The 55,032-nt window shown below is 73.7% G+C and carries 54 protein-coding genes (2 of these 54 only partly in view); 22 read left to right on the top strand and 32 right to left on the bottom strand.

Annotated elements, in window-relative coordinates; all coding sequences use genetic code 11:
• Window positions 1-430, bottom strand: partial view of a winged helix-turn-helix transcriptional regulator gene (locus ACZ6B1_RS13000; protein ID WP_468777625.1) — the 5' portion only. The gene continues 41 nt to the left of window position 1, outside the view; the window shows 430 of its 471 coding nt (coding positions 1-430); the start codon lies at window positions 428-430; the stop codon falls past the left edge of the window.
• A 118-nt stretch (window positions 431-548) separates the two neighbouring features.
• On the opposite strand from ACZ6B1_RS13000, the gene ACZ6B1_RS13005 reads away from it, so the two are divergent.
• The gene (locus tag ACZ6B1_RS13005; RefSeq protein WP_468777627.1) at window positions 549-1,718 is read left to right on the top strand and encodes a thiolase family protein; all 1,170 of its coding nucleotides are present in this window, start codon (window positions 549-551) and stop codon (window positions 1,716-1,718) included.
• Window positions 1,719-1,734: 16 nt separating this feature from the next.
• On the opposite strand, the gene ACZ6B1_RS13010 is transcribed toward ACZ6B1_RS13005, so the two are convergent.
• Window positions 1,735-2,520, bottom strand: coding sequence for a TVP38/TMEM64 family protein (locus tag ACZ6B1_RS13010; RefSeq protein WP_468777628.1), 786 nt, complete (start codon window positions 2,518-2,520; stop codon window positions 1,735-1,737).
• A 163-nt stretch (window positions 2,521-2,683) separates the two neighbouring features.
• Between ACZ6B1_RS13010 and ACZ6B1_RS13015 the strand changes: the two genes are divergently transcribed.
• The 3 genes from ACZ6B1_RS13015 to ACZ6B1_RS13025 all read left to right on the top strand — a co-directional run bounded on the left by ACZ6B1_RS13015 (window position 2,684) and on the right by ACZ6B1_RS13025 (window position 5,808).
• Window positions 2,684-3,406 carry a DNA alkylation repair protein gene (locus ACZ6B1_RS13015; protein ID WP_468777630.1) on the top strand — a complete coding sequence of 241 codons (723 nt, stop codon included), beginning with the start codon at window positions 2,684-2,686 and terminating at the stop codon, window positions 3,404-3,406.
• A 284-nt stretch (window positions 3,407-3,690) separates the two neighbouring features.
• Window positions 3,691-4,863 carry an elongation factor Tu gene (gene tuf, locus ACZ6B1_RS13020; protein ID WP_468777632.1) on the top strand — a complete coding sequence of 391 codons (1,173 nt, stop codon included), beginning with the start codon at window positions 3,691-3,693 and terminating at the stop codon, window positions 4,861-4,863.
• 99 nt (window positions 4,864-4,962) lie between these two features.
• On the top strand, window positions 4,963-5,808 hold the full coding sequence (locus ACZ6B1_RS13025) for a spermidine synthase (RefSeq protein ID WP_468777634.1): 846 nt from the start codon (window positions 4,963-4,965) through the stop codon (window positions 5,806-5,808).
• Here ACZ6B1_RS13025 and ACZ6B1_RS13030 read toward each other — a convergent pair.
• From ACZ6B1_RS13030 to ACZ6B1_RS13040, 3 genes are all read right to left on the bottom strand, one after another.
• Complete coding sequence (locus ACZ6B1_RS13030) at window positions 5,770-7,071, bottom strand: MFS transporter (protein WP_468777636.1); 1,302 nt, start codon at window positions 7,069-7,071, stop codon at window positions 5,770-5,772. The genes ACZ6B1_RS13025 and ACZ6B1_RS13030 overlap by 39 nt on opposite strands.
• 79 nt (window positions 7,072-7,150) lie before the next feature.
• Complete coding sequence (locus ACZ6B1_RS13035; protein ID WP_468777638.1) at window positions 7,151-8,167, bottom strand: DUF8017 domain-containing protein; 1,017 nt, start codon at window positions 8,165-8,167, stop codon at window positions 7,151-7,153.
• Window positions 8,168-8,245: 78 nt separating this feature from the next.
• Window positions 8,246-9,199 (bottom strand): DUF8017 domain-containing protein, encoded by a 954-nt coding sequence (locus tag ACZ6B1_RS13040; RefSeq protein ID WP_468777639.1) that lies wholly within the window; start codon window positions 9,197-9,199, stop codon window positions 8,246-8,248.
• Between the two features lie 70 nt (window positions 9,200-9,269).
• Between ACZ6B1_RS13040 and ACZ6B1_RS13045 the strand changes: the two genes are divergently transcribed.
• Entirely contained in the window at window positions 9,270-9,728 is a 459-nt protein-coding gene (locus ACZ6B1_RS13045; RefSeq protein ID WP_468777641.1) for a DUF4442 domain-containing protein, read from the top strand.
• A 75-nt stretch (window positions 9,729-9,803) separates the two neighbouring features.
• Here the strand turns inward: ACZ6B1_RS13045 and galU are convergent, their stop codons facing one another.
• Complete coding sequence (gene galU, locus ACZ6B1_RS13050; protein ID WP_468777643.1) at window positions 9,804-10,775, bottom strand: UTP--glucose-1-phosphate uridylyltransferase GalU; 972 nt, start codon at window positions 10,773-10,775, stop codon at window positions 9,804-9,806.
• 396 nt (window positions 10,776-11,171) lie between these two features.
• On the opposite strand from galU, the gene ACZ6B1_RS13055 reads away from it, so the two are divergent.
• Window positions 11,172-12,521, top strand: coding sequence for a hydrolase (locus tag ACZ6B1_RS13055; RefSeq protein ID WP_468777645.1), 1,350 nt, complete (start codon window positions 11,172-11,174; stop codon window positions 12,519-12,521).
• Here ACZ6B1_RS13055 and ACZ6B1_RS13060 read toward each other — a convergent pair.
• On the bottom strand, window positions 12,440-13,474 hold the full coding sequence (locus tag ACZ6B1_RS13060; RefSeq protein ID WP_468777647.1) for a lysylphosphatidylglycerol synthase transmembrane domain-containing protein: 1,035 nt from the start codon (window positions 13,472-13,474) through the stop codon (window positions 12,440-12,442). The two genes, ACZ6B1_RS13055 and ACZ6B1_RS13060, sit on opposite strands and share 82 nt — an antisense overlap.
• Before the next feature lie 243 nt (window positions 13,475-13,717).
• On the opposite strand from ACZ6B1_RS13060, the gene ACZ6B1_RS13065 reads away from it, so the two are divergent.
• On the top strand, window positions 13,718-14,362 hold the full coding sequence (locus ACZ6B1_RS13065) for a DedA family protein (RefSeq protein WP_468777649.1): 645 nt from the start codon (window positions 13,718-13,720) through the stop codon (window positions 14,360-14,362).
• Window positions 14,363-14,374: 12 nt separating this feature from the next.
• On the opposite strand, the gene ACZ6B1_RS13070 is transcribed toward ACZ6B1_RS13065, so the two are convergent.
• Window positions 14,375-14,902, bottom strand: a complete 528-nt coding sequence (locus ACZ6B1_RS13070; RefSeq protein WP_468777651.1) for a gamma carbonic anhydrase family protein — start codon at window positions 14,900-14,902, stop codon at window positions 14,375-14,377.
• A gap of 108 nt (window positions 14,903-15,010) precedes the next feature.
• On the opposite strand from ACZ6B1_RS13070, the gene ACZ6B1_RS13075 reads away from it, so the two are divergent.
• The 3 genes from ACZ6B1_RS13075 to ACZ6B1_RS13085 all read left to right on the top strand — a co-directional run bounded on the left by ACZ6B1_RS13075 (window position 15,011) and on the right by ACZ6B1_RS13085 (window position 17,013).
• Window positions 15,011-15,775 (top strand): acyltransferase, encoded by a 765-nt coding sequence (locus ACZ6B1_RS13075; RefSeq protein WP_468777652.1) that lies wholly within the window; start codon window positions 15,011-15,013, stop codon window positions 15,773-15,775.
• A 64-nt stretch (window positions 15,776-15,839) separates the two neighbouring features.
• On the top strand, window positions 15,840-16,412 hold the full coding sequence (locus ACZ6B1_RS13080; RefSeq protein ID WP_468777654.1) for an XRE family transcriptional regulator: 573 nt from the start codon (window positions 15,840-15,842) through the stop codon (window positions 16,410-16,412).
• Between the two features lie 43 nt (window positions 16,413-16,455).
• A complete protein-coding gene (locus ACZ6B1_RS13085) occupies window positions 16,456-17,013 on the top strand; it encodes a YbaK/EbsC family protein (protein ID WP_468777656.1) in 558 nt (185 codons plus the stop codon).
• A gap of 58 nt (window positions 17,014-17,071) precedes the next feature.
• Here the strand turns inward: ACZ6B1_RS13085 and ACZ6B1_RS13090 are convergent, their stop codons facing one another.
• From ACZ6B1_RS13090 to ACZ6B1_RS13100, 3 genes are all read right to left on the bottom strand, one after another.
• Window positions 17,072-18,307: a 4-hydroxybenzoate 3-monooxygenase gene (locus tag ACZ6B1_RS13090; protein ID WP_468777658.1), complete on the bottom strand. Its 1,236-nt coding sequence runs from the start codon at window positions 18,305-18,307 to the stop codon at window positions 17,072-17,074.
• Window positions 18,308-18,384: 77 nt separating this feature from the next.
• Window positions 18,385-20,022, bottom strand: a complete 1,638-nt coding sequence (locus ACZ6B1_RS13095) for an APC family permease (RefSeq protein WP_468777660.1) — start codon at window positions 20,020-20,022, stop codon at window positions 18,385-18,387.
• Between the two features lie 202 nt (window positions 20,023-20,224).
• Entirely contained in the window at window positions 20,225-20,632 is a 408-nt protein-coding gene (locus tag ACZ6B1_RS13100) for a CoA-binding protein (protein WP_468778547.1), read from the bottom strand.
• Window positions 20,633-20,774: 142 nt separating this feature from the next.
• Here ACZ6B1_RS13100 and ACZ6B1_RS13105 point away from each other — a divergent pair, with 142 nt between their 5' ends.
• The 5 genes from ACZ6B1_RS13105 (at window position 20,775) to ACZ6B1_RS13125 (ending at window position 27,087) form a co-directional block, all read left to right on the top strand.
• A complete protein-coding gene (locus tag ACZ6B1_RS13105; RefSeq protein ID WP_468777662.1) occupies window positions 20,775-21,566 on the top strand; it encodes a hypothetical protein in 792 nt (263 codons plus the stop codon).
• Window positions 21,563-22,120, top strand: coding sequence for a SixA phosphatase family protein (locus ACZ6B1_RS13110; RefSeq protein WP_468777664.1), 558 nt, complete (start codon window positions 21,563-21,565; stop codon window positions 22,118-22,120). Before ACZ6B1_RS13105 ends, ACZ6B1_RS13110 begins: the two co-directional genes overlap by 4 nt.
• A gap of 60 nt (window positions 22,121-22,180) precedes the next feature.
• Window positions 22,181-22,807 carry a YigZ family protein gene (locus ACZ6B1_RS13115; RefSeq protein ID WP_468777666.1) on the top strand — a complete coding sequence of 209 codons (627 nt, stop codon included), beginning with the start codon at window positions 22,181-22,183 and terminating at the stop codon, window positions 22,805-22,807.
• A 129-nt stretch (window positions 22,808-22,936) separates the two neighbouring features.
• On the top strand, window positions 22,937-24,100 hold the full coding sequence (locus ACZ6B1_RS13120) for an exonuclease SbcCD subunit D (protein WP_468777668.1): 1,164 nt from the start codon (window positions 22,937-22,939) through the stop codon (window positions 24,098-24,100).
• Window positions 24,097-27,087 carry an AAA family ATPase gene (locus ACZ6B1_RS13125; RefSeq protein ID WP_468777670.1) on the top strand — a complete coding sequence of 997 codons (2,991 nt, stop codon included), beginning with the start codon at window positions 24,097-24,099 and terminating at the stop codon, window positions 27,085-27,087. Before ACZ6B1_RS13120 ends, ACZ6B1_RS13125 begins: the two co-directional genes overlap by 4 nt.
• 5 nt (window positions 27,088-27,092) lie before the next feature.
• On the opposite strand, the gene ACZ6B1_RS13130 is transcribed toward ACZ6B1_RS13125, so the two are convergent.
• Window positions 27,093-27,539 carry an Lrp/AsnC family transcriptional regulator gene (locus ACZ6B1_RS13130; protein WP_468777672.1) on the bottom strand — a complete coding sequence of 149 codons (447 nt, stop codon included), beginning with the start codon at window positions 27,537-27,539 and terminating at the stop codon, window positions 27,093-27,095.
• 94 nt (window positions 27,540-27,633) lie between these two features.
• On the opposite strand from ACZ6B1_RS13130, the gene ACZ6B1_RS13135 reads away from it, so the two are divergent.
• Entirely contained in the window at window positions 27,634-28,107 is a 474-nt protein-coding gene (locus ACZ6B1_RS13135) for a rhodanese-like domain-containing protein (protein ID WP_468777674.1), read from the top strand.
• Between the two features lie 37 nt (window positions 28,108-28,144).
• Window positions 28,145-28,660, top strand: a complete 516-nt coding sequence (locus ACZ6B1_RS13140; RefSeq protein WP_468777676.1) for an immunity 21 family protein — start codon at window positions 28,145-28,147, stop codon at window positions 28,658-28,660.
• A gap of 16 nt (window positions 28,661-28,676) precedes the next feature.
• On the opposite strand, the gene ACZ6B1_RS13145 is transcribed toward ACZ6B1_RS13140, so the two are convergent.
• From ACZ6B1_RS13145 to ACZ6B1_RS13170, 6 genes are all read right to left on the bottom strand, one after another.
• The gene (locus ACZ6B1_RS13145) at window positions 28,677-29,909 is read right to left on the bottom strand and encodes a cytochrome P450 (protein ID WP_468777678.1); all 1,233 of its coding nucleotides are present in this window, start codon (window positions 29,907-29,909) and stop codon (window positions 28,677-28,679) included.
• A gap of 35 nt (window positions 29,910-29,944) precedes the next feature.
• On the bottom strand, window positions 29,945-31,333 hold the full coding sequence (locus tag ACZ6B1_RS13150) for an NAD(P)/FAD-dependent oxidoreductase (RefSeq protein ID WP_468777681.1): 1,389 nt from the start codon (window positions 31,331-31,333) through the stop codon (window positions 29,945-29,947).
• A complete protein-coding gene (locus ACZ6B1_RS13155) occupies window positions 31,323-31,568 on the bottom strand; it encodes a ferredoxin (protein ID WP_468778548.1) in 246 nt (81 codons plus the stop codon). The genes ACZ6B1_RS13150 and ACZ6B1_RS13155 overlap by 11 nt, the downstream gene beginning before the upstream one ends.
• 183 nt (window positions 31,569-31,751) lie before the next feature.
• Window positions 31,752-32,426: a hypothetical protein gene (locus ACZ6B1_RS13160; RefSeq protein WP_468777684.1), complete on the bottom strand. Its 675-nt coding sequence runs from the start codon at window positions 32,424-32,426 to the stop codon at window positions 31,752-31,754.
• A gap of 168 nt (window positions 32,427-32,594) precedes the next feature.
• Entirely contained in the window at window positions 32,595-34,286 is a 1,692-nt protein-coding gene (locus tag ACZ6B1_RS13165) for a DUF885 domain-containing protein (protein ID WP_468777687.1), read from the bottom strand.
• A 33-nt stretch (window positions 34,287-34,319) separates the two neighbouring features.
• Window positions 34,320-34,811 carry an Lrp/AsnC family transcriptional regulator gene (locus tag ACZ6B1_RS13170; RefSeq protein ID WP_359549201.1) on the bottom strand — a complete coding sequence of 164 codons (492 nt, stop codon included), beginning with the start codon at window positions 34,809-34,811 and terminating at the stop codon, window positions 34,320-34,322.
• Window positions 34,812-34,871: 60 nt separating this feature from the next.
• Here ACZ6B1_RS13170 and ACZ6B1_RS13175 point away from each other — a divergent pair, with 60 nt between their 5' ends.
• Entirely contained in the window at window positions 34,872-36,125 is a 1,254-nt protein-coding gene (locus ACZ6B1_RS13175) for a trans-sulfuration enzyme family protein (RefSeq protein WP_468777689.1), read from the top strand.
• Between the two features lie 76 nt (window positions 36,126-36,201).
• Here ACZ6B1_RS13175 and ACZ6B1_RS13180 read toward each other — a convergent pair whose 3' ends face one another.
• The 3 genes from ACZ6B1_RS13180 to ACZ6B1_RS13190 all read right to left on the bottom strand — a co-directional run bounded on the left by ACZ6B1_RS13180 (window position 36,202) and on the right by ACZ6B1_RS13190 (window position 40,626).
• Window positions 36,202-37,638 (bottom strand): GNAT family N-acetyltransferase, encoded by a 1,437-nt coding sequence (locus ACZ6B1_RS13180; RefSeq protein ID WP_468777691.1) that lies wholly within the window; start codon window positions 37,636-37,638, stop codon window positions 36,202-36,204.
• Window positions 37,639-38,092: 454 nt separating this feature from the next.
• Window positions 38,093-39,679 carry an alkaline phosphatase D family protein gene (locus ACZ6B1_RS13185; RefSeq protein ID WP_468777693.1) on the bottom strand — a complete coding sequence of 529 codons (1,587 nt, stop codon included), beginning with the start codon at window positions 39,677-39,679 and terminating at the stop codon, window positions 38,093-38,095.
• Between the two features lie 116 nt (window positions 39,680-39,795).
• On the bottom strand, window positions 39,796-40,626 hold the full coding sequence (locus ACZ6B1_RS13190; protein ID WP_468777695.1) for an alpha/beta fold hydrolase: 831 nt from the start codon (window positions 40,624-40,626) through the stop codon (window positions 39,796-39,798).
• Window positions 40,627-40,956: 330 nt separating this feature from the next.
• Between ACZ6B1_RS13190 and ACZ6B1_RS13195 the strand changes: the two genes are divergently transcribed.
• The gene (locus tag ACZ6B1_RS13195) at window positions 40,957-41,718 is read left to right on the top strand and encodes a GntR family transcriptional regulator (RefSeq protein ID WP_468777697.1); all 762 of its coding nucleotides are present in this window, start codon (window positions 40,957-40,959) and stop codon (window positions 41,716-41,718) included.
• Between the two features lie 111 nt (window positions 41,719-41,829).
• Here the strand turns inward: ACZ6B1_RS13195 and ACZ6B1_RS13200 are convergent, their stop codons facing one another.
• The 3 genes from ACZ6B1_RS13200 to ACZ6B1_RS13210 form a co-directional block, all read right to left on the bottom strand.
• Complete coding sequence (locus ACZ6B1_RS13200) at window positions 41,830-42,987, bottom strand: ROK family transcriptional regulator (RefSeq protein ID WP_468777699.1); 1,158 nt, start codon at window positions 42,985-42,987, stop codon at window positions 41,830-41,832.
• A 100-nt stretch (window positions 42,988-43,087) separates the two neighbouring features.
• Window positions 43,088-43,741, bottom strand: a complete 654-nt coding sequence (locus ACZ6B1_RS13205; RefSeq protein ID WP_468777701.1) for a response regulator — start codon at window positions 43,739-43,741, stop codon at window positions 43,088-43,090.
• Between the two features lie 14 nt (window positions 43,742-43,755).
• Window positions 43,756-44,910, bottom strand: coding sequence for a sensor histidine kinase (locus ACZ6B1_RS13210; protein WP_468777703.1), 1,155 nt, complete (start codon window positions 44,908-44,910; stop codon window positions 43,756-43,758).
• A 106-nt stretch (window positions 44,911-45,016) separates the two neighbouring features.
• On the opposite strand from ACZ6B1_RS13210, the gene ACZ6B1_RS13215 reads away from it, so the two are divergent.
• Genes ACZ6B1_RS13215 through ACZ6B1_RS13225 form a run of 3 tightly spaced genes read left to right on the top strand, consistent with a single transcriptional unit; the run spans window position 45,017 to window position 47,132 of the window.
• Window positions 45,017-45,937, top strand: coding sequence for an ABC transporter ATP-binding protein (locus tag ACZ6B1_RS13215; RefSeq protein WP_468777705.1), 921 nt, complete (start codon window positions 45,017-45,019; stop codon window positions 45,935-45,937).
• A 2-nt stretch (window positions 45,938-45,939) separates the two neighbouring features.
• Window positions 45,940-46,650 carry an ABC transporter permease gene (locus ACZ6B1_RS13220; RefSeq protein ID WP_468777707.1) on the top strand — a complete coding sequence of 237 codons (711 nt, stop codon included), beginning with the start codon at window positions 45,940-45,942 and terminating at the stop codon, window positions 46,648-46,650.
• Window positions 46,651-46,691: 41 nt separating this feature from the next.
• On the top strand, window positions 46,692-47,132 hold the full coding sequence (locus ACZ6B1_RS13225) for a hypothetical protein (protein WP_468777709.1): 441 nt from the start codon (window positions 46,692-46,694) through the stop codon (window positions 47,130-47,132).
• A 5-nt stretch (window positions 47,133-47,137) separates the two neighbouring features.
• On the opposite strand, the gene mug is transcribed toward ACZ6B1_RS13225, so the two are convergent.
• The 8 genes from mug to ACZ6B1_RS13265 all read right to left on the bottom strand — a co-directional run.
• Window positions 47,138-47,683 (bottom strand): G/U mismatch-specific DNA glycosylase, encoded by a 546-nt coding sequence (gene mug / locus ACZ6B1_RS13230; RefSeq protein WP_468778549.1) that lies wholly within the window; start codon window positions 47,681-47,683, stop codon window positions 47,138-47,140.
• Window positions 47,680-49,122, bottom strand: a complete 1,443-nt coding sequence (gene purB, locus ACZ6B1_RS13235; protein WP_468777711.1) for an adenylosuccinate lyase — start codon at window positions 49,120-49,122, stop codon at window positions 47,680-47,682. The genes mug and purB overlap by 4 nt, the downstream gene beginning before the upstream one ends.
• A 131-nt stretch (window positions 49,123-49,253) precedes the next feature.
• Entirely contained in the window at window positions 49,254-50,042 is a 789-nt protein-coding gene (locus ACZ6B1_RS13240; protein ID WP_468777713.1) for an SGNH/GDSL hydrolase family protein, read from the bottom strand.
• 114 nt (window positions 50,043-50,156) lie between these two features.
• Window positions 50,157-51,170 (bottom strand): hemolysin family protein, encoded by a 1,014-nt coding sequence (locus ACZ6B1_RS13245; RefSeq protein ID WP_468777715.1) that lies wholly within the window; start codon window positions 51,168-51,170, stop codon window positions 50,157-50,159.
• Window positions 51,167-52,510: a hemolysin family protein gene (locus tag ACZ6B1_RS13250; protein WP_468777717.1), complete on the bottom strand. Its 1,344-nt coding sequence runs from the start codon at window positions 52,508-52,510 to the stop codon at window positions 51,167-51,169. Before ACZ6B1_RS13250 ends, ACZ6B1_RS13245 begins: the two co-directional genes overlap by 4 nt.
• Window positions 52,511-52,727: 217 nt before the next feature.
• Window positions 52,728-53,153 carry a GNAT family N-acetyltransferase gene (locus ACZ6B1_RS13255; RefSeq protein WP_468777719.1) on the bottom strand — a complete coding sequence of 142 codons (426 nt, stop codon included), beginning with the start codon at window positions 53,151-53,153 and terminating at the stop codon, window positions 52,728-52,730.
• A 44-nt stretch (window positions 53,154-53,197) separates the two neighbouring features.
• A complete protein-coding gene (locus tag ACZ6B1_RS13260) occupies window positions 53,198-54,085 on the bottom strand; it encodes an LLM class F420-dependent oxidoreductase (RefSeq protein WP_468777721.1) in 888 nt (295 codons plus the stop codon).
• A 426-nt stretch (window positions 54,086-54,511) separates the two neighbouring features.
• Window positions 54,512-55,032, bottom strand: partial view of an ABC transporter permease gene (locus ACZ6B1_RS13265; protein WP_468777723.1) — the 3' portion only. The gene runs 2,047 nt beyond the window's last position; 521 of the gene's 2,568 nt are visible here — the last part of the coding sequence; the start codon falls outside the window, past its right edge; the stop codon is at window positions 54,512-54,514.

Below are 55,032 nucleotides of genomic sequence, written 5' to 3' on the forward strand. Positions count from 1 at the left end.
GCGGGTGGGCCGTCAGGTCCTCGTGCCTGACCGGGGCGCCGCAGGCCCGGCACGTCACCTGGGGGACCAGTTCGCTGCCGCAGCTGTGCTCGACGACCATGGGCAGGTCGACGCCGTCGCGCAGATGGCGGTCGCCCCACTCCTTGAGGGTCATCAGGACCGGCTCCAGCTCCAGCCCCGCCTCGGTAGGCCGGTACTCGAAGCGCTGCGGGCGCTCGCTGTAGACGCGTTTGGTGAGGATCCCGGCGTCCACGAGCCGGCGCAGCCGGGTGGCGAGGATGTCGCGCGGCGCCCCGGTGTTGCGCACCAGCTGGTCGAAGCGGCCGTTGCCCAGGCACACCTCTCGCAGTACGAGCAGCGAGTACTTCTCGCCGACGAGTGCGAGAGCGTCGGCGATGGAGCAGGGGCGCGGGTCCTTCATGGCGGCCATGCGGCCCAGTCTAGGCAAGGGTTTGATTTTCCAACTCTCCGGGCTATGGTGAGTTGGAAATTCCTACTCACCAGTAGTCGAGCGTGCGAACGCTCAGCCATCGCGGGAGGCCCGCACCATGCGCGACGCAGTGATCGTCGAAGCCGTACGCACCCCCATCGGCAAGGGCAGGCCGAACGGCTCCCTCGCCCACGTCCACCCGGTCCAGCTCCTCGCCCACACCCTGCGCACCCTGGTCGAGCGTTCCGGCGTCGACCCGGCCCTGATCGACGACGTCATCGGCGGCACCGTCGACCAGGTCGGCGAGCAGGCCATGAACACCACGCGGTACGCCGTCCTCGCCGCCGGCCTGCCCGAGACCGTCCCCGCGACCACGGTGGACCGCCAGTGCGGCTCCTCCCAGCAGGCCGTGCACTTCGCCGCGCAGGGCGTCATCTCGGGCGCCTACGACCTCGCCGTCGCCTGCGGCGTGGAGTCGATGAGCCGGGTGCCGATGTGGTCCAACGTGCCGGCCGGCAAGGACCCGTTCGGCCCGGGCGTCGCCGAGCGTTACCCGGACGGCCTGGTCCCGCAGGGCATCAGCGCCGAGCTCATCGCCGCCAAGTGGTCCCTCACGCGCGCGCGGATGGACGAGTTCGCGGTCTCCTCGCACCGGAAGGCCGCCGCCGCGTGGCAGGCCGGCCTGTTCGACGCCGAGGTGGCGCCCCTGGACGGCGTCGCCCGCGACGAGTGCGTACGGCCCGGCAGCACCCCCGAGATCCTCGCCGGTCTCAAGCCCGCCTACTACGACGCCGGCTTCGCCGAGCGCTTCCCGCAGATCGAGTGGAATGTCACCGCGGGCAACGCGAGCCCCGTCAACGACGGCGCCTCGGCCGTGCTGATCACCTCCAGCGAGACAGCCGCCCGCCTCGGCCTGCGCCCGCTGGCCCGGCTCCACAGCTTCGCCGTCACCGGCTCCGACCCGCTGCTGATGCTCACCGGAGTCGTCCCGGCGACCGAGAAGGTGCTGCGCCGCGCGGGGCTCGGTCTGGACGACATCGACCTCTTCGAGGTCAACGAGGCCTTCTCCAGCGTGGTCCTGGCCTGGCAGCAGGAGACGGGCGCCGATCTCGCCAGGGTCAACGTGCACGGCGGCGCCATCGCCCTAGGCCACCCGCTCGGCGCGAGCGGCACCCGGCTCACCACGACACTGGTCCACGCCATGCGCGAGCGCGGCGCCCGCTACGCCCTGCAGACCATGTGCGAGGCGGGCGGACTCGCCAACGCCATGATCCTGGAAGGCGTCTGACGGTCCCCCGGGTGGGTCAGCCGGCGCGCAGCTGGTGGCGCTTGCGCCAGGCCACCACCACGCCCACCAGCGCGGGGGCGGCGATGCAGGCCATCGCGATCAGGAAGGCCGGGGAGGTCGGCGCCGAGGCACGGGCGCCGGCCACCGCGTAGGCGGCGGTGTTCGGGATCGAGCCGAGCGCCGTCGCCAGCAGGAACGGCAGCCAGCCCATACGGGAGACGGCGGCACAGTAGTTCGCCGCCCAGAACGGCACGCCCGGGAAGAGCCGCGCCACCATCATGGACCGGAAGCCGTGCCGGCTGAGCTGTCCGTCGGCGGCCCTCAGCCAGCGCCCCCGCAGCAGCGGGCGCAGCGCCTCCTGCCCGAGCACCCGGCCGAGCGCGAAGGCCAGCCCGGCCCCGAGCACCGTGCCCGCGAGTGCCGTCGTCACCCCCAGCCCGGAGCCGAACAGCGCACCCGCCGCCAGGTTCAGCAGCGGGCGCGGCACGAACGCCACCGTGCACAGCCCGTAGGCCGCCGCGAACACCACCGCCGCCGCGGCCCCGCCGAGCTGCGGCGGCCAGCCGTGCGTCAGCAGCCGCTGCGGCTCGAACGCCAGCACCCCCGCCGCGGCGCCCGCGAGCAGCACGAGCAGCAGGGACAGACGGGCGTACGGCGACAGCGCCGCGCGTGTGCAACGGACGGCGAATCCCGTGCGGGACAGGGACGGTCCGGCTGCGACCGCGGGGACGGCGGGCTCCGTGGCGGCGGCCCGGGGAGAGACCGTGGCGGTGCCCCCAGAGCGGTTGGTGGCATCGAGCATCCGGCGACACTAACCGACGGACACATGTGATCGCCGTATGGTCCGCCTCACCGGCGGCGGGACAGCCGCGTGGCGCGCCCCGTCCACGCGCGACGGGCCGCGCCCCCGCCCGCCGTCACCACCATCGCGCCCCGGGCGCGGCGACCGCCGTATCGTTCGGTCCATGACCGCCGTCCCGCCCGCCCCGCCGCGCGTGCCGCGCAGCGCCCTGGCCGATGCCGTGCTTGACCGGCTGACCGCCACCTACGCCGCCGCGGCCGACCCGGAGCGTGCGACGGCGATGCGGGCGTACATGAAGGACGTGGCGCCCTTCCTCGGTATCCCCACCCCGGACCGCCGCGCGCTGTCCCGCACCGTCCTGGCCGGTACCCCACGCCCCGACGAGTCCGACTGCGCCGCGATCGCCCTGCGCTGCTGGGGGCTGCCCGAGCGCGAGTACCACTACTTCGCGGTGGACTACCTGCGCCGGCACGCGGCCCGCTGCTCCTCCGCCTTCCTGCCGGTGGCCCGGCACCTGGTCACCACCGTCCCGTGGTGGGACACCGTCGACGCGCTCGCCGCGCACCTCGTCGGCGCCCTGGTCGCGGCCGACCCCGCGCTCACCGCCGACATGGACGCCTGGATCACCGACACCGACCTCTGGGTGGCGCGCACGGCCCTGCTGCACCAGCTCCGCTACAAGGAACGCACCGACGCCGGCCGGCTGTTCGCCCACTGCCTGCTGCAGTCCGGGCACCCCGACTTCTTCGTCCGCAAGGCCATCGGCTGGGCGCTGCGCGAGTACGCCAAGACCGACCCCGAGGCCGTACGGGACTTCCTGGCCCGGGAGCGGGGCCGGTTCGCCCCGCTGACGGTCCGTGAGGCACTGAAGAACATCGGGCCCTGAGGTCCTCGGTCCTCGACGGCGCCGCGGCTCGCCCGGCACGAAAAACCATTCGACGCCGGACAAACCGTCGGCAATGATCGCGTCATGTTCCGGTACGCCTTCCTCCTCGCAGCATCCGCAGTCGCGGATGCGCCGAAGGCTGCCGTCCCCTTCCTCGTGGCCGCTGCCGACGGCGCCCGAAGCTGACCCTCTCCGGATCGACCGGCGGACCCCGCAGGGGGAGGGTCGGTGAACTCCTCGGGGTCCCGAACTCCCTTACCGCTGAGAGGCTTCGAGGTACAGCCATGTCCAAGACGGCATACGTGCGCACCAAGCCGCACCTGAACATCGGCACGATGGGGCACGTCGACCACGGCAAGACCACCCTGACCGCCGCCATCACCAAGGTCCTGGCCGGGCGCGGCACCGGCACGTTCGTCCCCTTCGAGCGCATCGACCGCGCCCCGGAGGAGGCCGCCCGCGGCATCACCATCAACATCGCGCACGTCGAGTACGAGACCGACACCCGGCACTACGCCCACGTCGACATGCCGGGCCATGCCGACTACGTCAAGAACATGGTCACCGGCGCCGCGCAGCTCGACGGGGCGATCCTCGTCGTCTCCGCGCTCGACGGGATCATGCCGCAGACCGCCGAACACGTGCTGCTGGCCCGGCAGGTGGGCGTCGACCACATCGTCGTCGCCCTCAACAAGGCCGACGCAGGCGACGAGGAGCTCACCGACCTGGTCGAGCTGGAGGTCCGCGAGCTGCTCAGCGCGCAGGGGTACCCGGGCGACGCGGTACCCGTCGTACGGGTCTCGGGACTGCGGGCGCTGGAGGGCGACCCGCGCTGGACGGCGTCCGTCGAGGCGCTGCTCGACGCGGTGGACACCTATGTGCCCATGCCCGAGCGCTATCTCGACGCGCCGTTCCTGCTGCCGGTGGAGAACGTGCTCACCATCACCGGCCGGGGCACGGTCGTCACGGGAGCCGTGGAGCGTGGGACCGTCCGCCTGGGGGACCGGGTGGCGGTGCTGGGCGCGGACGTGGAGAGCGTGGTCACCGGGCTGGAGACCTTCGGCAAGCCGATGGACGAGGCGCAGGCCGGGGACAACGTGGCCCTGCTGCTGCGGGGTGTGCCCCGGGACGCGGTGCGGCGGGGACATGTGGTGGCGGAGCCGGGAAGCGTTGTGCCGGCGCGCGGCTTCGTGGCGCGGGTGTACGTGCTGTCGGCGCGGGAGGGCGGCCGTACGACCGCGCTGTCGACGGGGTACCGGCCGCAGTTCTACATCCGCACCGCGGACGTGGTCGGGGACGTCGACCTCGGGGAGGCGGCGGTCGCCCGGCCCGGCGAGACGGTCGAGATGACCGTGGAGCTGGGGCGGGAGGTGCCGCTCGAGCCCGGGCTCGGGTTCGCCATCCGTGAGGGTGGCCGGACGGTGGGCGCCGGGACGGTCCTATCCGTCGGCTCGTAGAAGCCGGGGCGCGGGGCCCGCGGGCCGGTCGTGGCCGGTCGCGCGGCGCCCCGCGGCCCCTCGCGCTCCGGGGTGCCCCGTACCGGTGACAATGGTGGCGTGAGTGAAGCCATACCCGTGACCCGGACCGTCGATCACGGCACCGCCAAGCTGATGCCCGACGTCGACCGGGAGCGGGCCTGGCTGTTGACCGTGGACGGAGCGCCGCAGTCGTACGTCGATCTCGACGAACCCGGCCACCTGGAGTTCGAGTACGCGCGGCGGCTCGGGTTCGCCCTCGACCTGGTGGACGGACCGGGGCGCCCGCTGGACGCGGTGCACCTCGGCGGGGGCGCGCTCACGCTGCCCCGCTACCTGGCGGCCACCCGGCCCGGCTCCCGGCAGCATGTCGTCGAGGCCGACCGGGCGCTGCTGGAGCTGGTCGTGGAGCGGTTGCCGCTGCCCGAGGGTTCGGGGGTGGCGCTGCACGCCGCCGACGCGCGGGCCTGGCTCGAGGCCGCGCCGGACGACTCGGCCGATGTGATCGTCGCCGACGTCTTCGGCGGCTCCCGGGTCCCGGCCCACCTCACCTCGCTCGCCTACGCGCGCGAGACCGAGCGGGTGCTGCGGGCCGGCGGGGTCTATCTGGCCAACCTGGCCGACGGGGCGCCGTTCGGTTTCCTGCGGTCCCAACTGGCCACGTTCGCGGCCGTGTTCGAGGAACTCGCGCTGATCGCCGAGCCGGGTGTGCTGCGCGGGCGGCGGTTCGGCAACGCGGTCCTCGTGGCCTCCCACCGGCCCGTCGACACGGCCGGCCTGGCCCGGCGGGCCGCCGCCGACGTGTTCCCGGCCCGCGTCGAACACGGCGCGGCGCTGCGGGACTTCACCGGTGGCGCGCGGCCGGTCCAGGACGCCGAGGCCGTCGCCTCACCCGAGCCCCCCGACGGGGCTTTCGGCATCGGCTGAGGGAAGCAGGGGCGTGGTCGTCCGCGCGGTGCGCCGGGTCAGCGTGCGCACGTCCGGGACCAGCAGGACCAGGGCGGTGACCACGACGACCAGACCCGCGCAGCCCCACAGCGAGGCCGTCCGGCCGAAGGCGGCCTCCGCCGGGCCGGCCAGCGCGGTGGCCAGCGGCACCAGCGACACCGAGCCGAACCAGTCGTACGCCGAGACCCGGGAGAGCTTGTCCTCGGGGATCTCCTGGTGCAGCGCGGTCATCCAGGAGACGCCGAACACCTCCACGGTCGCGCCCGCCACGAACATGACCGCGTCCAGGACGCCCACCGGCACCGGTACGGCCAGCGCGGCCGAGGGCAGGGCCAGCGGGAACACGCACAGTGTGCCGGCCAGCAGCAGACGGCGCGGTCTCCAGCGGGTCATCAGCAGGGCGCCGACCACCGTTCCGGCGCCGAACGCGGCCAGCGCGAGACCCCAGGGTCCCGCCCCGCCAAGGCTGTCGCGGGCGACCAGCGGGCCGTAGACGGCGTCGGCGGCGGCGACGACCGCGTTGGCGATCGAGAACTGCACGACGATGCCCCACAGCCAGGGCCGCCCGATGAACTCCCGCCAGCCCTCCCGGAGATCGGCCAGCATGCCCTCGCCCGGCGTGCGCGGCGGGATGTGACCGACGTCGAGGAAGGCGCGCAGCGCTCCGGCGACGGCGAAGGCCGCCGCGTCGACTGCGAGGACCCAGCCGGGACCGACGGCCGCGACCAGGGCGCCGCCGAGGGCCGCCCCGCCCAGCGCCGCACCCTGGGTGGCCATGCGGAACAGGGCGAAGGCACGGCCCGCCTGCTCCCGCTCCACGGAGGACATCAGCATGCCCTCGGCCGCCGGACCGAAGAACGCCTGCCCGGTGCCGCCGAGCGCGGTGAGCAGCATCATCTGCCACAGCCGGGGCTCACCGGTCAGCACCAGCACCGCGAAGGCCGCCTGGGAGAGGCAGTTGAGCGAGTTGGCGGCGACCATCACCCGGTGCCGGGGGAGCCGGTCGGCGACCGCGCCGCCGATGAGCAGGAACACCACCAGCGGCAGGGTCCGCGACGCGGCCACCAGACCGACGTCGCCCCCGTCCCCGCCCGAGTCCAGCACCGCGAACGCGGCCGCGATCAGCGACCCGTTCGCGCCGAGGCCGGTCACGACGGCCGCGGTGGTCAGCAGCGAGTAGTTGCGGCCCGCCCAGGCGGGTCTGCGGGGGCGGGTGGTGGAGTCGCCGGCGGTGGAGTTCACCGGGTGACTATCGCCGCTCACCACCCGGCCTGCCAAACGGATTCCCCGCCCCCCACCGCCGCCGCGGCGGGCCGTCCGCTCAGCTCTCCGTCGGGTCGCCGTGCAGCCGCACCGTGCTGAGGATCTTCATGATCGTCTTGGTGTCGACCTCGCCGTTCACGCCCTTGGCGCCGTAGAAGTCGAACGAGACGATGTCGTCGGCCGAGTTCTTGAAGGCGAACGACAGGGCCTTGCCGTCGCCGGCGCACTTGCCCTTCTGCGGGCTGTTGCTGGAGCGGGCCCACGCGTAGGCGCCCTCGACCCCCGAGGCGGTCTTGTACGGCGTGGCCTTCTTGTCGAAGGTGATGCTCTTCTTGTCCGGCTGGGTGTAGCCGCCGTAGACGTACCAGGGCACCCGGGTGACCGCGGCCTGGTCCGGGCTCTTCGCGCCGCTCTCGCCGCGGGTACCGGCCACGGCCAGCGCGGAGTCCTCGGTCCTGCCGTCCTTGTCGCTGTCGGTCGTGCACCACTTCGACTTGTACGAGGCCGGAGCGGACACGGAGGTGATCAGCTTGTCGTCGTCGGCGTGGTCCTCCATGAAGATGGAGACGTCCGTGGACTCGAGCTCCCAGTCCGCCGGGACGTCGAACGCCGTGCCGAACTTCGGATTGACGACGACCTTCCATCCCGCGACCGTGGGCTTCTCGGTCGCGTCGCCGCGCGGATCGTCCTCCGGCGCGGACGAGGACACAGACGGCTCCGGGGTCGGTGACTGGCTGGTCTTCTGCTTGCCCTTGCCGTTGCCGGCCTCGTCGTCCTTCGAGCCGCCGAGGACCAGGTACCCGGTCACGCCGGCCGCGACGACGACGGCCGTGGCCGCGACGATCGCGATCAGCTTCGTCCGGCCGCCACCGCCACCGCCCTGCGGGGGCTGCGGCTGCGGTGCTCCGGCGGGCCCGGGCTGTCCCCACTGCGGCTGCTGCCCGTAAGGGTTCGCCTGCGGGTACTGCTGGTAGCCGGGCTGCTGGTACGGATTCGGCTGCTGGTAACCCGGCTGCTGATACGGGTTGTTCTGCGGGTTCTGCGCGCCCCCGGGCGGCTGCTCTCCTGGCCACATGGCCAGCAACCCTAATGGGCCCACGGAAACGATTCGGTCACCGGCCCTTGTCAGGGACGTACCGAAACCGCGGCGCCCCTACTCCTTGTAGAGCCGGACCGTCGCCATGATCTTGCGGACGGTCGTGTCCGGGACCTCCTCCGAGACACCGGCGGCACCGACGAAGGACCACGCCAGGAACGCGCCGTCCGCGTCCTTGAAGGCGAACGTGGTCGCCTTGCCGTCGTAGTCGCACTTGTCGTGCTTGGGCACCCCGGACGAGCGTGAGGTGGCGACGCTGCCCGTGACGCCGGACGCGGTGGTGTACGAGGTGACCGGCCCGGTCCTCACCGTCTTGTGGTCCGGCTGGGTGTACCAGCCGTAGACCCAGTTCGCGGACTCCTGGCGGGCCATCTTCGCGGTGTCCGTGGCGTTCTTGTCGCCGCGCGTGCCGACGTTGGCCAGTTGGTCGTAGTCGGTCCGGCCGTCCTTGTCGTCGTCCGAAGCGCACCACTTCTCCTTGAGCACGGCGGGGGCCTTCATGCCGGCCAGCACCTTCTCGTCGGGGTCGGAGTCGTCGGTGACGTAGGTGACCCAGGTCTTGGCCCGCACCTGCCACTCGGGGGGAACGTCGAAGGCGATGCCGGTGTCCGGGTTCACCACGACCTTCCAGCCGGCGACGGTCGGCTTCTCGGCGCTGCCGGCCGAGCGCGTGTCGTCCTCCCCGGAGGGCGAGGCGGAGGCGGAGGGAGGGGCCGAGGACGCGGTCGGGCCGGGGCGGGCCTCGTCGTCCTTCCCGCCGCCGAGCAGCAGGTATCCGGTCACGCCGGCCGCGACGACGACCGCGGTGGCCGCGACGATCGCGATCAGTTTCGTCCGGCCGCCACCGCCACCGCCCTGCGGGGGCTGCGGCTGCGGTGTCCCGGCGGGTCCGGGCTGTCCCCACTGCGGCTGCTGCCCGTAGGGGTTCGCCTGCGGGTACTGCTGGTATCCCGGCTGGTGGTACGGGTTGTGCTGCTGGCCGCTTCCTGGCGGCTGTTCCCCTGGCCACATGGGCCGCAACGATACAGCGGTGATCACCACGGCACTGGCCAGCCCTGCTACTCGTGAGTAACATGCCCGCATGAGCGCAGACCAGATGTCGATCGGCGAGATGCTCGCCGCCACCGTGCCCATGGCCCGGACGCTGAACCTGGAGTTCCAGGAGACGTCTCCGGAACGAGCCGTGGTGTTCCTGCCGGACCAGGGCGACTACCACAACCACGTGGGCGGGCCGCACGCCGGCGCGATGTTCACGCTCGGGGAGTCGGCCAGCGGCGCCATCGTGCTGGCCGCGTTCGGCGACCAGCTCTCGCGCGCCGTGCCGCTGGCCGTCCGGGCCGAGATCGCCTACAAGAAGCTGGCGATGGGCGCCGTCACTGCGACCGCCACCCTGGGCCGCCCGGCCGCCGAGGTGGTGGCCGAACTGGACGCGGGCAAGCGGCCCGAGTTCCCGGTGACGATCGAGATCCGGCGCGCGGACGGGGCCGTGACCGGCGAGATGCAGGTCGTGTGGACCCTGCGCCCCAACCAGCAGGACTGACCCGGCGCTCGGGGGAGGGGCCCTGGGCGCCGGCCGTGGCCCGGTCCGTCCGAACCCCTCTCCTCCCGTGTCGTCTCAGGCCGCCCGGCGCCGCTCCCGGCCGCCCGCCCGGGCGGTCCCGTGCTCCGCGTCGTCCTCCATCGCCGCCACGAACTCCCTGAGCCAGGAACGGAATTCGGGACCGAGGTCCGCGCGGGCGCAGGCCAGGCGGACCACCGAACGCAGATAGTCGGCCCTGTCGCCGGTGTCGTAGCGCGCGCCGTCGAAGACGACTCCGCGCACCGTGCCGGCCGCGGCGAGCTCCCGCAGGGCGTCGGTGAGCTGGATCTCGCCGCCGCGGCCGGGCGGGGTGCGCTCCAGGACACCGAAGACGGCCGGGTCGAGGACGTAGCGGCCGATGACCGCGTAGCGGCTCGGCGCCTCCTCGCGCGACGGCTTCTCGATCAGACCGGTGACGCGCACGACACCGTCCTCGCCGGATTCCTCGACCGCCGCGCAGCCGTAGAGGTGCATCTGCGCCGGGTCGACCTCCATCAGCGCCACCACACTGCCCGCGTACCGGTCGCGGACGTCCAGCATCCGGCTGAGCAGGGTCTCGCGCGGGTCGATCAGATCGTCCCCGAGCAGGACGGCGAAGGGCTGGTCGCCGACGTGGTGGCGGGCGCACAGCACCGCGTGGTCGAGGCCGAGCGGGTCGCCCTGCCTGATGTGGTGGATGTCGGCGAGCCGCGCGGGGTCGCGGACGGCGTCCAGGCGCACGGTGTCGCCCTTTGCGGCCAGGGCCTGTTCCAGTTCGAAGGCGTGGTCGAAGTGGTCCTCGATGGCCCGCTTGTGCCGGCCGGTGACCATCAGGATGTCGTCGAGCCCGGCCGCGGCGGCCTCCTCGACGACGTACTGGATGGCCGGCTTGTCGACCACCGGCAGCATCTCCTTCGGCGTCGCCTTGGTCGCGGGCAGGAACCGGGTGCCGAGCCCGGCGGCCGGGACGACCGCCTTGCGCACCGGACGGGGGGAGGCGGAGGCGGCTGGGGGGTGGGGGGTGATCATGCGGGCCATGCTGCGGTACGAGGATGAGAGCGGGCCCGGAGAAACCTCGGAACCGGCTGTGGGTGGCCGTCCGCCGGCCGCAGGGAAGTTGGAGATTCCGTGTGCCATGAGGCCTTTCACGCACGGAAGTCGACCGTTGTGCGACCCGGACTTCACCCCTGTCTGTGGATACCGTCGGTAACTATTGTCCATTTCCCGGATGTTGCCGCCGGGTCCATTCGGACTGCTTGTTTCCTGTGACGCGATTGTGCCAGGGTGAGCCCTCCCCCGAGGGGTAAAGGCCGGAGCCGGACGCGCGGCCGGACCACCCTCCACGTACGCACCGATACGGTGCCGCTTTACGACAGGACGCCAATCCGTATGCCGCCGTCCCGCGGCTGGAGAGGAATGGGTTCCGTGCAGTCCCCCCACCCCCCGCACCCGCCGTTCACGTCCCGCCCCGGCTCCCCGTCCGGGGAGTCCGACCACACCCTCGCCGCCCGGCTGGGCGGCCCCCCGGCCGGCCGTCACGATGCCGTCGCCCTGCTGCTGGCGCGGCACTGGCAGGCCACCTTCGACTACGCCGCCGTCTGCCTGGCCGCCGCCGGCGCGTCGGCGCGGCTGGTGACCTCCGCCGCCTTCCAGCAGGTCCTCGGCCGGCCCGTGAGCGGAGCGGCCGGCGGCGCCCTGCGCCCGCGGCTGCTGGCGGCCGTCCGGGACACCGTCCGCGCCTGGGCCGCCGACGAGGCGGCGTGCGTGGTCCTGCCGGAACTGCGCAAGCCCGCCGGCGGCCGGGGTCTGCGCGCGACGGCACCCCGCACGCCCGAAAGGCTGCGGCTCGCCGAACGCGCTTTCCACGCTCTTCCCGCCGCTTCCCAATGCCTTCTGTGGCATACCGAGGTCGAGGCGGAATCCATAAACATACCCGCTGGTCTGCTGGGTGTGGACACGGCCACCGCCGTGATCGCACTGCGGCGCGCCCGGGCGGAATTCCGGGCGGGCTGCCTGCGCGCCCACCGGGAACTCGCGCCCTCCGCGGAATGCCGATTCCACAACCGCGTGCTGGACGGTTCCATTGGCGGGGGAGCAGCCCCGCTCCCGGACGTGCGACGGCATCTCACCGCCTGCTCCCACTGCCGGCACACCGCCGAGCAACTGAGCCGGTTCGATGCCGGACCCGGCGTCCTGATCGCCGAGAGCGTGCTCGGCTGGGGCGCCCGGCGCTACCTCGACTCCCGCCCCGGCCGAGCCGTCCGCGAGGAGCCCGAGGCCAAGGCGCGGCGCCCGGCGGCAACGGCCGGCCGGCCGGCCACCGCACCGGAAAGCGGACGCCGCACCACCCTCGCGGTCGGCGTCGGCCTCGCCTCCCTGGGTCTGCTCGCCGGCGTCCTCGTCGCCATGGGCCGGCCCGATGACAACGGTGTCCCGCACCCCGCGACCACCCTGGGCGCCCCCGCCGGCCGCCCGGAGGGCCCCGCCGCTCCCGGCACACGGTCACACGCCAGGCCCTCGAACGGGTCCCCGGCCGCCGCCCCGGCCGGCGAGCAGCCGGTCCGGATCGCCCACGTCAGGCTGCGCGACCGTCCCTACGGGTCCTGCCCGCAGGCGCTCGGGACCACGGAAGTCCAGGCAGGCGCAGGCGTAGGGGAACCGGACGCAACCGTCGTGCTCGCGAGTTGCCGCGCTCACAGCGCCTTCGCGCGGATCAGCGCCGACAGCGTCAGGGCGCCCGGCAGCAGCGGCAGCCAGTCGTTCAGCACCCGGTGACCGATCACGGTCGCGGCGGCCACCGCCGGCACGGCGCCGAACGACACCAGTGTCCAGACCAGGGCCGCGTCCACCGCCAGACCCCCCGGCGCCGGCACGGCCCCCACGGCGGTGCCCGCCGCGAGATGGGCGAGCACCACCTGCTCCCAGGGCAGCCCCAGCCCCAGCGAGGTCCCGACGCAGACCAGCGTGCCCGCCTGGATCAGCGGCATCGCCGCCGCCCCGCCCCACAGGGCGAGCACCCGGCAGGGCCGGCCGTGCACCGCCCGGACATCGGCGAGGGCGGCGCGCACCAGGCCCGTCACCGGCCGCCGCACCGGCCGTACGACCGCCAGCAGCACCCCGGCGACGGCGAGCGCGCCGCCCGCGGCCGCGGCGGCGGGCACCGGCACCGGCCCGTCCGGGACCAGCTCACCGAGCCGGCGGTGGCCCGGGCAGGCCGCCAGGAAGGCCAGCAGCACCAGCGTCCTCGCCACGGACCGCGCCAGCGAGTACAGGCCGATCGACGCGGTCGCCCGGTCCAGGGGCACGCCCCGGGTGCGCAGGAAGCGCAGGGTCACGGCGTGCGCGCCGAGGCCGCCGGGCAGCACATGGTTCGCCGCGCCGGCGGCGAACTGCGAGGCCAGCAGGAGCCCCGGTGGCAACCGGTCCGGCAGCGCGCCCTGCCGTACGCAGGAGGCCGCCACCCAGGTGAGACAGGTGAGACCGGCCCCGGCCAGCAGCCATCCCGGGTCGGCCGCGGCCAGCCGGGCCGCCCCCTCGGACGCCACCGGCCGGTTGGCCAGCGCCCAGCACCCGGCGAGCAGCACGGGGGACAGGCACAGGGCGAGCCGGACGGGCCGGGCGGCCAGCAGGGAGGCGCGGCGCGAGGGAGGGCGCGGCGGCGGACACGAGGGCGGGGAGAGCGGCGGGAGCGGGGACAGAGAGGACACGGGGACGACGTCCTTCCGCATCGGGCCCGGCGGGGGAGCGGCGGGGGCCAAGGGGGGAGGCGGACCGGCGGAACCTGGGGGAGCCTTTCCCTCCCGCGTGACACCGGGGTGGCCGGGAAGCGACGGGGCGAGGGCGCGGTGGTGCCGTGCGGCCCGTGCGCGCAGGCCGCCGTTCTGTGCCGACCAGGTAGCCTTCCCCTGGGGCGCGCTGCGCAAGCCACGCCCCGCGTGACGACAGGGACAGCGACTCGGGAGGAACCGCCGGTGCACGTCCAGGAATGGCTCGACACGGTGCCCGCGGCCGCCGTCTACGCCGTGGTGGCCCTGGTGATCGGCCTGGAGAGCCTGGGCATCCCGCTGCCGGGCGAGATCGTCCTGGTCTCGGCGGCGCTGATGTCCTCCCAGCACACGGGCATCAACCCCGTCGTGCTCGGCACCTGCGCGACCGCCGGTGCCGTCATCGGCGACTCCATCGGCTACGCGATCGGCCGCAAGGGCGGACGCCCGCTGCTGGCCTGGCTGGGGAGAAAGTTCCCGAGGCACTTCGGCGAGGGCCACGTCGCCACCGCCGAGCGGTCCTTCGAGAAGTGGGGCATGTGGGCCGTGTTCTTCGGCCGTTTCGTCGCCCTGCTGCGCATCTTCGCCGGACCGCTCGCGGGCGTGCTCCACATGCCGTACTGGAAGTTCCTGATCGCCAACGTCCTCGGCGGCATCTGCTGGGCCGGCGGCACCACCGCCGTCATCTACTACGTGGGCGTCGTCGCCGAGGACTGGCTGAAGCGCTTCTCCTACCTTGGCCTGGCCGCGGCGGTCCTGATCGGGCTGGCGTCGATGCTGGTCATCAAGCGCCGCGCCAAGAAGGCCCAGGCGCAGGCAAGGGAGCCGGAGCCGGTGCCCGCCGGGGAGTGAGCCGCCCGGGACCTACTCGTGCACCCCGCGATGGGTCTTCGCCAGCTCCGCGTACAGCGTGCCGTTGAGGGTGACCCCCTGCCGCTCCTCCTCGGACAGCTCCCGCCGCACCTTGGCGGGCACCCCCGCCACCAGTGATCCCGGCGGCACGACCATCCCCTGCGGGACCAGTGCCTGGGCCGCGACCAGCGAGCCCGCCCCGATCACCGCCCCGTTCAGCACGGTCGCCCCCATTCCGATCAGGCAGTCGTCCTCCACGGTCGCCCCGTGCACCACCGCGTTGTGCCCGATGGAGACCCGCTCCCCGACGGTCACCGGGAAGCCGGGGTCGGCGTGCAGCGTGACGTTGTCCTGCACGTTCGCGTCGGCGCCCACGGTGATCCGCTCGACGTCCCCGCGCACCACGGCGCCGTACCAGACACTGGCCCCCGCGCGCAGCGTGACGTCCCCGATCACCGAGGCCGTCGGCGCCACGAACGCCTCCGCGTCGACCCGCGGTTCCTTCCCTGCGATGCCCACGATCAGCGCCTTGTGCGTCATCACCGTCTCCTCGTCCGCCGTAGTACTGCGCACGGTACGTCAGGACTGGGGCAAAGATCACAGCGGCCCACGCCCTCGCCCGGGGCGCCCGCTGAGTAACGTGAGCCCGTGCCGAAGCGCAAGAACACGTTCTCATCCCGGCGGCGGGGCCTCGCCCAGCGCGCCGTCCACGCGGCCTGGGCGTGGGCGCAGCGCGCGGGTTCCGTCAGTGCGGAGCACCCCGGGAGGTTCCGCTTCGGCTCGCTGGGACCGGTCACCAGGCTGGCCTTCCCGCTGGGCACGGTCTTCGGCGAGCCCTGGATCCACATCGGCTCGCACTGCATCATCGCCGAGCAGGTCACGCTGACCGCCGGCCTGATGCCGGACCTCGACCTCGGTCCCGACCCGATCCTGCGCATCGGCGACGGGGTCGTCCTCGGCCGCGGCAGCCACGTCATCGCCGACACGACGGTCACCATCGGCAGCGACTGCTACTTCGGGCCGTACGTCTACGTCACCTCCACCAACCACTCCTACGACGACCCGCACGAGCCCATCGGCAGGCAGTGGCCGCGCATGGAGCCGGTGGAGATCGGCCCCGGCTGCTGGATCGGCACCGGCGCGGTGATCCTGCCCGGTGCGCGGATCGGCCGGAACGTGGTGGTGGCGGCCGGTGCGGTGGTGCGCGGCACGGTGCCCGACCACGCCGTGGTGGCGGGGGCGCCCGCCCGGGTCGTACGGCGCTGGACGCCCGACGGCGGCTGGCAGCCGCCGCTGCGGACCCCGGCCCCGGTGCCGCCGCCGGAGGGGATCACCCCGCAGCAGCTGCGCGCGCTCGCCGACCTGGACGAGGAGGGGGTCGAGGAGCTGGCGCGGCTGGAGGCCGAGGGCTGACGCGACCGGTCGCCGGGGGATACTGCTCAGTACAGTTTGCTGAACCCCGGACATTGGACGGATCGTGTCGGACCTCGAACTCCTGACCCAGTCCCTGGCCCGCAACGTGCGGCACTGGCGTGCCGTGCGCGGCTTCACACTGGACGTCCTCGCCGCCCGGGCCGGAGTCAGCCGCGGCATGCTCATCCAGATCGAGCAGGCCCGCACCAACCCGAGCATCGGCACCGTCGTCAAGATCGGCGACGCGCTCGGGGTGAGTGTCACCACCCTCCTCGACTACGAGCGGGGCCCGAAGGTCCGCATCGTCCCCGCCGAGCGCGCCGTGCGGCTGTGGCACACCGAGGCCGGCAGCTACAACCGGCTGCTCGCCGGGACCGAGGCGCCCGGGCCGCTGGAGATCTGGGACTGGCGGCTGATGCCGGGCGAGAGCAGCCCCTCCGAACCGCACCCCGCCGGAACCGTGGAACTGGTCCACGTCACCGCGGGCGAGCTGACGCTCACCGTGGACGGCGAGGAGTACCGCGTCCCGGCCGGCGCCAGCGCCTCCTTCGAGGCCAACGTGCCGCATCTGTACGGCAACCGGGGCGACGTGCCGATGGAGATGATGATGGCCGTCTCGGTGCCGCCCGTTCACTGAGACATCGGTACACCGGCCGGGGGCGTCTTGTTAGCGTGCGGCCATGCGCGCACCCATCGGAGACTTCGAGACCGCCGTTCCCGCCCCCGACTGCCTGGACGAGCTGACGGCGCCGGTCGCCGACGCCGTGCGCCACTGGCGGGGCAGCGTCCCCGCCGACCGGATCGTCTGGGTGGACACCGACCCGCGCTGGGCCGACACGGCCGTCTTCGTGGAGCACTACGGCCGCGACCTGCTGGAGCGGTCGGCGAACTGTGTGGTGGTCGCGGGCAAGCGGGGCGGGGAGACCACCCTTGCCGCCTGTCTGGTGCTCTCCACCACCCGGGTCGACGTCAACGGCGTGGTGCGCCGCCAACTCGGCGCCCGCAAGGCCTCCTTCGCCTCGATGGACACCGCGACCGGCGAGACCGGCATGGAGTACGGCGGCATCACCCCGATCGGACTGCCCGCCGGCTGGCCGGTCCTGGTCGACGCGGCCGTGGCCGACCTGCCGTACGTCCTGGTGGGCAGCGGGCGCCGGCGCGGCAAGCTGCTGGTGCCGGGCAAGGCGCTCGCGGAACTGCCCGGAGCGGTGGTGCTCGAAGGACTCGGCACCGCCTGACACCGGAACGAGGACGGACCGGCGCCGGACGCGGGCCCGGCACCGCCCGTCCCCGCGCTCAGAACGTGCCGGCCGAGCCCAGGTACTGCTCGGCGAACGCCGTGGCGGCGGCGGGCGAGCTGAACAGCCGGCGCAGCCGGGCCAGTGTGGTGCCGGCCCGGAACGGATCGCCGGACGCCACCCCGTGGTAGATGTCCGACAGCCACTGCGAGAACTCCTGGTAGTCCCAGACCCGGCGCAGCGCCGCCGCCGAGTAGCCCGCCAGACCGCTCCCGTCGCCCCGGGTGACGTACCCGGCGAGCGCGTCGCCCAGCAGGAACGCGTCGTGCAGGGCCAGGTTCATGCCCTTGGCCGCGATCGGCGCCGTGAGATGACCGGCGTCACCGGCCAGCAACAGCCGCCCGTGGGTCAGGGGTTCGACGACGTAGTGGTGCATGTCCAGCACCCGCTTCTCGATCAGCCGCCCCTCGGTGAGCGGTGGTGCCCCGGCCGCCCCGAGCCGGGTCCGCAGCTCGGCCCAGACCCGGTCGTGCGGCCAGTTCTCCGGATCGTCGCCGGGCGGGCACTGCAGGTAGTAGCGGGTGACCTCGGGGCTGCGGGGCATGTGCCCGGCGAAACCGCGCGGATGGACGCCGAACACGACGCAGTCGGAGGAGGGCGGGGTCTCGGCGAGCAGCGCCAGCCAGCCGATGCCGTCGTCCTGCCGGGCGATCCGGGTCCGCTCCGGCGGTACCGCGTCCCGCGTCACCCCCCGCGCACCGTCGCAGCCGGCGACGAAGTCGCAGCGCAGCACCAGCCGTTCACCGGTCCGCGGGCACCGGTACGACACCGCGGGACGGTCCGAGTCCAGATCGTGCAGTTGTACGTCGCGCACGCCGAAGCGGATGTCGCCGCCGCGGGCGTCGGCGTACTCCCGCACCAGGTCCGTCACCAGCAGCGGCTGCGGGTACACGTAGTGGTGATGGCCCGTCAGGTCTCCGTAGGGGAAGCGGTACCGCTCGCCGTCGAAGCGGAACTCGCAGGCGTCGTGCGACTCGGCGCGCTCGAGCAGGCGCTTCGCCAGGCCCCGCCGCTCGAGTTCGCGGACCGCCCATTCCTCGAGGATGCCCGCCCGGGGCCGGGTCTCGATGAACTCCCTGCTCTCGGTCTCCAGGACCACGCAGTCGACGGAGGCGGCCCGCAGCAGGGCGGCGATGGTGAGCCCGGCGGGCCCGGCGCCCACGACGACGACCGTACGGTCTTCCGTACGGCCGTCGCCGGGCGCGGAGTTGAAGTGGGGGGAAGGGTCTGTCACCTCCGCATTATGACGGTGTCCCGTCAGCCGCGGCGTGGGCAGCCGCGGCCGGCGGGACACCGGTGTCCGGGAGCGGGTCAGTGCGCCGGGGCGTCCGTGACCACGACCTCCTCGATGCTGCGCTCGATCGCCTCGGTCTTCGACGCGGTGGCCTTGGCCCAGTAGTAGACGCCGAGCGAGAAGGCCGCGACGACCACGATGTCCCACCACAGGCCGATGTAGCCACGGCCGCCGAAGCCGCCCAGCCAGGAGATCACGCCGAGGCCCAGCAGGTAGCCGGGCAGCCACTGCGCGGCCCTGAAGTCCAGCCGGGGCGCGTCGGGCAGGTTCCTGCGGATGGCGTACCAGGCGTAGGAGCCGAGCAGGACGTAGCCGAGCAGGATGGCGAAGCCCAGCCGCCACAGGGTGTCCCAGCCGGCCCAGTAGATGATGAGGTTGGCGACCACGAACGACAGCGGCGAGATCACCTTGCCGAAGGGCAGCCGGTAGGGGCGCTCGTGGTGCGGCAGCCGGTCGGCGAAGACGCCGTACGCCAGGGGCGCGCCCGCGTACATCAGCACACTCGCCGAGGTGATGAAGCCGACCAGTTCCTGCCAGCTCGGGAACGGCAGGAAGCAGACCACGCCGGTCACGAAGGACATGATGAGGCCGAACCACGGCACGCCGCGCGCGTCGGTCTTCGCGAACGCCTTGGGCGCGTAGCCGTTCTTGGCCAGGCCGTAGGAGACGCGCGAGGTGGCGGTCGTGTAGATCAGGCCGGTGCCGCCGGGGGAGATGATCGCGTCGACGTAGAGCACCCAGCCCAGCCAGCCCAGGCCCACCAGGGTCGCCAGACCCGCCCACGGGCCGCTGATGCCGGCGAAGTCCAGCTTGGCCCAGCCGTGCGCGAAGGAGGTGTGCGGCAGCGCGCCGATGAACACGACCTGCAGCAGGATGTAGATCACGGCGCCGATCGCCACCGACCCGAGGGTCGCCCGCGGCAGGTCGCGCTTGGGGTTGCGGCTCTCGCCCGCGAGCTGGATCGCCTGCTCGAAGCCGAGCAGCGCGAAGATGATGCCGCTGGAGCTGATCGCGCCGAGCACGCCCTTGGCGCCGAAGGGCGCGAAGCCCTCCGAGGTGAAGTTGCCGGGGTGGAAGTTGCCCACGGCGATGATGAAGATCGCCCCGAGCGGGACCGCGATCTTCCACCAGGTCGCGGCGCTGTTGGTGTGGGCCAGGGCCCGGACGCCGAAGAAGTTGACGCCGACGAAGACGGCCATGAGGACGACGGCGGTGACGAGACCGCCGGCCGTCAGCGTGCCGTCGGCGTGCTGCAGGCCCTGGGCCCAGCCCCAGTGACCGGCGTAACCGATCATGGCCTCGACCTCGATCGGGGCCACGGTGGCCGCCTGCAGCCAGGCGAACCAGCCGAACGACATGCCGGCCAGGCCGCCGAAGGCGTAGTGCGGATAGCGGGCGGTGCCGCCGGCGACCGGGAACATGCCGCCGAGTTCGGCGTGCACGAGCGCCAGCAGGACGATGGCGACCGCGCCGATCACCCACGAGATGATCGCCGCGGGGCCGGCCACGACCACCGCCTTCTCGGCTCCGTACAGCCAGCCGGAGCCGATGATGGAGCCCACCGAGGCCCACATCAGTCCGATCAGCCCGACGTCCCGGCGCAGACCGCCGGACTCCGTCGTGGCCTGTGGCACGGCATGGTCGACTTTCACCATGTCTGGTGGCCTCTCAGATCGTGAACGTGGAAAAAACGAGCATGGAGGCCACAGGCTAGGAACGCGTTCCGCCGCCGCAAAAGACTGTTTCCCAAAACTTGACCCGGGATCTTGACTGTCTTGGCAACAGTCTTCCCACAGGTCAAGGCCCAGGTGGAATGTCAATATTCAGCGGTGAATTGTGAGAAGAAGGTGAGACAGCTCATTGCAGGCGGGGAATTTCGATCGCCGGACAGCGGTCCATCACCATGTCCAGCCCCCCGGCCCGGACCCGCTCCCCGGCGTCCTCGTCCACGACCCCGAGCTGGAACCACACCGCCTTCGCGCCCTTCTTCACCGCCTCGTCGGCGACCGCGCCGGCCAGCTCGCTGTTGACGAACACGTCCACGACGTCGACCTCGAAGGGGATCTCCGCGAGGGAGGCGTAACCCCGCTCGCCGTGCACCGTCTCCGCCTTCGGGTGCACCGGCACGATCCGCTTGCCGAACCGCTGCAGCACCCGCGCCACCCCGTAGGCCGCCCGCCGCTGGTTCGCGGACAGGCCGACCACGGCCCAGGTGTCTCCCAGTTCGGTCAGGATCCTGCGGATCGTCGCCTCGTCGCCGTGCACGGCCGCCTCCTCGGGCTGCGGGGGAACTGTCGTCGGGGCAACAGCACCCACCGGGTGCTGATTCCCCCCGGTTCCCCGCCACGGTGTCCGGAATCGGCGCAAGGTGCCCGCGTAAGGCCGCCGCCGCGCCTACGCTCGGGCCGTGCTGCGCATCCTCGACGCCCGAACCGGTGAGTCCGTCTCCGCCGCGCCCGCCCGCCGCGGCCTGACCCGGATCGAGGCCTACGCCTCAGGCCTCGACCTGACGGCCCTGCGGGTCCTGCTCACCGCCGATGTCCTCGTCCGCGCCCTGGAACTCGGCGGCACCCCCGTCTGGACCATCCTCACCGCGCCCCACCGGCTCGCCGAACTCCGCGCGGCCGCCACCACCCTGTCCATCCGCCCCTTCGAGGACGGCCGCGACCTCGCGTCGGGCCTGGGGGAGGCCCAGGTCCTGCATGTCATGGCGGAGCGGGACGCGGCGACGGGCGGGGGGACGGTGCTGGCCGTCGCTCCGGTGACCTGGAGCGGGGAGCCGCCGGGGCCGGCCACGACAGCGCCGTGCGACGCCTCCGCCTCCGACGCGGCGCTGCGTGCCCTGCTCTGCGCCGACGCGGACACCGGCGCCCTGCGCCTTGCCCTCCTCTCCGTCCCGCGCGGCACACCCGCGACGCTGGACACCGAACGGCTGGGTGATGCGGCGCGGACGCTCGCCCGGTGGCGGCGTGCCGTGGCCGTCTGGGCGCGGCAGCCCTCGCGCCCGGTCCCGGAGGAGGTGCGGACGCGGTTGCGGGCCGCCTGGGAGGACGATCTCGATCTGCCCGGTGTGCTGGACGTGCTGCGCGATGTGGAGCGCGCCCCCGACATCCCGGACGGGGCCCGGTTCGAGACGTACGCGTACGCCGACCGCCTGCTCGCCCTGGACCTTCCGCGGGACCTCGGGAGCCTCGGGTGATCGAGCGGGCGGGCGCGGGCCCGCTGCGGCGGCTCGTCGTGCTGCGGCACGCCAAGTCCGCCTGGCCGGAGGGGGTCGCGGACCACCGGCGTCCACTGGCGCCGCGCGGACTGCGGGACGCCCCGGCCGCGGGCCGCGCGCTCGCCGAGGCCGACTGTCTGCCCGACCTCGCCCTGTGCTCCACCGCCGTACGCGCCCGCCGCACCTGGGAGCTGGCCTCCGCCCAGTGGGGCACCCCGCCCCCGGTCCGCTACGACCCTAGGCTGTACGCGTCCGCCGTGCCGGACCTGATGGCGGCCGTGCGCGAGACGCCGCGCGAGGTGGAGACCCTCCTGCTGGTCGGGCACAACCCGGGTCTCGAGGAACTGGTACTGGCACTGGCCGGGGACGGTCTCGACGACAGCCTCGAGCGGCTGCGCGCGAAGTTCCCGACCTCCGCGCTGGCCGTGCTGGCCTGGCGCGGCACCGGCTGGCCGGCCCTCGTCCCGGGCGCCGCCCTGCTGACGTTGTTCACCGTGCCGCGCGGGAAGAAGGAGGGGAAGAAGAAGGGGTAGCCGGAGCGCGCGGCCCGCACCGCGGAGAGGGTCGGAGCGGTGCTCGCATAGGCTGGCGGGATGCAGGACGAGTACCGCACAGTCGCCCGCGCGGGCGTGCACGAGACCGAGATCAACCGCTCCCGCTTCCTGTGCGCCCTCGCCCCGGCGGCCACCGAGCGGGAGGCCCAGGAGTTCCTCGCGGCCGTCCGCAAGGAGCACGCCGACGCCTCGCACAACTGCTGGGCGTACGTCATCGGCGCCGACGCGGCCGTCCAGAAGGCGAGTGACGACGGCGAGCCGGGCGGCACGGCCGGCGTCCCGATGCTGCAGATGCTGCTGCGCCGCGACATGCGGTACGTGGTCGCCGTCGTCACCCGCTACTACGGCGGCGTCAAGCTCGGCGCCGGCGGTCTCATCCGGGCCTACGGCGGCTCCGTCGGCGAGGCCCTGGACGCGCTCGGCACGATCACCCGGCGCCGGTTCCGGCTCGCCACGTTGACCGTCGACCACCAGCGCGCGGGCAAGGTCCAGAACGACCTGCGCGCCACCGGACGCGAGGTCCGGGACGTCCGCTACGGCGAGGCCGTCACCATCGAGATCGGTCTGCCGGACGCCGACGTCGACGCGTTCCGCGCCTGGCTGGCCGACGCGACGGCGGGCACGGCCGCCCTCGAACTGGGCGGGGAGGCCTACGGGGACGCGTGACGTTCACCGCTCCCATAACGGAAGTTCAGCCCGAATCGGGCATGACCCCCGCATGTGGGGCGGGTCATGACGGGCTGATACGGGAGTAACCGCCCGTGATGTCGGACCTGGCCGTTAGTCTCGGGGATCATGAGACTCCTGCACACGTCCGACTGGCACCTGGGCCGGGCCTTCCACCGGGTGAACATGCTCGGCGCCCAGGCCGGGTTCGTCGGGCACCTCGTCGCCACCGTGCGTGAGCACGCGGTCGACGCGGTGGTCGTGTCCGGTGACGTGTACGACCGCGCGGTGCCCCCGCTCGCCGCGGTCGAGCTCTTCGACGACGCCCTGCACCGCCTCGCGGAGCTCGGGGTGCCCACGGTGATGATCTCCGGCAACCACGACTCGGCCCGCCGTCTCGGTGTCGGCGCCGGTCTCATCGACCGCGCGGGCATCCATCTGCGCACCGAGCCCTCCGCCGTCGGCACACCGGTCGTGCTGCGCGACGCCCACGGGGACGTCGCCTTCTACGGTCTGCCGTACCTCGAACCCGCCCTGGTGAAGGAGGAGTTCGCGGTGGAGAGGGCGGGCCACGAGGCCGTGCTGGCCGCCGCCATGCAGCGGGTCCGCGCCGACCTCGCCGGCCGCGCGCGGGGCACGCGTTCCGTCGTCCTCGCCCACGCCTTCGTCACCGGCGGCCGGGCCAGCGACAGCGAACGGGACATCACGGTCGGCGGGGTGGCCGCCGTACCGGCCGGTGTCTTCGACGGCGTCGACTACGTGGCGCTCGGACATCTGCACGGCTGCCAGACCCTCACCGAGCGGGTGCGCTACTCGGGCTCCCCGCTCGCCTACTCCTTCTCCGAGGCCGAGCACCGCAAGAGCATGTGGCTCGTCGACCTGGCCGCCGACGGCTCCGTCACCGCCGAGCGCCTCGACTGCCCGGTGCCGCGCCCGCTGGCCCGCCTCCGGGGCACCCTGGAGGAGCTGCTCGCCGACCCCGGTCTCGCCCGCCACGAGGACGCCTGGATCGAGGCCACCCTCACCGACCCGGTCCGCCCGGCCGACCCCATGGCCCGCCTCGCCGAGCGCTTCCCGCACACCCTCAGCCTGGTCTTCGCCCCGGACCGGGAGCCCGACGACCCGCGGGTGTCGTACGCCCGGCGGCTCGCCGGCCGCGGCGACCAGGAGATCGCCGAGGACTTCGTCGCCCATGTGCGCGGCGCCGGCCCCGACGAGCGGGAGGCGGCCGTGCTCCGCGACGCCTTCGACGCGGTGCGCGCCCACGACGCGGTGCGGGAGGTGGCCCGGTGAGGCTGCACCGGCTCGACATCACCGCCTTCGGGCCCTTCGGCGGCTCCCAGCGCGTCGACTTCGACGCGCTCTCCAGCGCCGGTCTCTTCCTGCTGCACGGCCCCACCGGCGCGGGCAAGACCTCCGTCCTGGACGCCGTCTGCTACGCCCTCTACGGCACCGTGCCCGGCGGCCGGCAGACCGGCCAGGGCATGAACCTGCGCAGCGACCACGCCGAACCGGGCACGCGCACCGAGATCCGCCTCGAACTCACCGTCGCCGGACGGCGCCTGGAGATCACCCGGCAGCCGCCCTGGGAGCGGCGCAAGCTGCGCGGCACCGGCACGACCGTCGACAAGGCGCAGACCTGGCTGCGCGAGTACGACGCCCCGGCCGGCACCTGGAAGGACCTCAGCCGCTCCCACCAGGAGATCGGCGAGGAGATCACCCAGCTCCTCGGCATGAGCCGCGAGCAGTTCTGCCAGGTGGTCCTGCTGCCCCAGGGCGACTTCGCACGCTTCCTGCGCGCCGACGCCGAGGCCCGGGGCCGGCTGCTCGGCCGCCTCTTCGACACCCAGCGCTTCGCCGACGTGGAGAAGCGGCTCGCGGAGCGCCGGCGCGCGAGCGAGGCCCGGGTGCGCGAAGGCGACGCCGCGCTGCTCGCCGACGCCCACCGCATGCAGCAGGAGGCGGGCGACGCGATGGAGCTGCCCGAGCTGAGCCCCGGGGAGCCGGGTCTCGCCGAGGCCGTGCTCGAGGCCGCCGCCCTGGCCCGCAGCACCGCGCGCGAGCACCTCACCGTCGCCCGGTGCCGCCTCCTCGCCGCCGAGTCCGCCCATGACGCGGCCCGGCACGCCCTCGACGAGGCACGCGAACTCGCCCGGCTGCAGAGCCGGTTCGCCGAGGCACGACAGCGGGCCGAACGCCTCCGGGAGGGGGCCGACGCGCACCACGAGGCACAGGCGCGGATGGCGCGTGCGCGCAAGGCCGAGACGGTCTCGCCCGCGCTGGACCTGCGGAACGCGGCCGAGCACGAGCACCGCGAGGCCGCCAGGGCCGAGGCACGCGCCCGTGTCGACCTGCCCGGCCCCCACGCCGGAGACGGCCCCGCGGGCCTCGCGGCCGCCGCCCGCCGGGCCGCAGAGGAACTCGGCGGCCTCGAATCGGCCCGGCGCGCCGAACGGCGGCTCACCGAGGCCGCCGAGGAGCGAGCCGGTCTCGACCAGCAGGAGCGCGCCGACGAGGACGTGCTGCGCGAGGCCGACGCCTGGCTCGCCGACTGGGACACCACCCGCGCCGCACTGCGGTCCCGCGTCGAGTCCACCCAGGAGGCGGCCACCCGCGCCGAACAGCTCGCCGTCCGGCGCGAACCCGCGCAGCGGCGCCTCGCCGCGGCACGCACCCGGGACGAGCTCGCCTCCGACCTGGAGCGGGCCCGGGACCGGGCGCTGGCCTCGCGGCAGCAGGCCGTGGACGCCCGCGCCCACTGGCTCGACCTCAAGGAACAGCGACTCGACGGCATCGCCGCCGAGCTGGCCGCGCAGCTCGCCGACGGCGAGCCCTGCGCCGTCTGCGGAGCCACCGAGCACCCCGCGCCCGCCGGCAAGGCCGCCGGGCACGTCGACCGGGAGACCGAGGAGCGCGCCCTCACCGACTGCCGGCGGGCCGAGGAACGGCAGGCCGAGGACGAGCGGCGCCTCGGCGTCGTCCGCGAGGCGCTGGCCGCCGCCACCGCCGAGGCCGGCGACACACCGACGGAGCGGCTCGTCGCCGAGGCCGGTGAGCTGGAGCGGGAGTACACGAGCGCCCGCCGGGAGGCCTCCGCCCTGCACGCCGCCCACGAGGAGCTGCGCTGGGCCGAGCAGGAGCGCGAGCGGCGCCTCGACGAGCGCCAGCGCGCCGCCGTACGCACCGCCGCACGCCTGACCCGGCGCGAGACCCTGGATCGCGAACAGGCCTCACTGGAGCAGGAGTTGGTCCAGGCGCGCGGGTCCGCTCCCAGCGTGGCCGCCCGGGCCGCGGAACTGGAGCGGCGGACGGCCCGGCTCACCGAGGCAGCCGACGCCGCCCGCGCCGCCGAGGACGCCGCCCAGCGGCTCAAGGACGCCGACGCCCGCCTCGCCGACGCCGCCTACCGCGCCGGCTTCGACACCCCGCGGGCCGCGGCCGCCGCCCTCCTCGACGACGCGGCCCACCGCGAGCTCCAGCACCGCCTGGACGCCCGGCAGAACGAGGAAGCGGCGGTACGCGCCGTGCTCGCGGAGTCCGCCACCGCTGCCGCCGCCCAGCAACCCCCCGCCGACCCGGACGCCGCGGAACGGACGGCGGCCGAGGCGGCACGACGGCTGCGCGAGGCGGCCTCCGCACGGGACGCGGCGGACCGTCGCAGCACCGAACTGGACCGGCTCTCCGCCCGCGCCGCCGAGGCGGTGCGCCGGCTCGCGCCCCTGCGCGAGGAGTACGACCGGGTGGCCCGCCTGGCCGCGCTCACCGCGGGCACCTCCGCCGACAACGAACGCCGGATGCGCCTGGAGTCCTACGTGCTCGCGGCCCGCCTGGAGCAGGTCGCCGCCGCCGCGACCGTTCGCCTGCACCGCATGTCCTCCGGCCGCTACACCCTCGTCCACTCCGACGACCGCACCGGACGCGGCCGCAGCGGCCTCGGCCTGCACGTCGTCGACGCGTGGACCGGCCGTGAGCGGGACACCGCCACCCTGTCCGGCGGTGAGACCTTCTTCGCCTCCCTCGCCCTCGCCCTCGGCCTCGCCGACGTCGTCACCGAGGAGGCGGGCGGCGTCCGCCTCGACACCCTCTTCATCGACGAGGGCTTCGGCAGCCTGGACGACCAGACCCTCGACGAGGTCCTGGACGTCCTCGACACGCTGCGCGAACGCGACCGCAGCGTGGGCATCGTCAGTCACGTCGCCGACCTGCGCCGCCGCGTCCACGCCCAGCTCGAGGTGGTCAAGGGCAGGTCGGGATCCTCGCTGCGGCAGCGCGGCGGCTGACCCGGTCAGTGGCCGAGCGGACGCCGGGGGAGCGGCGAGGAGTACACCACGCTCGTGGTCACCGAGCCCAGCCCGCCGATCCGTCCGGAGAGCTCCTCCAGATGCGGCATCGACCGCGCGGCGACCTTGATGACGAAGCAGTCGTCACCGGTCACGTGATGGGCCTCCAGGATCTCCGGCGTCGCCGCCACCAGGTCGTGGAACGGCTTGTAGTTGCCGTGCGGGTAGCGGAGCCGGACGAAGGCGAGGATCGGCAGGCCGAGCCGCTCGGGGTCCACGACCGCCGCGTACCCCTGGATCACGCCGGCCTCCTCCAGCCGGCGCACCCGCTCGGTGACGGCGCTCGGTGACATCGAGACGGCCCGCGCCAGCTCCGCGTAGCTGGCCCGGCCCTCGCGCTGCAGGACGTCCAGGATGCGCCAGTCGGTGGCGTCCGGGGAATACACGGTCATGCCGGATGGATAGCAGGGAAAACACCGGCCGATCAAGCGGAACCCCGGGGATCGCCCCTTCGCCGGACGGGCCCGCGGCCATAGATTTCCCGTCATGATCACCGACAACGTGAACCCCGTCCTGCGCGTCGCCCCCGCCGCCCCGGCCGAGGCCGCCGCCCACTTCCGGGCCTCGCTTGCCTTCCACGCCGACGTCTCCGACGTCGCCGCCGCGCTCGCGGCCGGCGGCGATCCCGGCTTCGTGGTGGTCGACTCCCGCTCGACCGAGTCCTGGGACCAGGGGCACGTCCCCGGCGCCGTCCACCTGCCCACCGCGCTCATCCCCGAGCAGGCGGAGCGACTCCTGGACAAGGCCGTGCCCGTGGTGACGTACTGCTGGGGCCCAGGCTGCAACGGCGCCGCCCGCGCCGCCCTCGCACTCGCCGAACTCGGCTACCGGGTCAAGGAGATGCTCGGCGGTTTCGAGTACTGGGCGCGGGAGGGCTTCGCCTACGAGACCTGGCAGGGCGGAGACCGGCGCGAGACCGACCCGCTGACCGCGCCCGCCGAAGGCGCATGCGGCTGCTGACCCCGTCGGGTGATCGCCGTGCGTGTAGGTTCTGCCCATGTCTCGATACGCGGATCCAGGCACACTGCAATGGGTGGAGTCGGGCGGAGGGCCCCTGATCGCCGTGCCGGAGACGGTCCTGCCGTTCTGGGCGGGCGCCGACAGCGAGGAGTTCGCCACCGATTACGACCGCGCGTGCGAGGTGGACGGGTACGCCGGCCTGCTCCCGGTCGGCGACAGCGCGGCCCTCGTCCTCGGTGACGAACCCGCCGCCACCGCCTACCTGCCCGACCAGGGCGTCTTCGTACGCTGGTCCGCCGCGCACTCCGAGCGCGAACTGCTCGCCCACGTCCCCGCCGCGCTCGACGCGGCCGTGTGGGAACCCGAGGTCCGCTGGCGGGTGCCCGGCCCGGTGGTGCTGTTCGACGCCGCCCGGCCTGGCGGGGCGGCGGACCGGGCGGGACACCTGCGCGTCCCGCTGGCACCGGGCCCGTACGCGGTCACCGCCGCCTACGCCCAGCCGGGCCCGGAGATCTGGCTGGGCCTGGTCCGGCTCAGACGGCTCGCCTCCTGACCCCGGGAGCCGTGGGTCAGCGCAGGTCGTCGAAGGCGATCCGCAGGTGGCGCGGGCCGCGCAGCACCGCGTTCTGCCGGTAGGGCGGCGGGTCCTCGACCAGACGGGGGTTGTCCAGCCGCCGGGCCAGTTCGGACAGCGCGATCTGCGTCTCCAGACGGGCCAGCGGAGCACCGAAGCAGCTGTGGATGCCGCTGCCGAAGCCGAGGTGCTGGATGTCACCGCGGTCCGGGTCGAACCGCTCGGGGTCCTTGAACCGCTCCGGATCCCGGTTGCCCGCGGCGAGCATGAGCCAGATGCGCGAGCCCTTGGGGATGGTCACCCCGCGCACCTCGATGTCGGCGATGCAGGTGCGCTGCGGCACGATCTGCACCGGCGGCTCGTACCGCAGCAGTTCCTCGACGATGTTGGCCGCGAGGCCCGGGTCCTCCCGCAGCCGCCGCAGGACGTCCGGGTGGCGCAGCAGGGTGAGCATGCCGTTGGTGATGAGGTTGACCGTCGTCTCGTGACCGGCGATCAGCAGCAGCACCGCGGTGCTCATCACCTCCATCATCGTCATGGCGCCTTCCGGGCCGCGGCTGTCGGCGAGGTCGGACAGCATGTCGTCCTGCGGATCCTTGGTGCGCTGTTCGACCAGCCCGGCCAGGTACATGCCGAGCTGCATCCGCGCCTCCTGCGCCGCCTTGACGAACTCCTCGTCCGCGCTCTCACGCGTCTCGGGGTCCAGGCTGGCGACGAGCGGATCGACCCAGGAGCGGAAGCGCGGCTCGTCCTCGCGGGGCACCCCCAGCAGCCGGCAGATGACCGTGACCGGGAACGGGTACGCGAACTGGTCCACCAGGTCGATCTCGCGTGCCTCGCCGAAGCCGTCGATCAGCCCGCCGACGATCTCGTGCAGCTCGCCCCGCATGGACTCGATCCGGCGCGGCTTGTGGGGCGGCCCGAAGGCGCTGTTGGCGATCCGCCGCAGCCGGTCGTGCTCGGGCGGGTCCAGCCTGAGGAAGGACGGGGGGAGTCCGGTGCTCTGCGCCTCGGCCAGCTCGTCCCCGGCAGCGGCCAGGTTGGCGGCGTCGGAGCTGATCCGCGGATCGTGGAGCAGGCCCTCGATGTCCCAGTACGAGCTGATGACGTACGGGCCGTCGTCCTCCTCGTGCAGCACCGGAGTCCTGCGGAGCTCCTCGTACAGCGGATACGGGTCGGCGCGGTTGGCGAAGTCGGTGATCCGGCGGAACAGTGAGGCCTGCGTCATGACAAGTCCTTGGGGCGTCGGGGCCACGGCGGCGTTCAGTGGTGGGCCGGGGTGAACACCAGTTGCTGGTCGGCCGGTGAGTAGCCGCTCAGGGTCACGGTGGGGCCGTGGGTCGGCAGGGACGGGTCGGGGAAGTCTGCGTCGACCGGCTGCCGGCCCTCGGGGCGCCGGTCCACCGTCGGGTACTCCACCGGGAACGGTGCGCCCCGCTCGATCTGCCGCTGGTAGAACTCCAGCCAGCGGGTGTTGTCGAAGCTGACGGCGGCGACCACCCGGCCCTTGTACCCGTAGACACCGACGAACCGGCGCTCGGCCAGCGACCCTTGCGTGATCATGATCTGGTCGCCCATGGGCGGCACGCCGACGGACTTGATGTTCACCCTGAACTGCGAGGACCAGAAGGCCGGCATCCACAGGTGCGGGCGCCGGTCGGCGCCCCGGCAGATCATGTTGTGCGCGGCGGTCTCCGCCTGGGCGACGGCGTTGCCCCAGTGCTCGAGGGAGAGGAACTGGTAGCCGAACAGCGCGTGCGGCGACCGTGCGACGTCACCCGCGACGAACACGTCGTCGGTGACGATGCCCCGGAAGTCGAAGGCCCGGCAGCCGGCGTCGCAGGCGATGCCCCTCGGTCCCGCGCCGAGTCCCGACCCGGTCAGCCACTCGGTGTTGCGCAGCGAACCGAGCGAGACCACCACGACATCCGTGTCGACCTTGCCCCCGTCGGACAGATGGACGGCGCGCACCCGGCCGGCCGGGTCGCCCTCCAGCGCGGTGACCGTGACACCGGTGCGCAGGTCCACGCCGTTCTCGGTCTGCAGCTCGGTGGCGACAGCGCCGATCACCCCGCCGAGCGCGCCCACCAGCGGGGCTCCGGCCCGCTCCGCCAGGGTGACGTCGAGGCCCATCTCCCGGCACGCCGAGGCGACCTCGCAACCGGCGAACCCGGCGCCGATGATGAACACCCGGCGCGCCGACCTCAGCCGCTGCAGCAGCCGGGCCGCGTCGTCGCGGGTGCGCAGCAGGAAGACGCCGTCCAGGCGGCCCTCCTCCTCGTTGAACCAGGGCCGGGCCCGCACTCCGGTCGCGATCAGCAGCCGGTCGTACTCCACCTCGTCCCCGTCGGCCAGCCGCACCCGCTTGGCGGACAGGTCGAGGCCGGTGGCCGCCACGCCGAGCCGCCACTTGGCGTCGATCTCCCGGCGGTGGGGCAGCTCGGTGCGGTGCGGGGACGCCTTTCCCAGCAGCACGGCCTTGGACAGCGGCGGCCGGTCGTACGGCTCGTACGGCTCGTCACCGATCATCGTGAGCGAACCGGTGAACCCCTCGGCGCGCAGCGTCTCGGCGGCCCGCAGTCCGGCCAGCGAGGCGCCGACGATCACGATCCGGCCCTCGCGCCGGAGCCAGTCCACGTGGTCAGCGGCCATCGGACGCCTCCCCGACGGATCCGGCCGCACCGCCGGCCGGGCCGTCCAGACCGTCGGCGGTGATCGCCTGGACCGGGCAGGCGGCGACCGCCCGGGCCAGCCGCTCGCGCTGTTCCTCGTCCGCCCGGGGGTTGTAGACCAGCGACTCCTCGCCGTGCATGGCGAAGACGTCCGGTGCCAGGAACGCGCACTGCGCGTACCCCTGGCACTTGTTGAGATCGACGACGAGCCGCATCGACGCTCCGCCCTTCCGGTGGCCAGGTCCGGTGCTCACGACCCGCCCAGTGCGGGCACCCCGGACGGCGGTCATGTCCCGCTGGCCAGCATGAAAGCCGGGCGGGGGAGCCGCGCGCCGGGCGAGCCGTTCGGGTGAGCGGACTCCGCGCGGTACGGCGCACGGCGGTTCGGCGTCGTCGTGTCACGCGGACGCGGGAGTACCGGGCCTCGCGCGCCGGCTCACGAGGATGTGCAGGCTCAGCACCAGCGACCAGGCGGGGAAGACCAGTTCCGCCCAGGGGACGTTCGACGAGACGAACAGCAGCGTCAGGGAGGTGAGGACACCGAGGACCATGAGCCAGCGCGGCAGGACGCCGAGCCGGTGCCCGATCACCGACAGGGAGGACACGAAGACGGCCGCCATCCGCATCGCGTACCCGGTCAGCAGTGTGTACGCGAGATGGCGGCCGAAGTCCCACGTGGCCAGGTCGGGCGTGCCCCCGGAGGACCGGCCGACCGCCAGCACGCCGGTGGCCGCCGCCGCGCCGCCGAACATCGTGGCGGTGAAGACCAGCCCGCTGCCGAGCAGGACCGTGGCGAGGAACCTGTCCTCGACCTCACCCACATGAGCCCGTACGGCACCGAGGAACCACAGGAAGAAGATCCCGGCGAACGGGACCAGGTCGAGCGCCCACCGCACCGCGTCCCGCCGCCCGGAATCGGAGAACGCCTGCGCGGTGACCGTGTCGGCCCCTTCGGGAACGCCCAGCCTGACCAGCACGATCGCCGCCGCCAGCAGCACCGCGAACACCACTCCCGCCAGCCCGGCGGCCCGCGGTGTCTCCAGCGCCTTCTGCCCGGGTCCCATGTCCCGCATGCCGGCCGCCTCCCGTCGCACAGTCCGGGCACCAGCAAGCGGCCTCGCCCCGGCGCACGCCACCGGGGAGGTCCGGACGGCCGAGCGGCCGCACGGACGTGACCGGTGCCCGCGGGCCGGGGGGCCCAGGGGACCCGGAGCGGGTCCCGGACGGGAGGCGGGCGCGGGTCAGAGCCGGGAGAGCTCGTCCAGCAGGTCGTCCAGGCCCAGGGAACCCTGGGAGAGGGCGGCCATGTGCCAGGCCTTCAGGTCGAAGGCGTCCCCGTGCCGCGCACGGGCGTTCTCGCGGCCCAGCAGCCAGGCACGCTCGCCGAGCTTGTAGCCGATCGCCTGGCCCGGGATCGTCAGGTACCGGGTCAGCTCGCTCTCCACGAAGTCCGCCGGACGGCTGCTGTGGGAGCCGAAGAACTCCTGCGCCAGCTCCGGCGTCCAGCGCTCACCGGGGTGGAACGGCGAGTCCGCCGGGATCTCCAGCTCCAGGTGCATGCCGATGTCGACGATCACCCGGGCCGCGCGCATCATCTGCGCGTCCAGGTAACCGAGCCGCTCCTCCGGGTCCGTCAGATAGCCCAGTTCGTCCATCAGCCGCTCCGCGTACAGCGCCCAGCCCTCCGCGTTGGCGCTGACCCCGCCGACCGTGGCCTGGTAGCGGGAGAGGTCCTTCGCCACGTGCGCCCACTGCGCGAGCTGAAGATGGTGGCCGGGCACGCCCTCGTGGTACCAGGTGGACACCAGGTCGTACACCGGGAACCGGGTCAGGCCCATGGTCGGCAGCCAGGTCCGGCCCGGACGTGAGAAGTCCTCCGACGGAGCGGTGTAGTACGGGGCGGCGGCACCGCCGGGCGGGGCGATGTGCGACTCCACCTTCCGCACCCGCTCGGCCAGGTCGAAGTGCGTGCCGTCCAGGTCCGCGATGGCCCGGTCCATCAGGCCCTGCAGCCACTCGCGGACCTCGTCGACACCCTCGATGTGCCGGCCGTGCTCGTCCAGGTGCGCCAGCGCCACCCACGGCGTCCCGGCGCCGGGCAGGATCTTCTCCGCCTCCAGCTTCATCTCGCCGAGGATGCGGTGGAACTCCGACCAGCCGTACGCGTACGCCTCGTCCAGGTCCAGGTCGGTGCCGTTGAAGTAGCGGGCCCAGCGGGCGTACCGCTCGCGGCCCACCGTGTTCGGCGCGCCCTCGACGGCCGGCGCGTACACGTCCCGCATCCAGTCCCGCAGCCCGGCCAGCGCGGCCGTCGCCGTGCGGGCCGCCTCGTCCAGTTCCGCGCGCAGCGCGTCCGGACCGGCCGCGGCGAAGTCCTCGTACCAGCCTCGGCCCTTGCCGTCGGTGTCCGTCCACTCGGAGAGCTGCCCGATGTACGTCGCGGTCGGCCGGGGCGCCGCGTACAGCTTGCGCTCCAGGCCCAGCTCCAGGGACTCCCGGTATCCCGCGACCGCGGCCGGCACCGCGCGCAGCCGCTCCGCGATCGCCGCCCAGTCCTCCTCGGTCTGCGCCGGCATCACGGTGAACACCTCCCGCACCGAGTGCCCCGGCGTGCTCATGTTGCCGACCGCGCGCAGGTGCTCGTCGGCCTCGTGCACGGCCAGTTCGGCGGTGAGCCGCTCCCGCAGCAGCCGGCCGCAGCGACGTTCCACGTCACTGTCCGCACCGGGCTGCCGCTCTGCCTCGTCGAGCCTCGCGAGCGTCGTCCGCGTCAGCTCCGCCAGGGCCTCCTGGCCGGCCGGGGAGTAGTCGGGCAGCCTGGTCGAACTCTCCTTCACACCGAGGTAGGTGCCGGTGACCGGGTCGAGGGCGATGAGGTCGTCCACGTATGCGTCGGCGACCTGACGGGGCAGCGGGATCTGGATCTCAGACATGGCGCCCATCCTCATACGCGGACAGTGCCTGCGTCACCCATGCATCCCGGATTCAGCCGGGGGCAGAAGCGGCCCGCAGTCCCACTGCTGGAAGATCAGCCGGGTCTCCACCCGGGCCACCTCCCGCCGCGCGGTGAACCCGTCCAGCACAAGCCGCTGCAGATCGGCCATGTCCGCCACGGCCACATGCACCAGGTAGTCGTCGGGACCGGTCAGATGGAACACCGTCCGCGACTCCGGCAGTGCGCGGATCCGCTCCACGAACGGCCCCACCAGTTCGCGGCGGTGCGGCCGCACCTGCACCAGCAGCAGCGCTTCCAGGCCGCGCCCCAGCTTGGCCGGGTCGAGCCGCAGTTGGTGGCCGAGGATCACGCCCGCGCGGCGCAGCCGGGTCACCCGGTCCAGGCACGTCGACGGCGCCACCCCCACCTGGGCGGCGAGATCGCGGTAGGTGGTCCGGGCGTCGTTCTGCAGCAGCCGCAGCAGATGAAGATCCACCGGATCCAGTGCGACAGATTCGGCCATGCGCCGAACGTAGCACGGTGCTTGATCCCCGCAGCCCGTCCGGTGTTCACCCTTCCGCCCATGGACACAGCGAGCACGGGTGCCTACGACGCCGTACGCACCGCATCGAGAGCACTGGCCACCGAGGCCGTGCACGCCGGCCGCGACGACCTCGCCCGCCAGGGGCTGCACGCCCCGCCGATCGACCTGTCCACCACCTATCCCTCCTTCGACAGCCGCGGCGAGGCCGCCCGCATCGACGCCTTCGCCACCGACGGCGCCGACCCCGACGGGCCGCCGATCTACGGCCGCCTCGGCAACCCGACCGTGGCCCGCTTCGAGACAGCCCTCGCCCGGCTGGAGGGCACCGAGTCCGCCGTCGCCTTCGCCAGCGGCATGGCCGCGCTCAGCGCGGTCCTGCTGGCGCGGTCCGCGACGGGGCTGCGCCATGTGGTCGCGGTGCGCCCGCTGTACGGCTGCAGCGACCACCTGCTCACCGCCGGGCTCCTCGGCACCGAGGTCACCTGGACCGACCCGGCCGGGATCGCCGACGCGCTGCGTCCCGACACCGGTCTGGTGATGGTCGAGTCACCGGCCAACCCGACCCTCGCCGAGGTCGACCTGCGGGCCGTCGCCCACTCCTGCGGCTCGGTCCCGCTGCTCGCCGACAACACCTTCGCCACGCCGGTGCTGCAGCGTCCCGCCGAACACGGCGCACGGCTGGTGCTGCACAGCGCCACCAAGTACCTCGGCGGCCACGGCGACGTCCTCGCCGGTGTGGTGGCCTGCGACGAGGAGTTCGCCGGGCGGCTCCGGCAGATACGTTTCGCCACGGGCGGTGTGCTGCATCCGCTGGCCGGTTACCTGCTGCTCAGGGGCCTGTCCACGCTGCCGGTGCGAGTACGGGCCGCCTCCGCGAGCGCCGCCGAACTGGCCGGCCGGCTCGCCGCCGACCCGCGGGTGGCCCGCGTCCACTACCCGAAGCTGGGCGGCGCGATGGTCGCCTTCGAGACGCACGGCGACCCGCACGAGGTGATCGCCCGGGTCGGCCTGATCACCCCGGCGGTAAGCCTGGGCAGCGTCGACACCCTCATCCAGCATCCCGCGTCCATCAGCCACCGCATCGTCGACGCCGACGACCGGCGCGGCGCCGGGGTGAGCGACCGGCTGCTGCGGATGTCCGTGGGCCTGGAGGACGTCGACGACGTGTGGGCGGACCTCGACCAGGCGCTGGGGGAGCGGGCCCGGACGCCGGTCCCGCTGCGGGACGCCGCGCCCCTCCGGGACGCCGCGCCCCTCCGGGACGCCGCGCCCCTCCGGGAGACCGTGGGCTGAACGGCCTCGCACTGACGACGGCGGCCCGGTACGGGGGGCCGGGCCGCCGTGCCCGCCGCGGTCGCGGCGGGCGGTCTCAGTCGCGGCGGGCGGCCTCACCGAGTCGCTCCCCGCGGCCCTCGCGCGATGCCCGGGCGGCGACGGCAGCCGTGTCCAGACGTGCGGTGACGACCAGGGTGCCCTCCTCGATCTGGTAGTCCAGGGGCAGCCCGAGGCCGCGCATCGCAGCGACCATCCCGGTGTTGGAGGCCTGCGTCACGGCGTACACGCTCTCGCAGCCGGCCTCCACCGCCATCGTCACCAGGCGGCCGAGCAGTTCGGCGCCGATGCCGCGCCGCTGCCAGGCGTCCTCGATCAGCAGCGCGACCTCGGTCTCGTCGCCGTCCCACAGCAGATGGCCGAGGCCGACGATGCGCCCGGAGGCGGTCTGCGCGGCCAGCGTCCGGCCGAAGCGGGGGCTGAGCAGGTGGTTCAGATAGCGGTCGGCGTCCCCGGCCGGCCCGTGGTAGCGCAGGCCGAGGGTTCGCCGCGAGCACCGCTCGTGCATGGCCCTGGCCGCCGCGAGATCGCCGGTGTCCACCCGGCGCACGGTGATGTCGGCGCCCTCGGGCAGCGTCAGCACGTCGTGACCGCCCGGGATCCGCGGACCGAGCCGGCTGTCCAGCTCCACCAGCGCCCTGGCCCGCGCGAACTCGGCCGGGGTGAACGGCAGATACGCCCGCTCCACGGTGAGTACGCCGCCCTCCGGCGCCCGCAGCCGCATGACGGTGTCCTCGAGCACCCCCTCCGCGGGCACCGGCTCCGGTCCGCGGCCCCCGCCGAAGGGCGTGGCGGGCAACGAGCGGATCGTGCACCGGCCGAGCAACTGCCGCAGTGCCAGCGGCAGTTCCGCCGTGTCCAGCGCGGTGCGCGCCGCGAGGGCCAGGACCCGGGTCGGGGCGTCCACCAGGTCATGGGCGTCGGCCCGCTCGATCCACGTGGACGCGCCACCGGCCAGCGACACCGTCCGGGTGAGCTCGGTGGCCGTGAGCGCCTCGGGCGCCCGCAGCAGGAACTCGTCCACGGTGCCCTCGGCCAGCGGGTGCGTCTGCAGGCTCAGGATGTCGACCCGCTGTCCGGCCAGCGCCGTGCACAGCGAGGCCAGCGAGCCGGGCTCGTCCCGCACCGTGGTGCGCATCCGCCACAGCGCGCTCGCCCCGGCCGTGTCCGGTGCCGACGCGTCCGGGTCCTGCGCGGGCCCGGCCGGCCGCACCTCGGCGGTCGGCCGGGCACCGGTATGCTCGGCCGGCGGCGCGTGCCCGTGACGACGTGCCCACCAGGTGTGGAAGCCCGCCGTCGCGGCCAGCACGACCGCCGAGATCACCAGCAGCGCGGGGCCGTCGGGGCCGTGTCCGATCAGGTTGGCCACGCCGTCCGCCACCGCCACCGCGGTGAACAGGGCGGCGAGTTCGACGAGGTCCCGCCGCCAGTGGTGCACGGGCCGACCGTGCTTCGTCCGGGTCACTCGAGACATGTCTGAAGTCATGCAGCCACTGTGAAGGAACGGTGTTGCGTGATCACGAACGATGTGTGACCGATGGGTAAAGCATGCTTCCGTCCTTTTTGTTGGATTTTCCAGTACGGAGTCCGGCTCAGGCGGCCGCTTCCGGGGCCAGGGAGTCCCGCAGCCGCCGCGCCTGGGTGGACGAGGCGGGAGGAGCCGCCGCGCGGCAATCTCCGCCGGCTGCGGCACCTCCCCGCGTGCCCCGGACCACCGCCGGAGGCGAGCGGCGCCCCCGCCGAGCAGCACGAGCTGGGCCCGGACCAGCTTCTTCTCACCGCGGAAACAGCAGTCCCTCGGACGCCTCGGCGAGCTGCGCCCCCGCGGCGGGGAGTCGGCGTGGGCTCGTGACCGTGCCGCGCTCCGGGGGATGACGCCGGTGCGCGGCACGGCACCGAGGTTACGGGACCGGGCGGCCCCGGCGGGCCTACTGGCCGACCCGCCCCGGCTGCAACGCCCGCGTGAACAGCACGGTGCCGTCCTGCTCGCGCAGCCGTACCGTCAGTTCGCCGCTGCCGCCGTCGATGTCGACCTCGCCGAAGAACTGGTAACCGCCGGCGGGCGAGACGTTCGACGCGGTCGGTGCCTTCACGAACACCCGCTCCGGGCCGAAGGTGCCGTCCAGCGCGCTGGCCGGGAACGCACCGGCGTTCAGCGGGCCCGAGACGAACTCCCAGAACGGCTCGAAGTCCGTGAACGCCGCCCGCGACGGCTGGTAGTGCTGCGCCGAGGTGTGGTGCACGTCCGCCGTCAGCCACACCGTGCCGGTGATCCGGCGGTGCTTGACGAAGCGCAGCAGCTCGGCGATCTGCAGCTCCCGGCCCAGCGGGGCCCCCGGGTCGCCCTGCGCCACCGCCTCGAAGTTGGGCCGGTTCTCCGTGGTGTCGGGAACCACGAGACCGATCGGCATGTCCGCGGCGATCACCTTCCACACCGCACGAGACCGTGCCAGCTCCCGCTTCAACCACTCGAGCTGCTCACGGCCGAGGATGCCCTGCGGGTCCGTGGTCCGGTCGTCGGGCGAGTTGGCGTTGCGGTAGGTGCGCATGTCCAGCACGAACACGTCCAGCAGCGGACCCTGGCGCAGCACGCGGTGCACCCGGCCCTCCTTCGTGCCCGGCCGCAGCGTGGAGATCGGGAAGTACTCCCCGAACGCCCGCCGCGCGCGTGCCGCCAGCACGTCGATGCTCTTCTCGGTGTACCGGGTGTCCGAGGCGGCGATCACCTCGCCCGGGTACCAGTTGTTACGCACCTCGTGGTCGTCCCACTGCACGATGGACGGCACCCGGGCGTTGAACCGCCTGAGGTTGTCGTCCAGCAGGTTGTAGCGGAAGTTGCCCCGGTACTCGGCGAGCGTCTCGGCGACCTTCGCCTTCTCCTCGGTGGTGACGTTCCGCCAGGTGCCGCCGTCGGGCAGGGCCTGGGTGGCGGCGATGGGGCCGTCGGCGTAGATGTTGTCGCCGCTGCACAGGAAGAAGTCCGGGTCGAGCCGCGCCATCGCGTCGTAGATCCGGTAGCCGCCCAGGTCGGGGTTGATGCCCCAGCCCTGTCCGGCCAGGTCGCCCGACCACAGGAACCGCACGCCGTCCCGGCGGTGCCGGGAGACGGTGCGGAAGGTGCCGGTCACCGGCTCGCCGGCGCGGCGCGGGTCGTCGGGGTCGGTGAGCAGCACCCGGTAGTGGATCCGCTCGCCGGAGGGCAGGCCGTGCAGCCGGGTGGTACCGGTGAAGTCCGTGCCGGCGCCCAGCAGCGGGCCGTGCCATCGGCGCGGGTTCCGGAACGACTCGGTGGCCGAGGTCTCCACGACCATCCGGGCCGGCCGGTCCGAACGCACCCAGACCAGACCGGAGTCGGTGGTCACGTCACCGGTCTGCACGCCCCAGTCCGCCGAGGGGCGCCCGGAGCGGGCGAAGGCGGGGGCCGCGCCGAGGCCCACGGGCAGGGTCAGGGCCGCCGACGCGGCGAGGGAGCCGCGCAGCACGCCGCGTCGGCCGGGGAACGGACGGTGGGACATGGCTGTGCCTCCAAGGACGGGATCCGGCCAGTGTGCAGAGCCACACCTACTGGTGCGCCGCGGCGCGCGCGCGAACCGCAGGTGAACAATGGGGCGTCCCAGGGGCGTTCAGCCGGTCAGCGGCTGCCGTCGAGGATGACGCGGGCGACCAGCGCCGGGTCGTCGTTCATCGGGACGTGCCCGCAGCCGGGGAGCCGCACCAGCCGGGCGTGCGGGATGATCGTCTTGGCACGGACGCCCTGGCGGCGCACCAGGAGCCGGTCCTGGGTGCCCCAGGCGACGGTGACCGGCAACCCCGTCAGATCGTCGGTGAACTGGACGGTGGTACCGGCGCGCAGGGTCGCGTCGAAGCCGGTGGCGCCGGCCAGCGCGAGCGTCTCGGCGACCACGGCGTCGGGCGAACGGCGGCCGGGGCGGCGGTAGATGGTGCTGGTCAGCGCGGTGCGCCCGGCCGCGGAGCGCGACAGCCGCTCCACCAGGGGCAGCGGCAGCCGCTGGGCGATGCCCCGCATGGCTTGCAGCATCGCGAAGGCGTAGCGGCGTTCGGCCTGCGTCCAGAACCCGGCGGGAGAGAGGGCGGTGACGGACCGTACGAGCTTCTCACGGCCCAGTTCCAGGGCCAGCAGGCCGCCCAGCGAGTTGCCGGCCACGTGCGGGCGGTCCAGTTCCAGCGCCTCGAACAGGGAGGCGAGCACGGCGTTCGTCGTGGGCAGGTCGTAGGGCAGGCCGCCCGGCAGGCCGGGGGACGCGCCGAAACCCGGCAGGTCGACCGCGATCACCTCGCGCTCGGTGGCGAGGATGTCGACGACCGGGTCCCATGCCTGCCGGTGGTGGCCGATGCCGTGCAGCAGGACCAGTGGCGCACCGCGTCCCACGCGCGCGTAGGAGACGGTCACGTCCCTCGGGCCGTGCGGAGTGGGGACCGGGAAGGTGGCGGTGGCGGACATGGAGTGCTCCTCGTCTGGGCTGCTGACGGACGCCGTAGACAGCTTGTCAGCAATTGCTACCCACGGGTAGCCCCTTGCGCGCCCCTGGAGCCCGCGCGGCTGTTCGCCACGAGGGCCGCCGCGCGACGGGCCCCTCCGGAATGTCACACCGCCCACCTGTGCGAACGCCGCGTGAACGCTGCGCGGCGCCGCCCCTGTGCGTTGCCCCAGGGAGCGAGGATTGGTCTTGACCAAGGGTGTGGGCCGCCTTATGGTCGCAGATAAGTGCAACAACCTTTAATAAACAAGGGCGCTAAAAACCGCCGGACCACGGCACTTGCGGAGGACAGGGTGGGGACCACGCAGCTCGAATCGGTGCCGGAACCGAAGTACTGGCATCTCAAGACCGTGCTCAGCGAGGCACTCGACTCGGAGTTCTCGGTCGGCGAGATCCTGCCCAACGAGCGTGACCTGGCCGCCCGCTTCGGCGTCGCCCGCGCCACGCTCCGCCAGGCGCTCGAACAACTGGAGCTGGAAGGCCGGCTGCAGCGCCGGCGCGGCGTCGGCACGACCGTCGCGCCCCCGCGCGTGGGCGTGGCCGTGGGCAGCCGGCGGCACACCTGGCCCGGCTCCGACGACGACGCCTGGCAGCCCGTGGACTGCGTCCGCTCCGCGCCGCCCGCGGCGGTGGCCGCCGCCCTGGAGACCGGCTCCGGGGAGCCGGTGCACATCGTGCGCCGCTCACGGATGTCGGGCGGCCAGCGCGTCGCCACCGAACTGCTCCACGTCCCCGACGCGGCGGTGCCCGACCTGACCGCGATCGACGCCCCGTCCGGCGCGGCACGCGCGCGTGCGGTGCTGCGCGAGCTGCAGCGCCTCGAGCTCGAGGGCCAGGACCGTGCCGTCGAGCTGGGCTCGGCCCGCGCGGACGACGCCAAGGACCTCGACCGGCTGCCCGGCGCACCCGTCCTCGTCGTCACCACGCGGTTCTTCGCCGAGGGCCGCACCGCCGCGCTCTCCGTGGCGACCTACCGCGCGGACACCTGCCGGCTGACCTTCGGCGACTCGCCCGACGTGGAGATACACCACGACCCCGAGCAGCGGGCCTCCTGAGCGACGCACTCCCACCCGCGCCCCAGAACTCCACCGGGGCGCGGCCCGGTGTCCTCCGCATCGGCCGTGCCGTGGCCGTCGCCGTGCCCCCGACGCTCACCTGCCCCGGTCTCAGCGCCGCGCGGTGACCGTTCCCTCCACCGCGAACAGCTCCGCCTCGACGTGGTCGAGGGCCAGCCGCAGCGCACCCGTGGCCACGGCCGCCCCGCCGAGCGCGGAGAGCGCCACCCTGGGCGGCCGCAGGCAGTAGCGCGCGAGTTCGCGGCGCAGCGGATCGAGCACACCGTCCAGGCCGGCCGCCCAGCCGCCGATCACCACCAGCTCGGGGTCGAGGGCCAGCACCAGCGCGGCCACGTCGTGGACGAGCCGCTGGATGAACCGTTCGACCGCCGCTCCCGCCCGCTGGTCGCCCTCCCGGGCGAGCGCGAACACCTCGGCGACCGCCTGCTCGTCCAGCGGGTGCAGCGGCTGGTCGGTGGTGGACAGCAACTTCTCCGGGGTCACCTCCCGACCCAGCAGATGCAGCGCGCCGATCTCCCCGGCCGCCCCGCCGTACCCCCGGTGCAGCCGGCCGCCGATCAGCGCGCCCGCGCCCGGGCTGAGCCCGGCCAGGACGAACACCAGGTCGTCGGTCTCCGTCGCCGCACCCTTCCAGTGCTCGGCGACGGCCGCCGCGTTGGCGTCGTTCTCCACCAGCACCGGGCACTTGAAGGAGCGACCGAGCCGTTCGCCGAGCCGCAGGCCCGTCCACCCCGGCAGCGCCGTGCCCAGCCGTACCGTCCCGTCCGCCTCCACGATGCCCGGTGAGGCCACGCCCACCGCCCGCAGCGAGTCGCGTGGCACCCCGGCCCGGCGCAGCAGTTCGGCGACCGCGCCGCGCAGCCGGTCGAGACGCTCGTCCGCCGGCGCCGTCTCGGCCACCTCCTTGGCCTGCGTGCCCAGCACCCGTCCGTCCAGGTCGGACAGGAGAGCGGCGACCCGGTGGGGGCCGATCTCCAGGCCCAGCAGATGTCCGGCCTCGGCCCGGAACCGGAACCGGCGGGCGGGCCGCCCCTGACGCCGCGCGGTGCCCTCGTCGGCGGCCTTCTCAACCACGAGACCCGCCTCGATGAGCCCCTCGACGACGCCTTCCACGGTCGGCCGGGACAGACCGGTGACCCGGGTGACCTCGGTGAGCGTCGCGCAGTCCGTGGCCCGCAACGCGTGCAGCACCACCGCGGAGTTGATCCTTCGCAGCAGCGAGGGATCGCCGCCGGTAAGCTGCCCCACCGTCCGTCCTCCCAGCTCGCGGGCGTGTTGGGCGGATCGTACTCGGCCCGGCCCACCCCTGCGAGTGCCGGGCCCCGCCGACCCCGCCGCACCGCCCGGGTCAGCCTGGGGCGACGAACCCGGATTCGTAGGCGGCGATCACCGCCTGGGTGCGGTCACGCGCCCCCAGCTTGGCCAGCACGGCGCTCACGTGCGACTTCACCGTCTCCGTCCCGACGACCAGCCGGGTGGCGATCTCCGCGTTCGACAGCCCCCGTGCCATCAGCCGCAGCACCTCCGCCTCCCGCTCCGTCAGCCCGGCCGCGGTCAGCGGGGCGCCGGCCGCGCGCCGCTCCCCGAACCGTGCGGCGAGGCGCCGCACGGACGCCGGGAACAGCAGCGACTCGCCGTCCGCCACCAGCCGCACCGCGTGGACGATCTCGGCCGGCCGGGACCGCTTCAGCAGGAACCCGTCGGCGCCGGCGCGCAGCGCCTCGTACACGAACTCGTCGTCCTCGAAGGTGGTCACCACGATGATCTTGGGCGGTGCGTCCACCGTGCGCAGCACCGCGCGCGTGGCCTCGATCCCGTCCATCAGCGGCATCCGGACGTCCATCGCGACCACGTCCGGCCGCAGCCGGCGCACGAGCGGGATGACCGCCGCCCCGTCGGCGGCCTCACCCACCACCCGGATGTCGGGCTGCGCCTCCAGCACGGCGCGCAGCCCCGCGCGCACCAGGGGCTCGTCGTCGACCAGGAGTACGGTGACCGGCATCCGGCCAGCGTAGATCAACCGAGCGGAAGCTCCGCACGCACCTGCCAGTCCCCGTCGTCGGGGCCGGTGCGGGCGGTGCCCCCGAGCAGCGCGGCCCGCTCCCGGATCCCGCGCAGCCCGCTGCCCCGCCCGGTGCCGGGCGGCCCGGCCGGCAGCGGATTGCGGACGTCCAGGGTGAGCGCGCCCTCGCGCACGGACACCCGGACCCGCACCGGGACGGCTCCGGCGTGCCGCAGCACATTGGTGAGCGCCTCCTGCAGGATCCGGTACCCCTCGCGCGAAACCGGCCCCGGTACGGCTGCCACCGGGCCGGTCACCTCGGCCTCGACCTTGGCACCGGAGGCGCGTGCCGACTCCAGCAGGCGGTCGGCGTCGGCCAGGGTGGGCCGGGCGCTCGCCGGCCGCTCCGACTCGCGCAACACGCCGAGCACCCGCTCCAGATCGCCGAGTGCGGCCCGGCCCGTCTCCTCGATGGCCTCCAGGGCCCGTTCGGTGAACTCCGGATCGCCCGCCTCCCGGGCCGCGCCCGCCTGCACCACCGCCACCGTCAGGGCGTGCCCGATGGAGTCGTGCAACTCCCGTGCGATCCGGGTGCGTTCCAGCAGCCGTTCGGTGCGCTCCTCCAGCGCGGTCAGCCGCTCGGCGGCGGACGGCCCGAGGAACCGGCGGGCCCACGCCGTGATCAGCTCGCCGAGTCCGACGACGGCCCCGTACAGGGCGAGCAGGGGCACGGGCGCCAGCAGGGCCCACGCCCTTGCCGGCGGCAGCAGGTCCAGCAGGGGCACCCCGGAAGGAGCGACCTCCCAGGCGCACTTCGCCAGTTCGTACGCCGCGATCGGCATCCACACGGAGAAGAACGCGGTCACCCAGCCGAGGAGCATCCGCAGCTCCAGCCACAGCACCGTGCGGCCACGGTCCCGCCAACTCGCCGACGCGGTGGTCGAGATACCGGGATCCTCCGCGCCGGGTGTCAGCAGCAGCCGGCCCTGGACGCCCTCGCCCACGCGCACGGCGGGCACGAGGCCGACCGGGACGAGCACGAGCGCGGGCACCCAGGGCTTCGACTCGTCGACCAGCAGCCACACGCTCTGCAGCAGCATGGGAACCCACAGATGCAGCAGACGTGTGTACGTCGTCCCGCGCGACAGCGGGCGCAGGAAGCGGACCATGGAACCATCCTCGCAGGGGCCCCGGCGGCGGACCTCCCCCGCGCGGGGGAGGCGCTCTCCACCGGCGGGGGAGGAGCCGACGCCCGTTCCCCGCAACGCTGTTGCCATGACCAGCATCGACGTACGAGACCTCACCAAGGAGTACGGCGGCCGGCGCGCCGTGGACCGGCTCACCTTCGGGGTCCGCCCCGGCCGCGTCACCGGGTTCCTCGGCCCCAACGGAGCGGGCAAGTCCACCACCATGCGGCTCGTCCTCGGCCTCGACCGGCCGACCTCTGGGACCGCCACGATCGGCGGCCGTGCCTACGCCGAACTCCAGGACCCGCTGCGCCGGGTGGGCGCCCTGCCGGACGCCGGGGCCGCGCACGGCTCCCGTACCGCGCACGACCATCTGCGGGCGCTGGCGGTGAGCAACCGCATCCCGGCCCACCGGGTGGACACCGTCCTCGAGCGGACCGGGCTCGCCGCGGTGGCCCGCCGCCGGGTGCGGACGTACTCCCTGGGCATGCGCCAGCGGCTCGGCATCGCCACCGCCCTCCTCGGTGACCCGGAGGTGATCCTGCTGGACGAGCCCGCCAACGGCCTCGACCCGGAGGGCATCATCTGGATCCGCGCCCTGCTGCGCGACCTCGCCGCGGAGGGCCGTACGGTCCTCGTCTCCAGCCATCTGATGAACGAGACCGCCGCCTTCGCCGACCACCTGGTGATCCTCGGCCGGGGCCGCCTCCTCGCGGACACACCGGTCCAGGAGTTCATCCACGCGCGTGTGCGGCCCCGGGTCAGGATCCGCACCACCGACGCCTCCGCGCTCGGCGGCCTGCTCGCCCGCCACGGCCACGACGCCTCCCAGGACGCGGACGGCACCTGGACCGTGCGGCACGCGCGTGTGGACGACATCGGGCGCCTGATGTCGGAGGCGGGCGTGCCCGTGCTGGAACTGACCGCCCAGGAGGCCACGCTCGAAGAGGCCTACCTCGATCTGACGGCCGGCGAGGCCGAGTACACCACCCAGCCCCAGGAGGTCTGACCATGGCGTTCACCCCGGTCCTGCACGCGGAGTGGATCAAGATCCGCACCCTGCGCTCGCTCGTCGGCGGCCTGGCCGCGGTCCTCGCCGCCACCGTCGCGTTCTCCGCGCTCTCCTCCGCCGACGCCGACGACACGGACCCGCTGTTCTCGGTGTTCTTCGGCATCAACTTCGGGCAGATCGCCGCGATCGCCTTCGGTACGACGGCCGTCTCCTCCGAGTTCCGGGGCGGCGCGCTGCGGCTGACGCTGGCGGCCGTACCGGACCGGCGACGGTGGTTCGCCGCGAAGGTGACGGCGATCGCCCTGCCGGTGCTGGCGACGGGGCTGCTCACCGGCATCGTGACACTGCTGGTGGGCAAGGCCGTTCTCGGCGACTCCGGGCCGACCTGGACCGAGGGGCTGCGCGGCGCCGTCGGCTGCGGTCTGCACCTCACACTGATGGCACTGTTCGCCGCCGGACTCACGGCGGTGCTGCGCAGCGGCGTCGCCACGCTCTCCGTGCTGATCCCGTTCCTGCTGATCGTGTCCTTCGTCATCGGCGACATGTCCTCCGGCGTGGCCGACCTGCTGCCCGACCGGGCCGGCCAAGTCGCCCTGCACAGCACCCATGACGGGGCCCTCGGTCCCTGGACCGGGCTCGCCGTGGCCGCGCTCTGGGCGGCGGCGGCCCTGGCCGCGGGAGCGTGGAGTGTGCGGCGCAGGGACGCCTGACGGCACGCCAATTGTCAGTGGGGCCCGTTTTACTGGATCACATGGACATCGCGAACTGTCTTGCTCTGATCGAGCGGCTGTGCGCACGGGAGTTCCCGGCGGAGCACGGCAGGACGGACGTCGGCACGGGCGGGCCCGGTTACCTGATAGCCGCCTTACAGACCAGCGGCGACTTCCTCGCGGACGACGGCACCGACCGGGAGGCGGCGGAGGCGCAGTACGAGGCCGAACGGGACGCGCTCGGCGAGCGGCTCGCCGAGCGGTGGGGGCCGGCGGACGTGTTCGGTCTGGCCGGCGTGCTCCTGCGGAGCGCGGAGGGGGAGGAGGCGGCGGAGCCGTGGGGCACGCTGGCCGCGCACGTGCCGGATCTGCACCTGTGGCGGGTGGAGCCGGGCCGCTGGGTCGCCCTCGGGGTGTCCCACTGGGACGGCGAACCGCCGTTCCAGCTGCTGGCGGTGGTCACGGAGACGGACCCGCCCTGACCCCGTCAGGCCTCCGCCGCCTCACGCAGCCGCGCGAACTCCTCCGCCATCGTCGCCGCGGTCCAGTGCGCGTTCAGCCCGCTGGGGTTGGGCAGCACCCACACCCGGGTGTCACCGATGGCCCCCTCCTGCGGACCCACGCCGGCCCTGCGGTCGCCGAAGGCGGACCGGTAGGCGGTCACGCCGACCACGGCCAGCCACCTCGGCCTCAGCCGCGTCACCTTGGCCGTCAGCGACTGCCCGCCCGCCACGTACTCCTCGGCGGTCAGCTCGTCGGCGCGAGCGGTCGCCCGCGCCACGACATTGGTGATGCCGAGCCCGTACGCCAGCAGTTCCCGCTGCTCCGCGGGCTTCAGCAGCCTCGGCGTGAAACCGGACAGATGCAGCACCGGCCAGAACCGGTTGCCCGGGCGGGCGAAGTGATGGCCCGTCGCCGCGGACATCAGACCGGGGTTGATTCCGCAGAAGAGCACCCGAAGGCCGTCCGCGACCACGTCCGGGACGAGACGGTCGCGGGCGGCCTCCAGTTCCGCCGGGGTGAAGCGGGTCAGAGGATCGCTCCCGGGGTGTAACCGGCCGCCTCGGGGTGCTGCTTGACGATCTCCTCGATCCGGCCGACGACCACACCGACCTGGGCGGCGGCCGCACCGGTGAAGGACAGCTTGTCGGCCATCAGCGCGGCCAGCTCCTCGCGGTCGAGCGGCAGCCGCTCGTCGGCGGCGAGCTTGTCGAGCAGGTCGTTGCGCTCGGCACCCTGCTCACGCATCGCGAGCGCGGTGGCCACGGCGTTCTCCTTGATGGCCTCGTGCCCGACCTCGCGGCCCACGCCCGCCCGCACGGCGCCCATGAGCACCTTGGTGGTGGCGAGGAACGGCAGGTACCGGTCCAGCTCGCGGGCGACGACGGCCGGGAAGGCGCCGAACTCGTCGAGCACGGTCAGGAAGGTCTCCAGCAGGCCGTCCAGGGCGAAGAACGCGTCGGGGAGGGCCACCCGGCGCACCACCGAGCAGGAGACGTCGCCCTCGTTCCACTGGTCGCCGGCCAGCTCCCCGGTCATCGAGGCGTAGCCGCGCAGGATCACCATCAGGCCGTTGACACGCTCGCAGGAGCGGGTGTTCATCTTGTGCGGCATCGCCGAGGAGCCCACCTGGCCCGGCTTGAAGCCCTCGGTGACCAGCTCGTGCCCGGCCATCAGCCGGATCGTCTTCGCCAGCGAGGACGGCGCCGCGGCAAGCTGCACCAGCGCGGTCACGACCTCGTAGTCCAGCGAACGCGGGTACACCTGGCCGACCGAGGTGAACGCCTGCGAGAAACCCAGGTGCCGCGCGATGCGGTCCTCCAGCTCGGCGAGCTTGGCCGCGTCGCCGCCGAGCAGGTCCAGCATGTCCTGGGCGGTGCCCACCGGGCCCTTGATGCCGCGCAGCGGGTAGCGGCCCAGCAGCTCCTCGACGCGGCCGTGGGCGACCAGCAGCTCGTCGGCGGCGGTGGCGAACCGCTTGCCGAGAGTGGTGGCCTGGGCGGCCACGTTGTGCGAGCGGCCCGCCATGACCAGCTCGGCGTACTCGCCCGCCAGTTTGCCGAGCCGGGCCAGGACGGCCACCGTGCGGTCGCGCATCAGCTCCAGGGAGAGCCGGATCTGGAGCTGCTCGACGTTCTCGGTGAGGTCACGGGAGGTCATGCCCTTGTGCACGTGCTCGTGCCCGGCGAGGTCGTTGAACTCCTCGATCCGCGCCTTCACGTCGTGCCGGGTGACCTTCTCGCGCTCGGCGATCGAGGCCAGGTCGACGGTGTCGAGGACGCGCTCGTAGTCGGCGATCGCCTCGTCCGGCACCTCGATGCCGAGGTCCTTCTGGGCCCGCAGCACGGCGAGCCAGAGCTGCCGCTCCAGCCTCACCTTCTGCTCGGGGGACCAGAGCGTGGCGAGCTCGGCGGAGGCGTAGCGTCCGGCGAGGACGTTCGGGATGCGGGGCTTGGCGGGAGCGGAAGTCACGTGTCCAGATTCTACTGGCGGTTCGTGCAGGCCGGCGCCACGGTCCCGTTCGGCGGAAGCTACGAGAGCCACGTCACGTGGAGGGGCCGGGAGGTCCGTCGCCGGGACCCTGCCGGCCCCGTGGCGGAGCGCTAGGCGCGCCCCTCGTACGGCAGCAGCTCGGGGCGCTTCGCCGGGCGGCCGTCGCCGGAGGAGCGGCCGGTCAGCCGGCGGCCTATCCACGGCAGCAGGTGCTGCTGGGCGAACCGTGCGTCGGCGATCCGCCGGTGCATCCAGCCGGGCGGCAGCGTGGCCGGTACCGGCACGTGCCACTCGGTGTCCTCGGGCTCGTGGCCGAGCGCCTGCCACACCGCCTCGGCGACCCTGCGGTGTCCCTCGCCCGTCAGGTGCAGCCGGTCCACGTCCCACAGCCGGGGATCCGCCAGCGACGGCGCCCCGTACAGGTCGACCACCAGCGCGCCGTGTTTGGCGGCCAGCTCGTCGATGCAGGCGTACAGCTCCTCCATGCGCGGCCGGAACCGCTCCAGCACCGGGCCCTGCCGGCCGGGGCTGCGCATCAGCACGAGCTGCCGGCAGTTGGGCGCCAGCCGCTCCACGGCCTCCGTCAGCAGACCCCGCACCCGGCCCATGTCGCACTTGGGCCGCAGCGTGTCGTTGAGCCCGCCGACGAGGGTGATCACATCGGCGCCCATCGCGGCCGCCACGTCGACCTGCTCGTCGACGATCTGCTTGATCAGCTTGCCGCGCACCGCGAGGTTGGCGTACCGGAACCCGGGGGTGCGGGCGGCCATCCGCGCGGCGAGCAGATCGGCCCAGCCCCGGTAGGAGCCGTCGGGCAGCAGGTCCGACATGCCTTCGGTGAAGGAGTCGCCGAGGGCGACCAGGCTGGAGTGCGCGGGAGGTATGGAATTCGTGTGCATGGCGTCAGCGATGGTAACCCGGCTCCATACCCGTCGGTCGGTCGCCCTCGGCCCGCCCGGGAGGGCCGAGGGCGACCGACCGGGCCGGTGCCGGGCGGCCCGCCCGGCACCGGCTCAGGCGGGCTGCCCGAACAGCTCCCGCAGGACGTCCTCCATGGTCACGAGGCCCGCCAGCCGGCCGTCGTCGCCGAGCACGCCCGCCACATGCGTACGGCTGCGGCGCATCGCGGTGAGCACGTCGTCCAGCGGTGTGCTCTCCCGTACGCGGGCGATGGGCCGCATGTCCCGCAGCCGGAACGGCAGGTCCCTGGGCAGGGCGTCCAGCGCGTCCTTGACGTGCAGGTAGCCGACGATCCGGCGGCCTTCGTCGACCACGGGGAAGCGGGAGAAGCCGGACTCGGCCGACAGCCGTTCCAACTGCTCGGGCGTGATGCCCACGCGCGCGTAGACCACGCGCCGGAGCGGGACGACGACGTCCCGCACCGGGCGGCGGCCCAGCTCCAGGGCGTCGTGCAGCCGCTCCTGCGCCCGGTCGTCGATCAGCCCCGCCTCGCTGGCGTCCTTGACGATCTCGGCGAGTTCGGTGTCCGTGAAGGTCGCCGACACCTCGCCCTTGGCCTCCACCCTGAGCAGCTTCAGCAGCCCGTTCGCGAAGGCGTTGATCGCGAAGATCACCGGGCGCAGTGCCCGGGAGAGCGCGACCAGCGGCGGGCCGAGCAGCAGGGCGCTGCGCACGGGTTCGGCGAGCGAGATGTTCTTGGGCACCATCTCGCCCAGCAGCATGTGCAGATACGTGGCCAGGGTCAGCGCGATCACGAAGGACACCGCGTGGCCCACGCCCGCGGACACGCCGACCGCGTGGAACACCGGCTCCAGGAGATGGGCGATCGCCGGCTCGGCGACCACGCCGAGGACCAGCGTGCACAGCGTGATGCCGAGCTGGGCGGCCGCCAGCAGCGCGGAGACGTGCTCCAGGCCCCACAGCACGCTCTTCGCCCGCCGGTCGCCCTCCTGGGCGAGCGGCTCGATCTGCGAGCGACGCACCGAGATCAGCGCGAACTCGGCGCCCACGAAGAAGGCGTTGACGACCAGCGTCGCCAGGCCGATGAGCAGTTGTACGGCGGTCATCGCGCCCCCTCCGTCCGGCGGTCGTGCTCCTCGTCGGCCAGCGGCGCGTGCAGCAGCACCCGGGCTGCGCGGCGCCCCGAGGCGTCCACCACGTCCATCCGCCAGCCGGCCACCTCGACGGTGTCCCCGACACTGGGTATGCGGCCCAGCTCGGTGGCGACGAGTCCGGCCAGCGTCTCGTACGGCCCGTCGGGCGCCCGCAGGCCCACCCGGGCGAGCTGGTCGGTGCGGGCGGCACCGTCGGCGGAGTACAGCGCCCGGCCCTCGGCGTCGGCGCCGGCGGGGGCCAGATCGGGCGTCTCGTGCGGGTCGTGCTCGTCCCGTACCTCGCCGACGACCTCCTCGACGATGTCCTCGAGCGTGACCACACCGGCCGTACCGCCGTACTCGTCGATGACGACGGCCATGGTCCGCCTGCCGGACAGCCGGTCCAGCAGCCGGTCCACGGTGAGGGACTCCGGCACCATCAGCGGCTCGCGCATCACCTGGCCGACGGAGCGGCGGGTGCGCTGGTCGGCGGGCATGGCCAGGACGTCCTTGATGTGGGCGACGCCCACCACCGAGTCGAGGCTGCCCCGGTAGACCGGGAACCGGGACAGGCCCGTCGCCCGGGTCGCGTTCGCGACGTCCTCGCAGGTCGCCTGGGCGTCGAGGGCGACGACCTGGACGCGCGGGGTCATCACGTTCTCCGCGGTCAGATCGGCCAGGTTCAGCGTCCGGACGAACAGCTCGGCGGTGTCCGCCGCCAGTGCGCCCTCCTTCGCGGAGTGCCGGGCGAGGGCCGCCAGCTCCTGCGGCCCGCGTGCGGAGGCCAGCTCCTCCGCGGGCTCGACACCGATCCGGCGCACCACCCGGTTGGCCATGTTGTTCAGGTGCGTGATGAAGGGGCGGAAGGCGGCGCTGAACCAGCGCTGCGCGTTGCCCACCCGTTTGGCCACGGCCAGCGGCGAGGAGATCGCCCAGTTCTTCGGCACCAGTTCGCCGACCACCATCAGGAACACCGTGGACAGGGCCGTGCCCACCACCAGCGCGACGGAACTCGCCGTGGTGGCGGACAGGCCCAGCGCTTCGAAGGGCCTGGCCAGCAGCGTGGCGATGGACGGCTCGGCGAGCATGCCGACCACCAGGTTGGTGACGGTGATGCCGAGCTGTGCGCCGGAGAGCTGGAAGGTCAGGCTTCTCACGGCCTTCAGGGCACCCGCGGCGCCCCGCTCGCCGCGTTCGGCGGCCCGTTCCAGCGCCCCGCGCTCGACGGTCGTCAGCGAGAACTCCGCCGCCACGAAGGCGCCGCAGGCCACGGCGAGCAGGATCGCCAGCAGGAGGAGCAGCACTTCGGTCATCGGGTCACCCCCGTCCCATGATCGGGCAGGGCGGGGCGGAACGCGCGGTGTCGCGGACTGGGAGGATCGCCCATGGGCGGACTCTCACAACCTTTCATGGGGGACCGAGTGCTCCCTCAATGGTAAAGGATGGGCAAAGAGTCCAAGGTGTGCGCTCTCCATGGGCGGCGGGACGCCGGTCCGGGCGGGGGCGGAATCCGATCCGCGATCCCGGCGGTCAGTGCGCGAGCGGCTTCACCCAGCGCCGCCACCGCTCCTCGGGCCCGTACCCGGCGGCCTGCCACGCGTGGTGTGCGCGCTCGTTGCGGACCAGCACCATCGCGTCCGCGCGCCGCCCGCCGAGCGCCGCGAACCGTTCTTCGGCGGCGGCCAGCAGCGCCGAGCCGATGCCCTGCCGCCGTCGCCCGGGGGACACCGCGAGCCGGTACAGATGGCAGCGCCAGCCGTCGAACCCCGCGATCACCGTGCCGACCAGCTCGCCCTCAAGCTCGGCGAGGATCAGCGCCTCGGGGTCGCGGGCCACCAGCCGCTCCACCCCCTCACGGTCGTCACTGATGCTGGTGCCCTCGGCGGCCGTCCTCCAGAACGCGAGGACGGCGTCCAGGTCGGCGGGCAGGGCGGGGCGCAGGCGGAGTCCGATCATGTGAAGACCCCATCACGCGACAGCACTTCCGCCCGGGAATTCCATCATGCGGACTCCTCGCGCAACCGGGCCAGCACCGGGGCGAACGCCTCCATCGAGGGCTCCAGGACCGTCAGGTACGAGAAGCCGAACCGCTCCCGCTGTGCCCGCACCCGCTCCACGAGGTCATCGAGCGGGCCGACCAGCACGATGGGCAGGGCCAGCGCCTCCTCCAGGGTGAGCTGCGGCTGACGCTCCAGGAGGGGTTTGAGGACGGGCTCGGGGTCGTCGGTGACGGCGACGATCTGGATGAGCAGGTTCAGCTCCGCCTCCTCGGCCCGGCCCGCCGCGTGCTCCCGGTACCGGGCCACCCGCTCGTCCATCTCCTCGGCCGTCAGCGGTTCCAGCGTCCCCGAGGTGCGTCCCGGCCGGGCTCCGGTGAACGCCGCGATGTCCGCGTGCTCGGCGGTCAGCCGCAGCATCCGGTCCCCGTTGGCGCCGATCAGCAGGGGCACTCGGCGCTGTTCGGGCCTCGGCAGGTGCTCCTGCGAGCCGAGCAGCCGGTCCAGCTCCCGGACCGTGCGCCGCAGGTGGTCCACCCGCTCGCGCGGGGAGCCGTACGGCAGTCCGGCCGTCTCGTGCTCGGCCTCGACGTAGCCGGTGCCGAGGCCGAGTTCGAGCCGGCCGCCGGTCAGCGCGTCGGTGGTCGCGACCTCGCGGGCCAGCAGCGCGGGGTTCCAGAAGCCCGCGTTGAGCACGAAGGTGCCGAGGCGCGGCCGCTCGGTCGCCTCGGCGGCCGCCACCAGCGCCGGGAACGGCGCGACCATGCCGAGGTGGTCGGGGACCAGGATCACGTCGTACCCCAGTTCCTCGGCACGGCGGCACGAGGCCCGCCACTCGGCGGCGGGTGAGGGCGTGAGCAGATTGACCCCGAAACGGAACGGGAGCGGCATGAACTCTCCTCGGCAGCGGGTGACTTGAGCCTGGCGCCACGATTCCATCACGCCTCCGCCGCGCCGCGAAGAAGCCCGCGCCGCGCCTCGCGGAAGGCCACGGTGGCCCCCGAGCCGCACGCGGCCGGCGTCCCACCACGCGAAGCCCGCGCCGCGGCCCGGGGACGCCGGCCACGCGCCGCGCCAAGTCCGCGGCGTGCCACGCGAAGGCCGAGCCGCGCCGTGCGAGGGCCGCTGACGCGCGGCGCGGACCCCGCGCCGCGCCGCTCTACGCGGACCCCGCGCCGCGCCGCTCTACGCGGACCCCGCGCCGCGCCGCTCTACGCGGACCCCGCGCCGCTCTACGCGGAGCCCGCGCCGCGCCCCGCGGGACGCCCGCCGCGCGCCGCGTGGAAGCCCCGTGGCGCCCCGCGAAGGCGAGTGGCGTCACTCGTGCGCGATCGCCGCCAGCACGTTCATCCGGGACGCCCGCAGCGCCGGCAACAGGGCCGCCACGATGCCGACCCCCGCAGCGCCGATCACGACCGCGACGACGGTGCCCCACGGGATGGCGAGCACGGTCATGCCCTGCAGGACGAGCACCCGCTGCATGCAGACACCCCACACCAGACCGAGCCCCAGTCCGAGGACCGCCCCGAACACCGCGATCACCACCGACTCCAGCCGGATCATCCGGCGCAGCTGCCGCCGGCCCAGCCCGATCGCGCGCAGCAGCCCGATCTCCCGGGTGCGCTCCACCACCGACAGGGCGAGGGTGTTGACCACGCCGAGCACCGCGATGACGATCGCCAGCCCGAGCAGCGCGTACACGAGGTACAGCAGCACCGCGATCTGGTCGTGCACGAGCTTCTTGTAGTCGGCCTGGTCGCGCACCTGGACCTGCGGGAACGGCTTGAGGGACCGCTCCAGACCCGAGCGCAGCTCCTGGGCGCCGGTGCCGGGGGCCC

The organism is Streptomyces sp. NPDC041129, from assembly GCF_055592265.1.

What these genes read in the sequence shown, in the direction of transcription:
- ACZ6B1_RS13005 (WP_468777627.1), top strand. Translation starts at nt 549, where the DNA reads ATGCGCGACGCAGTGATCGTCGAAGCCGTACGCACCCCCATCGGCAAG.
- ACZ6B1_RS13010 (WP_468777628.1), bottom strand. Translation starts at nt 2,520, where the DNA reads ATGCTCGATGCCACCAACCGCTCTGGGGGCACCGCCACGGTCTCTCCC.
- ACZ6B1_RS13015 (WP_468777630.1), top strand. Translation starts at nt 2,684, where the DNA reads ATGACCGCCGTCCCGCCCGCCCCGCCGCGCGTGCCGCGCAGCGCCCTG.
- tuf (WP_468777632.1), top strand. Translation starts at nt 3,691, where the DNA reads ATGTCCAAGACGGCATACGTGCGCACCAAGCCGCACCTGAACATCGGC.
- ACZ6B1_RS13035 (WP_468777638.1), bottom strand. Translation starts at nt 8,167, where the DNA reads ATGTGGCCAGGAGAGCAGCCGCCCGGGGGCGCGCAGAACCCGCAGAAC.
- ACZ6B1_RS13040 (WP_468777639.1), bottom strand. Translation starts at nt 9,199, where the DNA reads ATGTGGCCAGGGGAACAGCCGCCAGGAAGCGGCCAGCAGCACAACCCG.
- ACZ6B1_RS13045 (WP_468777641.1), top strand. Translation starts at nt 9,270, where the DNA reads ATGAGCGCAGACCAGATGTCGATCGGCGAGATGCTCGCCGCCACCGTG.
- galU (WP_468777643.1), bottom strand. Translation starts at nt 10,775, where the DNA reads ATGATCACCCCCCACCCCCCAGCCGCCTCCGCCTCCCCCCGTCCGGTG.
- ACZ6B1_RS13060 (WP_468777647.1), bottom strand. Translation starts at nt 13,474, where the DNA reads ATGCGGAAGGACGTCGTCCCCGTGTCCTCTCTGTCCCCGCTCCCGCCG.
- ACZ6B1_RS13070 (WP_468777651.1), bottom strand. Translation starts at nt 14,902, where the DNA reads ATGACGCACAAGGCGCTGATCGTGGGCATCGCAGGGAAGGAACCGCGG.
- ACZ6B1_RS13085 (WP_468777656.1), top strand. Translation starts at nt 16,456, where the DNA reads ATGCGCGCACCCATCGGAGACTTCGAGACCGCCGTTCCCGCCCCCGAC.
- ACZ6B1_RS13095 (WP_468777660.1), bottom strand. Translation starts at nt 20,022, where the DNA reads ATGGTGAAAGTCGACCATGCCGTGCCACAGGCCACGACGGAGTCCGGC.
- ACZ6B1_RS13115 (WP_468777666.1), top strand. Translation starts at nt 22,181, where the DNA reads ATGCAGGACGAGTACCGCACAGTCGCCCGCGCGGGCGTGCACGAGACC.
- ACZ6B1_RS13120 (WP_468777668.1), top strand. Translation starts at nt 22,937, where the DNA reads ATGAGACTCCTGCACACGTCCGACTGGCACCTGGGCCGGGCCTTCCAC.
- ACZ6B1_RS13130 (WP_468777672.1), bottom strand. Translation starts at nt 27,539, where the DNA reads ATGACCGTGTATTCCCCGGACGCCACCGACTGGCGCATCCTGGACGTC.
- ACZ6B1_RS13135 (WP_468777674.1), top strand. Translation starts at nt 27,634, where the DNA reads ATGATCACCGACAACGTGAACCCCGTCCTGCGCGTCGCCCCCGCCGCC.
- ACZ6B1_RS13140 (WP_468777676.1), top strand. Translation starts at nt 28,145, where the DNA reads ATGTCTCGATACGCGGATCCAGGCACACTGCAATGGGTGGAGTCGGGC.
- ACZ6B1_RS13145 (WP_468777678.1), bottom strand. Translation starts at nt 29,909, where the DNA reads ATGACGCAGGCCTCACTGTTCCGCCGGATCACCGACTTCGCCAACCGC.
- ACZ6B1_RS13150 (WP_468777681.1), bottom strand. Translation starts at nt 31,333, where the DNA reads ATGGCCGCTGACCACGTGGACTGGCTCCGGCGCGAGGGCCGGATCGTG.
- ACZ6B1_RS13155 (WP_468778548.1), bottom strand. Translation starts at nt 31,568, where the DNA reads ATGCGGCTCGTCGTCGATCTCAACAAGTGCCAGGGGTACGCGCAGTGC.
- ACZ6B1_RS13160 (WP_468777684.1), bottom strand. Translation starts at nt 32,426, where the DNA reads ATGCGGGACATGGGACCCGGGCAGAAGGCGCTGGAGACACCGCGGGCC.
- ACZ6B1_RS13165 (WP_468777687.1), bottom strand. Translation starts at nt 34,286, where the DNA reads ATGTCTGAGATCCAGATCCCGCTGCCCCGTCAGGTCGCCGACGCATAC.
- ACZ6B1_RS13170 (WP_359549201.1), bottom strand. Translation starts at nt 34,811, where the DNA reads ATGGCCGAATCTGTCGCACTGGATCCGGTGGATCTTCATCTGCTGCGG.
- ACZ6B1_RS13175 (WP_468777689.1), top strand. Translation starts at nt 34,872, where the DNA reads ATGGACACAGCGAGCACGGGTGCCTACGACGCCGTACGCACCGCATCG.
- ACZ6B1_RS13180 (WP_468777691.1), bottom strand. Translation starts at nt 37,638, where the DNA reads ATGTCTCGAGTGACCCGGACGAAGCACGGTCGGCCCGTGCACCACTGG.
- ACZ6B1_RS13185 (WP_468777693.1), bottom strand. Translation starts at nt 39,679, where the DNA reads ATGTCCCACCGTCCGTTCCCCGGCCGACGCGGCGTGCTGCGCGGCTCC.
- ACZ6B1_RS13190 (WP_468777695.1), bottom strand. Translation starts at nt 40,626, where the DNA reads ATGTCCGCCACCGCCACCTTCCCGGTCCCCACTCCGCACGGCCCGAGG.
- ACZ6B1_RS13205 (WP_468777701.1), bottom strand. Translation starts at nt 43,741, where the DNA reads ATGCCGGTCACCGTACTCCTGGTCGACGACGAGCCCCTGGTGCGCGCG.
- ACZ6B1_RS13210 (WP_468777703.1), bottom strand. Translation starts at nt 44,910, where the DNA reads ATGGTCCGCTTCCTGCGCCCGCTGTCGCGCGGGACGACGTACACACGT.
- ACZ6B1_RS13215 (WP_468777705.1), top strand. Translation starts at nt 45,017, where the DNA reads ATGACCAGCATCGACGTACGAGACCTCACCAAGGAGTACGGCGGCCGG.
- ACZ6B1_RS13220 (WP_468777707.1), top strand. Translation starts at nt 45,940, where the DNA reads ATGGCGTTCACCCCGGTCCTGCACGCGGAGTGGATCAAGATCCGCACC.
- ACZ6B1_RS13225 (WP_468777709.1), top strand. Translation starts at nt 46,692, where the DNA reads ATGGACATCGCGAACTGTCTTGCTCTGATCGAGCGGCTGTGCGCACGG.
- ACZ6B1_RS13240 (WP_468777713.1), bottom strand. Translation starts at nt 50,042, where the DNA reads ATGCACACGAATTCCATACCTCCCGCGCACTCCAGCCTGGTCGCCCTC.
- ACZ6B1_RS13245 (WP_468777715.1), bottom strand. Translation starts at nt 51,170, where the DNA reads ATGACCGCCGTACAACTGCTCATCGGCCTGGCGACGCTGGTCGTCAAC.
- ACZ6B1_RS13250 (WP_468777717.1), bottom strand. Translation starts at nt 52,510, where the DNA reads ATGACCGAAGTGCTGCTCCTCCTGCTGGCGATCCTGCTCGCCGTGGCC.
- ACZ6B1_RS13255 (WP_468777719.1), bottom strand. Translation starts at nt 53,153, where the DNA reads ATGATCGGACTCCGCCTGCGCCCCGCCCTGCCCGCCGACCTGGACGCC.
- ACZ6B1_RS13260 (WP_468777721.1), bottom strand. Translation starts at nt 54,085, where the DNA reads ATGCCGCTCCCGTTCCGTTTCGGGGTCAATCTGCTCACGCCCTCACCC.